Origin of the sequence: Texcoconibacillus texcoconensis (genome assembly GCF_014202575.1) — a bacterium.
Lineage (GTDB): Bacteria > Bacillota > Bacilli > Bacillales > Salisediminibacteriaceae > Texcoconibacillus > Texcoconibacillus texcoconensis.
In genome coordinates, this window is the sequence record NZ_JACHHB010000003.1 from 78,103 (window position 1) to 135,773 (window position 57,671).

The window sequence follows — 57,671 nt, forward strand, 5'->3', positions numbered from 1 at the left end:
GCAAGTAGAAGCGCTTTTTGCTTCTATTGACGAGGCGAAGCGACCTCGAGCCGATGGCACCTTTAGCTAGACACTAAGAAAAGCGAAGGGTGCCTGGCAATCGGCGACTAGCGCTGGAGGCTCGGCAAGTAGAAGCGCTTTTTGCTTCTATTGACGAGGCGAAGCGACCTCGAGCCGATGGCACCTTTAGCTAGACACTAAGAAAAGCGAAGGGTGCCTGACACAAAAAAAGGCCGACGCATGTCGACCTCCTTTAACTTTTAACCCTAATTTTGCATAACAAAATCTTTATCTACGTTTTCTTCTTGGTCAAACACATGGAGTGTGTTGTATTTTGTATCGCGTTGCGCAGGAATTTTACCAGCCTCGCGAATTAAACGTAAAATTAAGTTCGTATTTACTTTATGCGTTGCACCAGCAGCAGACACAACATTTTCCTCCATCATCGTACTACCGAAGTCATTACAGCCGAACGATAATGAACGCTTACCTGTTTCTGCTCCCATTGTCACCCATGATGACTGGAAGTTTGGAATATTATCTAAAAAGATACGCGCAATCGCTAAGTTTTTCAGATAACCTTCTGGTGTGATTTTCTCACCCTTCATGTTTGTATTATCAGGTTGGAACGTCCAAGGGATAAAGGCTAAGAAACACTCCGCTTCGTCTTGAGCATCTCTTACACGCTGTAAGTGTAAAGCTCGTTCTTCATATGTTTCTCCAAAACCGATTACCATTGTTGCTGTTCCGTGCATACCTACTTTTCTCACCATTTTCATACATTCGATCCACTCTTGCCATGACCCTTTCATACGACTAATTTTCTTTCTCGTACGATCGTCAAGAATTTCTGCTCCGCCACCTGGAACAGAATCAAGCCCTGCTTCTTTTAATTCTGTTAGCACTTCTTCTAAAGAAAGCCCGGATACTTCAACCATCTTCCAGATTTCCGCTGGAGAGAATGAATGCATCGTAATATCAAAACGTTTTTTGATTTCTTTTAATAGATTCGTATAATAGCTCAGCGGTAAGTCAGGGTGTGTTCCACCCTGCATCAAGATTTCTGTACCGCCGACATCCTTTGTTTCTAGGACCTTTTGAAAGATTTCTTCGTTATCTAAAACATACCCTTCCTCATGGCCAGGTGGGCGATAAAACGCACAGAAACGACAGTACGTATCACAAAGGTTCGAGTAGTTGACATTTCGACCGATAACAAATGTCGTGACCGGTTCTGGGTGCCAACGTTTCATGATTTCATTAGCGACGGAACCGATTTTTTCGACTTCATCACTTTCATAAAGTTGTACAGCATCTTCTACGGATAGACGTTCTCCTTGAAGTGCTCGATGTAAGATATGATCAACACTCATCCTGTTTCCCCCATCTTTTACAATATTTTCCTTATTTCTACTCTTTTACCTCTTCGGTTCGCTTTTCCTATCGTAACATACATTTCTTTCGTTCGCTGTTATTTAAAATCGTTTCCTAAGCTAATTATTTTTCCTACGATTTTCACCATTTAAATAGATCGGCTCATGGTTATAACGGATCCTTTCCATAATCCGTTTTGCTTTCAATTCTTCAACCCTTTCAACATTTCCTTTTTGCGTGTACATTAAATGAGCTTCCAATTCATCGAAATCATAGTTGGATGTAAATAATGTCGGTAACTTTTCCATCATACGGTATTGTAATAGCGAACCTAACACTTCATCACGCAACCAACTGGAGAGGTTTTCAGCACCGATATCATCTAAAATCAGTACAGGAACCGATTTTACAGCTTCTAACTTTTCTTGGTATGAACCGTCAGAAATCCCTTGCTTGATCTCTCGGAAAAAGTCTGGAGTGTAGACGAGCATCGTCTCAATATCCCGTTCCGCTAGAAGGTTTGCTATCGCCCCCATCATATACGTTTTTCCAACACCAAACTTCCCATAAAAGTAAAGACCTTGGCCGTCATTTCCTGGGTCAGCTGTGTGTGCAAATTCAAGAGCTTTCGCTTTTGCTCTCAATTTCGACGTGTCATCTTCATCAACATTCGAAAACGTCGCCTCAACGATCTCCTTCGGTATATACAGGCTTTTGATCATATTTTGCTGTTGGTGTTTTTGATCGTCTTGACGTTTTAAAACACAAGGTTGATAGCCAATACGAATATCACCGAAATCAGAACTTACAACAGGTTGATATCCTTGCATCATATTAGGGCAGTCCTCTAATCCCGGGCAATGATCACAATGATTCCGCTCTTTGTTATACTGATCAAATTCATTTAAATGTTTCTTCACGATCTCCTCTGTAATGATTGAATCATCATTAATCAGCTTTTGTATCCGTTCACTTGCTAACAATTCAGCTTCTTTTTTTTGCAGCCGTTTTTGAAACGCACCATCTTTCCACCCTTTGAGTTGGTCGGAAATAGAATCCATCTTAATCCTCCTTCTTTGCCGGATGTTCGTATTGCTTCATAAGCTTTTCTATCGTTTCTTTCGCTTCTTCGACTTCCTTGTCATCTTGTTGTTGAACGTTTCCTTCTTCTTCCTCTTCGGTAAGCCATTTCGGAAGCTTTTCTTTACGAACATTTCCTTTTTCAGAAGCTGATTTTGAAAAGCTACTGGTTGATGTTTCACTTTTCGCCTGTTTCCATTGCTTTCTTGCATCGTATTCTTCTTGAGCGATTTTCATCGCTTCATCTACAGTCTCAACTTTTTTCCGCTTCCAATGCCCTGCGATTTTATCGACAAAAGCTTGCGTTAATTTTTGATTGTTGACCATGAGTACATAATCAACAAGCACGTTTACAACACCAGGGGGTAATCGGTAATCAAGAAGTAAGTGTTCTACAATTTTCGCATCTTGAGGTGGTACTTTAGCTCCTCCACTTCTTGCTTCTAGCATCGTCAAGGGAGGGGTTGTTTCATAAAATAAAACCATCTTTTCAAGTTCAGTTTCAGCTTTATTTTCACTCATCGTTCGTAAATGGTCAGGTTGAACACGCATCCCTAACGTAGGGGGTTCATTTCCGTACAAAGCTCGATACCTTAGTTGTACTTGTTTGCGTAGTTTTTCAATGTTTAGCTTTTCATCATGCAATAACGCTTCTTGGACGGCACGACTCATCTCAATCGGAGAAAGTTGATAAACGAAAGCTAGTCGATGTACCCATGTTTTTACGTCATCACGGTCGATTTGCTCTTGATCAACAAATGCTGGTAAATGATGAAGTAAGGCTTGAAAATCAAAGTCGGCACCTTCAACTTGAAACGACGTATCATGATCATTTCGACCGGTAAATGACATTGTTTCGTTGGAATGGAGAACCTCCCTTGTCTCTGGATGATTGGAGGCAACCATTTCCGTCGGTTTCAATGATGTAAACACTTCATCAAATGACCTTGTTACTCGTTCGATTGCTTCATCGTCTTTAGGTAATGGGGTTAAGCCAAAACGATCCCTTATTGAGCGGTATGTTGTTTTTCCAAGACGGTTATATAAAAACACACTGAGTACATCATCTTGAAAAAAACGATCTGGAGACATGGGTGGGTACAATTCGTACATGTAAACCGATTCCCCGTCTTCCTCCCGTCGGTACGTTTCAAGCAACCCAACTGCCTCGAGTTTTTTACGCTCTTGAAATAACTCATCTAAAGGACGACCCGTCATGATCATTAACATTTTGTGTGTTTTTAGCGACGAATCCGATCCATCATGAGAAGCTTCATGACGAAATGTTAAGTAGAGACTTAAGGCAACTGCACCTATCAACGGTTGGTACAGCAACGTCAATACTTGGTCATCCGTTTCATGCAAACGATCACGTGTATAAATTTCGTATTTATCAATCGGAAGCAATTCTTTCCAATGCATAAGCGTCCCCTCAACTTTGGAAATTTGAAACACGACATGTTCAAAATATTCTATAAGAAAATCATGCTAAAAGTAGAAAAATGAGCTTAAAGTGATTGGAACTTAAGCTCATTTTATCAAGCTATTCGTTTTGATCTGCCTTCTTTAAAAGATCTTTTAATTCATCAACAAATACATTGATGTCTTTAAATTGTCGATATACCGACGCAAAACGCACATATGCAACATCATCGATATGGGCGAGCTTTTCCATCACACATTCACCGATATCAGGGCTTTGGATTTCCGAACGTTCGCTATTTCGCATATCTTTTTCGACATCGTCGACAATACTTTCTAATTGTTCTAGTGGAACGGGTCTCTTTTCACAGGCACGAATCAGTCCTCGCAATACTTTTTCCCGACTAAATTCTTCACGGTTCCCATCTTTTTTCACAACAATCAAAGGGGTTTTTTCAACTCGTTCAAAAGTTGTGAACCTAAACTGACATTGATCACACTCTCTACGTCGACGTGTTGCCTTTCCTTCATCACTTGGGCGTGAGTCGAGAACGCGCGAACCTTGATATTGGCAGTTCGGACATTTCATATTGATCATCTCCAACAAGAAAGCTCCAATTTCTTCAATTGATATTACTTCGCTAATTCATCTCCGAGGCCTGTCCCCACAAATGTAAGCCTTTGATTTAATTCTTCGTATAATCCATATATCAAACGACGGCTTGACCCAAAATCAGTAAATAACATCGTTTCCGATGCAACTGAAAAGTCTACAGACGTTCGAAATGGCCGGACCATTATAATTGTAACGACGATGAACGCCGGTTTTCCTTTTGTACGCTTCACGATCATTTCACCATGCTCTTCGGACACAGAGCGAATTTCAAATCCTTCTTTTTCTGAAAAAAAGTTTTCTAACTCTCGAAATGTTTTGTCTTTCGTCATTTTATAATAATGAGACTGTAGTGCTTGGTCATGATTTTTTTCAGATGTTTCAGTCTGTTTACTAAAGAAACGCTTGAGTGATTGAATGATCCCCATACCTTTTCACCTCGCCTATTCTATTTATAGAATAGCAGGAAATAAATTGTGAATCAATCACAGATCCTTTCTACCATGGTGACCTTTTCCTTTAAGATCAGAAAAAAGAGAGGACGTCATATCCCCTCTTTCCATAATTATATTTAGTTTTTGAATTTAACGTTTAAGATATACGATTATTTCCTCTATACGATCGATCGGTCATTTTCTGAAATTTCGTTTAATGCTGAAGAGCCCATCGATTCAATCATATGACTTGCCATATCTACAACGCGGCAAGCGTATCCGTATTCGTTATCGTACCAAGCAATTAGTTGAATCTTATGATCTCCAATGACTTGCGTTGATAAACCATCTATGATTGCTGACGATGGATGCCCGTTATAATCTACAGACACTAGTGGGCTATCGCTGTAGGATATGACTGATTGTTTACTAGACTTTGAAGCTTGTTGGAACAAGCGATTCACTTCTTCGGCAGTCACAGACTTTTTCACATCAACGACGACATCAACGAGCGACACATTTGGCGTTGGTACACGAAGAGCAATCCCATTCATTTTTCCTTCAAGAGAAGGTAATACTTTCGATAGCGCCTCTGCTGCACCTGTTGATGTTGGAATAATCGATTGTTGGCACCCTCTCGCTCTTCTTAAATCTTTATGAGGATTATCATTTGTATTTTGGTCATTTGTATATGAGTGTACAGTCGTCATGATCCCTGCATCTACACCTAACTGTTCATCAACCACTTGCATAACTGGTGCCAAGCAATTCGTCGTACATGACGCATTTGAAACAACATGGTGCTTAGTAGGATCAAAATCATCGTGATTGACACCATAAACAAATGTTTCATCTACTTTTTTCCCAGGTGCGGTAATCAATACTTTCTTTGCACCCGCTTCCAAGTGTCTCGCAGCTTCTTCACGTTTTCGGAAAGCCCCTGTAGCTTCGATGACAAGTTCAACCCCTAGATCTTGCCAAGGCAACTTTTCAGGTTGACGCTCTGAACAAACGTTTATTTTTTGACCGTCAATAATGAGTGCATCCTCTGTCCAATCGACGTTTCCTTGATACGTACCATGAACTGTATCATATTGAAATAAATGCGCTAGTGTATCTGTAGGATAGGAAGCGTTAATCGCCGTCACCGAAATATCCCGTTCAATCATCGCCTTTCTTAAAACTAACCGACCAATTCGTCCAAAACCATTAATCGCTACGTTCATCGTCCCACCCCTTAACCATTTATGTTATACTTTTTATTATTTACTGAAATTAGTATAACACATTTTACGTTTGATGACACCAATTGTTTCCAATATTTATCTAGTTTTTTGTTTATTTTCACTTCTTTCTTGTCCGCCCCATTATAAGTAGATATGCGAACAAAAAGAAAAGTTGACGTAAAAATTACGCCAACTTTCTTTATTTCACTTTCCATTTTGTTAAAATCGTCTCAAGTTGTTTTTTCGTCTCTTCTTTCGTTCCGTGATTGACAATGACTTCATCAGCAAGCGCTCTTTTTTCAGCTAATGGCATTTGAGATTCAACCCTTTGCGTTGCTTCTTCAATTCCGAAGCCATCCCGTTTTTGTAGCCGTTCCAATTGTACATGTTGATCAACGTAAACGAGTAACACTTTGTCAACGAGCTCCGTCAGTTGGCTCTCGATTAAAAGAGGGACATCAAGGATAACCGTCTCCATCCCTCTTTGTAAGTAATCATTTAACCGCTCTTTCATACGTTTTCGAACGGCTGGATGAACAATCGCATTTAATTTCTGCCTTTTTTCTTCATTTGCAAAGACGAGCCTTCCGAGCGCTTGACGATCGATTGTTCCATCATGTTGCAAAATATCCTCGCCGAATGTTTTCACAATTTCATTATAAGCGTCCTCATCAGGTTCGACGACTTCTCGAGCAATCAAGTCTGCATCTATAACCGGAAGCCCTCGTTCTTTGCAAAAACTTGAAACGGTGCTTTTTCCACTAGCAATTCCGCCTGTTAATCCTATGATCATGATATCACCTGCGTCTTATAGTAAAATTTCCCATAACCCTAGTGTAATAAGTAAAACACCTGGTAAAAACTTTAGTTTTGACATCCATTTGTTATCCGAGAACCGATATCCGCTTTTCATACCTAAAAAGAGAAAAAAACCACACATAAGACCAACTGTCACAGCCATCATGATTGGAGAGTAACCCATTAATGCTGCACCTAAACCAGCTCCGAATGCATCCATTGACAAAGCAAGACCTAAAAGAAAAGCTTCTCGACCTGTTATCGTCCCTGAGTCATCTAGGTCTGCTACCATTGGTTTGCGTAGCACACGAATCATGACACCGATCACCTTGATTTCTAATGTGAAAAGGACATCATCTTTTTTATCTTTTTTACTTTTCCGTTCACGCTTTGCTGGACGGTACGTTTGATAAAGTGCCCAAGCACCAATTAATACTAAAATCACGCCCCCGATTGATTCTGCTACCTCCGGTGACATAAACGCGGAGATCACATTTCCGATCGTCATCGCAAGTAAAACAGTCAATGCCGAGCAAGAGGCGATAAAGAGCAGCGAAGCTCTAGGTAACTTCATTTTTCTTAATCCGTACGTTAATCCGACGCCAAAGCTGTCTAAGCTGACGGCAAAGGACAGCATGATAAGTGAAAACAACTCGATCATCGGCATGAGCTCCTTTTTACTATCATTGGATACGATAGTATATGGTTAAAGCCCATCCAACGTACGTTTCAAAAATTAATTTATTTTGAGAATATCTACTTATGTTGACAATTAGGACATACGTGTGTTCCTCGCCCAGCGACGACTGACTTTTCTATCGGTGTTTCACAATTTTTACAAGCTTCACTAGCGCGACCGTAAACGAATAGTTGTTGTTGAAACATGCCCATTTCTCCTTGGCCATTAACATACGATTTCACTGAGGAGCCACCAAGTTCAATGGCATGGGAGAGTGTAGAAATGATCGCTTCACGCAATTTTTCAACCTCTGTTTTTGTGATATGACTGGCTGTTCTCTCTGGATGTATCCCCGCTTGAAACAATGCTTCATCAACGTAAATGTTACCTAAACCAGTGACAACCGTCTGATCAAGTAAGGTCGCTTTAATATTTCTTTTCGTATTTTGTAAACGTTGATAAAAAGCATCGACCGTAAACGTATCCGAAAAGGGTTCAGGACCAAGATCCGATAAGGGACGATAATCCTCTTCAGTACCCTTAGAAAATACATGCATTGTGCCAAATTTTCGCACATCGCGATAACGAAGGTCCAAATCGCCATCTAGATGAAAGCAGACGTGCGTATGTTTGTCAAAAGGCTCACTAGCTTCATATACGCCGTAACGCCCTTCCATTCGTAAGTGTGAAACGATCGTCACATCGTCAAGGTGAAACTTTAAAAACTTCCCCCGGCGTGCGACCTCACGAAATGTCTGCCCTTCAATGAGTTGAGCAAATTCATGAATATCGTCTGGACGTTTAATCATTTTCGGCCACCGTACCGTGACACGTTCGATGTTGTGACCTAAAACTAACGATTCCAAAGTCTTTTTGACTGTTTCAACTTCAGGTAATTCCGGCATTATTCGTCGTTCCTTTCGTGGTCCCTTTAAAGCTATTTAGCATCGTACCATGAAAAGCCGTATGCAACATCAACGAGTAAAGGTACATCGATCTCAATTGCTTGTTCCATGACTTCAGGGACGATCTTACTCATCGTTTCTAGCTCGTTTTCAGGTACTTCGAAAATTAATTCGTCATGCACTTGTAACAACATTTTCGATGACAATTGTTCTTCTTCTAACCGGTCTGAAATTTGTAACATAGCTTTTTTAATAATATCTGCAGCGGAACCTTGGATTGGTGTGTTCATTGCTGTTCGTTCTGCAAAACTTCGTTTGTTAAAATTACGACTCGTAATGTCAGGTAAATAGCGACGACGGTTCAACATCGTTGTCACATAACCATTTTCTCGTGCTTTTTCTACGATATCATCCATGTATGCTTTTACGCCTGGAAAACTTTCAAAATAACGATCGATAAATGACTTCGCCTCTTTTCGCGTAATTCCTAAGTTTTGCGATAATCCATAATCGCTAATTCCATAGACGATACCGAAGTTGACGGCTTTAGCTGTACGTCTCATGTCTCCTGTTACCTCTTCTTCAGTAACATCAAAGACATCCATCGCCGTTTTTGTATGAATATCCATATCATTTTTGAAAGCATGAAGTAACCTTTCGTCTTGGCAAATGTGCGCGAGTACACGCAGTTCAATTTGCGAATAATCGGCCGCAAAAATGTAAGCACCTTTTTGATCTGGCACAAACGCACGACGAATTTTTCTTCCTTCTTCTAAACGGACAGGAATGTTCTGCAAATTCGGTTCAACCGAACTCAACCTCCCTGTTTGGGTCAACGCTTGTTGGAAAATCGTATGAATTTTATTTTTATTCGGATGAACGACTTTTAAAAGTCCTTCAATGTACGTAGAATTCAACTTCCCAAGTTGACGATAATGTAATATTTTCTCGACAATTTCGTGTTCATCACGCAATTTTTCTAAAACATCAGCGGATGTAGAGTAACCGGTTTTGGTTTTCTTAATAACTGGAAGTTCAAGGCGTTCAAATAAAATCACTCCGAGTTGCTTCGGTGAATTAATGTTAAACGGTTCTCCTGCTAAAGCATGGATCTCTTGTTCGATCTCTGCTAATGATTTCGTAAGAGATTCTCCCATTTGTTTTAGTTCATCGACATCTACACGTACGCCATTCATTTCCATTTTCCCGAGAATCACCGAAAGCGGCATTTCTAAATCGAAAAATAACTCTTTCATGTTTAGATCTGTCAATTCTTGGCTCATCTGCTCGTACATGCGGTAGACAACGGAAGCTTTACGAATCAGGTGCTCAGCCAATGTTTCTTGGTCAGGGATTTGCTGCTTTGCTCCTTTTCCGTAGATTGCTTCATCAGAAGGAAGTTGAACACTCCCTTTCCGTTTAGCGATATCAGCTAATTCGTGGGAACTAACCGATGGATCAAGTAAATAAGAGGCAAGCTGCATATCAAACGTGACACCGCGTAAATCAATGCCGTGCCATCCGAGGGCGACAACTGCTCGTTTTGAAGAAAATACCCACTTTTGTTTCGATTCATCTTTTGCCCAGTTTTTGAATACTTCACTTTGTAAAGCAACGTCTGTAGGAATAAATCCATATTGGTCTTCATGATAGATGGAAATGCCAACAATCTCTGTATCATGATAATTTTCATCCATCACTTCAACGACGAGCGCACACGATGAAGAAAGTAAATCTTCATCGATCTCATCGATCACATTGACTTCTAATTCCTCAAAATCATCGGTTTCATTTGATGCTTCGATGCCCAATTGATCGAGAAGGGATGAAAACTCAAGTTCCTTGAACAGCGAAATCACCTGATCTTCATCTTGTTCTCCAAGTTGATAATCGCTTAACTGCTCATCGATCGGTACGTCTGTTTTGATGGTGGCTAATTGTTTACTCATAAATGCTTGCTCACGGTTGTCGTGAAGTTTCTCTTTCATTTTCTTCCCTGATACTGAATCGAGATCTTCATACACACCTTCTAAAGAACCAAACTGTTTCAATAGTTTTAACGCTGTTTTCTCACCGACACCTGGAACACCAGGGATATTGTCGGAGCTATCACCCATGAGCCCTTTCATATCAATAATCTTACTTGGCTCAAAACCATATGTTTCATCGATTGCCTTCACATCATATGTATCAACATTGGTTATTCCCTTTCGTGTTAACGCAACGTCAACGTTGTTACTAACAAGTTGCAATAAATCCTTATCACCTGAATATACTTTTACTTCCCAATCATCACTCTGCGCTCGTTTGGCAATTGTCCCGATAATATCATCGGCTTCATAATTTTCCGCTTCGTAGCGAGCAATTTTCAGTGTATCAAGCACTTCACGGATAACAGGTAGCTGTTCTGAAAGTTCTGGTGGCGTTTTCTCTCGCCCGCCTTTGTACTCCGTGTATGTTTCGTGCCTGAATGTTGTTTTCCCTGCGTCAAAGGCGACAAGAACATGTGTCGGCTTTTCCTCTTGTAAAACTTTTAAAAGCATTGTTGTAAATCCATAAACAGCATTGGTATAAATACCTTTATCATTATTCAATAAAGGAAGGGCAAAAAATGCCCGGAAAGCTATACTGTTTCCGTCTATTAAGACGAGTTTTTTCACAAATATCCACCTCGTTTATTATAATCTATTTATTGTAGCATGAAGTGCTGCTATTGACATTTATTCTTACTCACATTCACCCTCAAGTTGGCGCTTTTTATGGAAAAAGATTTTAAATGATGTGCCACCACCGACTTCACTTTCTACTTCAATATGAGCACCGTGGGCTTCCACTAGGTGCTTTACGATCGCAAGGCCTAGCCCTGTTCCACCAGAATTCCGACTTCGCGCCCGATCAACACGATAAAATCGCTCAAATACACGTGGGATTTCCGATTGATTCATGCCAATACCGGTATCTTCAACCACTAGGACCACTTGCTCTCCCTGTTCATTGACTCGAATCCAAACGTCGCCCCCTTCATGTGTGTACATTAAGCTATTGTTTACTAAGTTGATGATAATTTGTTTCAAACGTGACGCATCAGCTTCAAGCGTAGCGTTTGCATGTACGTGTTTATGGATCGTAATTTGCTTATTTTCAGCACGCTCTTCTAGCATCGTTAATACATCATCGATTACTGGCTCAAGATTCGTTTGTTGCCACCGAAGCTGAAAACGATTTTGTTCAATTCTCGATAGCTCAAGCAAATCATCAATCAAATTCTCTAGTCGCTGTGATTCTTTCGATATGATTGTTAAAAATTGTTTGCGCGTCTTTTCATCATCCATTGCCCCGGACAACAGTGTTTCTGTAAAACCTTTTAATGACGTAACGGGCGTCTTTAATTCATGAGAGACATTTGCAACAAAATCTTTTCTCGTTTGTTCCAATTTCTTCAATTCCGTTATATCATGAAAAACAAGCACAATACCTTTCAATTTACCGTTATTACTAATGATTGGTGCGCCATAAACGTCAAAATGGTGAATTTCAATATGCACCGGCAATTGAATTTGTTTCTGACTTCTTTCCTCTGTTAAAAATACATTCTGGATCATTTTATTGACTTCTTTATGGTCAATTACTTTGTAATATAATTGATTGAGCCAACGACTTGTATCTTCTTGAAATATATCATCGCACGTTTTATTGACGATTGTAATATCACCTTTCGCGTTAATCAGCAAAACGCCACTCTCCAAATTTTCAATGAGCGTTTCCATATTTTCCTGCTGAATTTGATACGTTTTTGTTATTTGCAAAAGATTTTTCGCAAGTGTATTTAACGATCTGTTTAATTCTCCGACCAAATCACCTTTCCCTTCATTCGAACGGACCTTAAAATTCCCTCGGGCTAACTGCTTTGCCGACTTAATCGCATCTTCTAAAGGAGCTGTTAACTGATTTGTTACTTTCACTGTTAATACAAGAATGACGACAAACGCCATTGCAAAACTTCCAATGATTAGCGTCCATATACTTTGGTAAACTCTACTTACTTCATCGACCTCAATACCAAGGGTAATATAACCAATTTCAGTGTCACCATCTTCTAATGGTAGCGCATGATAAAGTAGTTCGTCATTCATCAAATCACTGACCTGAGCCCCGTCCGCTTCTGTTGTTTCAATCATTGATTGTAAATCTAGCTGTTCATCAAAGTGGTCAATTTCATCAAAGGATTTTAACGAATCAGCAATGACTTCCCCTTGTTGATCGAAAACGGTTAAACGAACATCCAATTTGTCCGCTAACGTTTGTATATAATCTTGGGTCGCTCTCTCGTCATTTACGTCTTGTTCTATAAGGTTCATGGCCACAAGGTTCGTTTCCATTTCCAATCGTTCACTCACCTGGTCTAAATGAAGGTCTTGAAAAAGTTGCCCCAAGATTACGCCTAGGCTTCCTAATACAAGGAACACAATAAGTGACAACGGTAAAAGGAAACTTCGACGAATTTTATTCATATGCTGGCGGCTCCTCTAATTTATAGCCTAATCCGCGAACAGTCTTAATATAAACAGGTTTCTTTGTATTCGGTTCTATTTTTTCACGTAAATGGCTAATGTGGACATCTACAATACGCGTATCACCTGCAAATTCATAATTCCACACTGCATTTAACAATTGATCGCGTGTAAGAACTTTCCCTTTATAGTGCACTAAATATAAGAGCAATTCGAATTCCTTCGGTGTTAATTCTAACGCTTTTCCATGTAGGTATACTTCATAATTTTCCGGGAAAATTTTCACATCACCAATTTGTAATTGTGCATCATGTTCACGTTGCGTTTGTTTTTTCTCCTGTAAATCACTTGTTCGTCGAAAGATAGCTTTTGTTCTCGCAAGAACTTCTCTAGGACTAAATGGCTTTGTCATATAGTCATCCGCCCCTAACTCAAGACCTAACACTTTATCAAATTCATCATCTTTCGCAGTTAGCATTAAGATCGGTGTATGAATTTGATTTTGACGAAGTTGTCTACACACTTCAAGTCCATCCATTTTGGGGAGCATCAAATCAAGAACGATCAAGTCATATGCTGTTTGTTTCGCTTCTTGAAGAGCAGCTTCTCCGTCCATGGACACCGTCACTGTAAAACCCGCTTGTTCAAGGTTATATTGTAATAAGGTAACAATCGATTCTTCATCATCGACTACAAGTATATTTCGACTCATGGCCAAGCCTCCTGTAAACTGAACCTTCAAGCTAACTTTTTAAAGTGCGAAGGCCTTCTTTATAACAATGTATCTTTTCACTTCTTATCTTACATCATTTTTTACCGTTCACAAAGACGAGACCCTAAGATCTAGACAATGAGAAACAAAAAAACTGCTGCGCGAAGGCAACAGTAAGTACAAACTTTTCTTTAAAACTAAATTTTAAAAAGGAGGAATTAGGTTCCACCTTGTATTAACAATGTTCATTTGTTCATTGTAAAAATGAAGGGGACCACCTCCAAATACATCAAGACATTGGAAATGATCCCTTTTCTTCAGATATTATGATTTGATAAGCCCCATTACCTCACGGACGGAATCTGCTGATTTTTCTAAATCGGCTTTTTCCTCAAGCGTTAAATCCAATTCAAGTACTTTTTCAATACCGTTTCCACCTAAAATCGTAGGCACACCTAAGTATAGATCATTGAATCCATACTCTCCTTCGAGGTAAGCAATCGATGGTAAAATTCGTTTTTTATCTTTTAAAATCGCTTCAGTCATTTCTACTAGTGAAGCGGCCGGTGCATAATAAGCACTTCCGTTACCTAGCAAGTTGACGATTTCACCGCCGCCTTTTCTCGTACGCTCAATGATTTCATCAAGTCGCTCTTTATCAATGAGCTTCTCGAGTGGAATACCACCTGCATACGAATAACGAATTAACGGTACCATATCATCACCGTGTCCACCAAGAACAAAGCCGTTAACGTCTTCTACGGAAACGCCTAGTTCTTGAGCTACGAACGTTCTAAACCTTGCCGTATCAAGAACACCAGATTGACCGATGACACGGTTCTTTTCAAAACCTGATTGTTTATAAACGGTATAAGTCATTGTATCAGCTGGGTTCGTCAACACGAGAATCATACAGTTTGGGGAATAACGAACAACTTGGTCCGTTACTTGTTTCATAATTTTCACATTCGTATTTACGAGGTCATCGCGGCTCATTCCAGGTTTACGTGGGATTCCTGCAGTAATGATAACGATATCCGAATCTTTCGTATCTTCATAGTTTTTTGTTCCTACAACATTGACATCTACACCTTGGACAGGCGTTGACTCTAGCATATCTAGAGCTTTCCCTTTAGTAGGCCCTTCCATATCTGGTACATCAACGAGTACAACATCAGCTAACTCTTTTTGTGCCGTCATTAAAGCTGTTGTTGCCCCCGTAAACCCTCCACCAATCACAGACACTTTTCTTCGTTTAATTGCCATACAATCTTGCACCCCTTTCAAGTATATTTTGATACTGTGAACACAAGACGAGGCTATTATCGAATGAAAGTTTACAGATTTTTAATGAGTGCATCACCAAATTCTGAACATTTCACTTCAGTTGCACCGTCCATAAGACGAGCGAAATCGTAAGTGACAACTTTGCTACCGATCGTTTTGTCCATCGAGTTTTCAATAAGATCAGCAGCTTCTCCCCAACCAAGGTGACGTAACATAAGAACACCAGAAAGGAGAACAGAGGATGGGTTCACTTTGTCTTGACCAGCATATTTTGGTGCAGTACCGTGTGTTGCTTCAAAGATTGCATGCCCTGAAGCATAATTAATATTTGCACCTGGTGCGATACCAATTCCACCGACTTGAGCAGCTAATGCATCAGAAATATAATCACCGTTTAGGTTCATTGTAGCTACGACGTCAAATTCTTTCGGACGTGTAAGAATTTGTTGCAAGAAAATATCAGCGATGGCATCTTTAACAATGATTTTACCAGCTGCTACTGCTTCATCTTGCGCTTTATTTGCTGCTTCTTTACCGTCGCGTTCAACGATCTCATCATATTCTTGCCATGTAAACGTGCGATCTGCATATTCATTATGGGCAACATCATAGCCCCATTGTTTAAAGGCACCTTCCGTAAACTTCATAATATTTCCTTTATGAACAAGCGTTACACTTTCTCTTCCTTCATCAAGTGCGTATTCAATCGCTGCACGAACGAGACGCTCTGTTCCTTCTTTAGATACTGGCTTAACGCCAATTCCTGATGTTTCAGGGAAGCGAATTTTGTCAGCACCCATTTCATTTTGTAAGAAGTCGGTCAATTTCTTCGCTTCTGGTGTTCCTTCTTCGTATTCAATTCCCGCGTATATATCTTCGGAGTTCTCACGGAAAATAACCATATCTGTATCTTGTGGTCTTTTTACTGGGGAAGGAACGCCTTCAAACCAACGAACAGGACGAAGGCAAGTATATAAGTCAAGTTCTTGGCGAAGTGCAACGTTTAGTGAGCGAATTCCACCACCTACTGGTGTCGTTAGAGGTCCTTTGATTGCAATGATATAATCACGAATCGTATCTAACGTTTCTTGCGGCAACCATTCACCTGTTTGTTGGTGAGCTTTCTCTCCCGCAAGAATCTCTTTCCACTCAATTTTCTTTTCACCGTTGTATGCTTTCTCTACCGCCGCTTCAATAACTCGAGATGAGGCTTTCCAAATGTCCGATCCGATGCCATCCCCTTCAATATAAGGAATGATTGCATGGTTCGGAACATGTAAATGTCCTTGATCCACTGTAATTCGTTCTGCTGTTGACATGACAATAACCTCCTAATATGTACTTTTAAGGAAGGGAGCGAAGAAAGAGAGCCTATGACTCCCTTCCTCAATTTTAAATATTCGACATTTTGTCAAAAATTCCTGCTTTTTTTTATTATCGCTCATTAATTGGAACATATTTTTGGTCTGCAGGACCTACATATTCAGCACGCGGACGGATGAGTCGATTATTTTCATATTGTTCGAGAATGTGAGCAATCCAACCTGATACACGACTTACCGCAAAAATTGGTGTGAAGATGTCGTGATCGATACCGAGACTATGATAAACAGAAGCGGAATAGAAATCCACATTTGGCAACAATCCCTTCTGCTCGGTCACGATCTCTTCGATACGAACACTCATATCATACCATTTCTTTTCACCGGTAATTTGTGTTAATTGTTTAGACATTTCACGTAAATGTTTTGCTCGTGGGTCACCATTCTTATAAACTCGGTGTCCGAATCCCATGATTTTCACTTTGTTATCTAGCGCATTCTGAATATACTCGTCAACATATTGTTCTTCACCAATATCTGCGAGCATCTTCATGACTTGCTCATTAGCACCACCGTGTAATGGACCTTTTAGTGCACCGATCGCTGCAGTAACACCGGAATAAATATCTGATAGCGTTGCTACACATACACGCGACGTAAATGTCGATGCATTCAATTCATGGTCCGCATGTAAAACGAGTGCCTTGTTAAAGGCGTCAATCGATATGTCATCTGGTTCCTCACCATTTAACATGTAAAGGAAGTTTGCCGCAAAGCCTAAATCATTTCTCGGCTCAATCGGCTCTTTCCCAGCGCGTACCCGCGCAAAGGCAGTTACAATCGTTGGTAATTGTGCTTGCAAACGAATCGCTTTGCGACGGTTTGCTTCTTCAGAAGAATCATCTGCTTCACTATCAAATAAAGCAAGTGTTGACGTCGCTGTACGAAGGGCAGCCATTGGATGAACTTCGTCAATCGCATACGATTTAAATTGATCAATAATCGCTTGTGGGATTTTCGCGTTTTCTGCCAACTCTTTCTTCAAGCTCGTCAATTCTTTTTCAGTAGGAAGGCGATTGTTCCAAAGCAAAAAGACAACTTCTTCAAAACTGGCGTGTTCTGCTAAATCGTCGATATTGTACCCATTATACCTTAATACACCGTCGATAATTGAACTAACACTTGATGTCGTTGCAACGACACCCTCTAATCCTTTTGTAGCACTCATACCAACCACTCCTTTGCAAAAGTTTACCCTATTGGATGAACAAACGCTCATTCATCCTCCGTTCAAAAACCTCTTCTTTCACTCAACATCATCTAGAACTAAATCACTAACTGTTCGCCATCCTTCCAAGAAAAACTTCAAAAACAAATGTATGCTTATTCGTTTAAAAATGAACTTTATAAGTACGAAAGAATGGCATTTTATCCCTTTTACCATGTAACCGTTTTCGAAAGAAGGTTTTCGAACTTTTCTTTCTGGGCGTTCTCTATCAATTACATTATAACGACTTGAGGCAATTTTGTGAATGAAAAAATTTAAAATCAAGTAAAAATTCACATTTATCTGACTTTTAAACAAACAAAAAAATGGAATGAATATAGGGCTGGTCCGCTCATTTCGGCACAGCCTTATCCTCCCATTGATGTAAAAATTTCTGCAATTCTCATTGCGAGGTAAGCAATTCCCGCACCAATTAATGGACCTACCGCAACACCATTGAATAATGCAACGGCTAAAATCGTCCCGAATACAAGAGCAGTCGTAATGTGCGGGTCTGTCTTTAATAAATCAATGCCGTGAGAAGCAATCACCGCCACGAAAATTCCTGACAACAATGCAACCCAAGCATAAGATGACTTTAAAGCTTCTGTTAACTGCTTAAAACCAATTTCTCCTGTAACAATCGGCACTAATACCGCAACCGTTATGATCGTAACGCCAATTTGTATTCCTTTATCTTGAATAAACGGGAATGCTTTATCCCCGATACCTAACCACTTTATAACCAGTAAAGACAATACAGCTATAATAAGCGCTTGGTTTTTCGCTACAAGTCCAACGGCCAATAAAATCAACATAAATAAAGTCGGTTGTGTAAGTGTCATGGTGCACGCCCTTTCTTTCAGTTTTCAATTTCATTGCGACAGAAAACGCCTGCCTTAGAAAAACAAATCAGCTTTAACTAACTGAGCTTCCTCTTTTGAAAAAAGGTTGTTCAAATGATTTAGATCAAATGTATGTCATTAACATTTCGTGCATATAGTTGTACAACCATGGATTAAAGAAACGAGGGTCAAATATGAAAGCTCGGAATCATGTTATGATTTGGCTTCGAATCGTCTATGTATTACTTGCTGTTACTGGATTTTTTGTTGGAGTTTGGTTGCTCTTTCCTTATACATATCCTTTTTTCATCGCATTTTTCATTGCGTTTGTCACTGTTCCATTTGTCAACATCCTCGCAAATCGATTTCAATGGCCTCGTTGGTTGGCCGTATTATTTGTACTTGCGATGATTTCGATTTTTCTTTTTGGGATATTATCTGTTATCATTGCTGAACTGATCTCTGGATCTCTTTATTTAGCAAGAACACTTCCTAGTCATATCCAACAATTCATTCACTTAGCTGAACAATGGATAAGCCATACGGCTGTCCCGATTTACGAACGGTTCACTTCACTATTTCAGTCGTTAAATGTCGAACAACAACAAACAATTCTCTCCTCCCTTGATTCAATTATTAATCAAGTTGGTGAAACAACGTCGATATTATTAAACCAAGTTTTACAACAAATTTCAGATTTTCTAATGAATATCCCAGATTTCGCAACAGCGATCGTTTTTTCTCTTCTCGCCACGTTTTTTATTGCGAAAGATTGGCCTCGATTCATGCGCTTATACGTGCAGTGGGTGCCAAGTCAAATACAAAATTATATACGTTCCTTAATTTCAGACATGAAAGGTGCTGTCGTAGGGTACATCTTTGCACAAATCACTTTAGTATCAGCGACAGCTGTCATCGTATTAATTGGTCTCATTATCCTTGATGTGGATTATGCTTTAACGATCGCTTTCTTTACTGCTATTGTTGACTTTATTCCTTACTTAGGAACAGGGCTCATTTTTATCCCTTGGTTAATTTATACTTTTTTTACAGAACAATGGACGCTGGCCATTGGGTTATCTGTTTTATATGCGGTTGTGATTTTACAAAGACAGTTTATGGAACCAAAAGTACTATCAAAAAACATCGGTGTTGAACCTCTTGCGCTATTATTTGCTTTATTTGTCTCCTATAAACTGTTTGGTTTTTTAGGACTTGTAATTGGTCCAATTGCACTTGTGGTCATACAATCAATTATTCAAACAGGTCTATTTCGTGATCTTCGTCAATTCATTATTGGGTCACAAAAGTAAGCAGGTCTATGAAAACGACCTGCTTGCACTTTTAAGGTGAATGATTTTTTGATTACCAACGACGTCGATTAACGTATACAATGCCACCAGATTTCACGGCTTTTTCAAACAACCGTCTAAGCATTCCTTTGAAAAATGACCTTGTCTGCGGGATAAGTAAAATGAATCCGATCGCATCCGTTATGAATCCTGGTGTGAGAAGGACGACGCCCCCGACAAGTATGCAAATCCCATCTAAGAGGACACTACTCGGCAATTGCCCTTGTTGCGTCTGCAATTGAGCCATTCGCATTGCTTGCAATCCTTCACGTTTCGCTAATGCAGCTCCTAATATCCCGGTTAGAATGATTAGAGCAATCGTAGGTAATATCCCAAGTGTATTACCAGATAGGATTAACACACCAATTTCTAACGCGGGAACGACAATTAATAACAATAATATGAGCTTTCCCATCGTTAACCCCTTCTTGTCCGCTTTAATGAAACGTCCATTCCTGTAACCTGAAAAAATGAGAAGAGGCTGTCACCTCTTCTCATATGATGTCTAACCTCTATTATAGAACACTCGCTTGCCCTTTGTAAATATTTCCGCGATGGCCATCTACAGTAATTTCTTCATCATCTTCAAATAGATTTTGCGCATTTTCAACACCTACGATGACTGGAATACCTAAGTTTAATCCAACAACCGCCGCATGTGAAGTTAAGCCACCGTGTTCAGTGATAATTGCACTTGCCTTTTCGATCGCTTCCATCATGTCTCGGTCTGTACTATGAGCAATAATAATATCGCCTTTGTTCACTTTATCAATGGCTTCTTGTGCACTGTGAGTAACTTTGACATGCCCTGTTGCAGATTTGCGTCCGATCCCTTGACCTTTAGCTGCAACTTCACCAACGACATGGACTTTCATAAGGTTCGTATTCCCTGGTTCACCTACAGGAACTCCTGCCGTAATAATCACGACATCTCCGCGCTCAACAAAGCCTGATTTCATTGACTCTTCTACAGCATTCGCTAGCATTTCATCCGTAGAATTAGCTTTTGGACCAACTTGTGGATGAACTCCCCACATAAGCGCAAGTGCACGTGAAACACGCTCACTGCTTGTGATCGCCAAAATCTTAGATTGTGGACGATATTTTGAAATCATTCGAGCAGTATGTCCACTCTCTGTTGCCGTAAGGATTGCGTCAGCATCTAAGTTTAACGCTGTATGAGACACGGATTGACTAATCGCGTCTGTAATCGTATGTTCGCTTTCTTGACTTCTTTTACGAAGGATATCTTTATACTTCAATGCTGATTCAGTACGCACCGCAATGTCACGCATCGTTTGTACGGATTCTACTGGGTAATCCCCTGCTGCTGTTTCACCTGACAACATAATCGCATCTGTGCCATCAAAAATTGCGTTTGCAACGTCACTTGCTTCTGCACGAGTTGGGCGCGGGTTCCATTGCATGGAATCAAGCATTTGTGTTGCTGTAATAACAGGTTTACCGTATTTGTTACACATTTTAATCAATTGTTTTTGAACTAGAGGCACTTCTTCTGCTGGGATTTCTACACCAAGGTCACCACGGGCAACCATCAAACCTTCTGATACTTCAAGGATCTCGTCAATGTTTTCGACGCCTTCCTCATTTTCAATTTTCGGGATGATTTGAATGTGGTCTGCACCATGTTTTTCTAGTAGCTCTTTAATTTCTAAAACATCTGATGCACGACGGACAAAGGATGCTGCAATAAAATCAACATCTTCTTCAATACCGAATACGATATCATTCGCATCTTTTTCAGTGATCCCTGGTAAGTTAACACTTACACCTGGTACATTGACACCTTTTTTGTTTTTCAAGACACCACTGTTGACGACTTTTGTCGTTAATTCTTTTTCTCCAATATTTGTTACTTCTAACTCGATCAAACCATCATCTAAAAGTAATTTTGAACCGACTTGAACGTCTTGAATTAAGCCAGGATAAGTGACAGAAATTTTGTTTTTATTTCCTACGACTTCCTCCATCGATACAACCACTTCTGATCCTTCTTCTAATTCCGCTTCCCCACCTTCAAGTGTTTGCGTGCGGATTTCTGGACCTTTTGTGTCTAAAAGAATCGCAATATCTTTTCCTGCTTTTTTCGCAGCTTTTCGAATCGCTATAATACGCGCGCGATGCTCATCATAATCTCCGTGAGAAAAGTTTAATCGAGCAACATTCATTCCCGATTCAATCAAGGAATCTAAAGTTTCTTCACTTTCACTAGATGGACCAATGGTACAAACAATTTTCGTTTTTCTCATAATCATCCTCCTAAAAAAATCGACTTTTTTCGCACTATTTACACAAAGGAGCGCTGAAACCTACTATCTCGTCAAGTTAATTAAATGGATAGCTCCTTAGATAGCTTATACATTTCTTTATCAATGGTATGTTTTCTTGAAATGGCATCTTCAATTCGGTGTGATGTCAGTTTGTTTTCTTCTATACCTACCATTTTACCTTCTTCACCGTTAAGCAATAATTCGACAGCTTTTGCGCCGAGGCGACTCGCTAACACTCGATCTGTTGCTGTTGGTCTCCCACCACGTTGGATATGGCCGAGAACAGTCACCCTTGTTTCTAAGTTTGCCTTTTCTTTGATTTCATTTCCAATATCGAATCCACTACCGACACCTTCAGCTACGATAATGATACTGTGTTTTTTGCCTCGGTCATGACCTCTCTTCAGACGTTCAACGACCTCATTCATATCGTAGTCCTCTTCCGGAATAAGAATCGTTTCTGCACCGTCAGCAAGGCCCGACCAAAGTGCAATATCTCCTGCATCTCTTCCCATAACTTCGACCACGTATGTACGCTCATGAGATGTGGCCGTATCGCGGATTTTGTCGATTGCATCAATCACTGTGTTTAACGCGGTGTCAAAACCGATCGTAAAATCTGTACCAGAGATGTCATTATCTATTGTACCAGGAACACCTACTGCTGGATAACCATGTTCGACAAGTTTTTGTGCTCCTTGGAACGATCCATCTCCACCAATGACAACAAGACCGTCGATGCCGAATTTTTCCAGTTGTTCAATGGCCTTTTTTTGCCCTTCTAGCGTTTTAAAATCTTCACTGCGGGCCGTATATAACATCGTTCCACCAAGATGGATAATATCACCAACGGAACCTAACTCTAACTTTTCAATATTCCCATCGATTAATCCATTATACCCATAGTAAATTCCGTAAGCTTCAATATCGTGGTAAATCGCTTTACGAACAACAGACCGAATGGCAGCATTCATCCCTGGGGAATCTCCACCACTCGTTAAAACTCCAATTCGTTTCATGTTTGTCTTTCACCTCGTTTAATTGCTACTTTTTTCGACATGTGTTAAAAATAACACTTTCATTTCTTAAAAACAATAGAAGCCCTATAATAATGCAATAAGCATCCTCTATATCGAGAATGCTTCATGCTTATTCTACGCAATTGTTATCGTTTGCAAACGTAAATTGGCCCATTTTATTAAATTTTTCATAACGACTTGTCACAAGTTCTTCTTTAGGGACTTGACCCAATGATTCTAAAGATTCTGTAAGCACGTCGCTAATGAACTCGGCTTGTTTGTCAATATCGTGATGAGCTCCTCCTTTTATCTCAGGAATAATAGCATCAATAACATCTAGTGACTCTAGGTCTGGTGCAGTTATCATCATTGTTTCTGCTGCTCGTTGAGCCTGATTAGCATCTTTCCATAGGAGGGCAGCAGCACCTTCTGGAGAGATGACTGAATAAGTACTGTTTTCTAACATGAAAATACGATCTCCTACCCCTAGACCTAGTGCACCACCGCTTCCACCTTCTCCAATGACAATGCAAATGATCGGCGTTTCAAGCCCAGCCATTTCAATTAAGTTACGCGCAATCGCTTCGCTTTGACCTCGTTCTTCAGCAGCTTTTCCTGGATACGCTCCCTTTGTATCAATAAAACAAATGATTGGACGATTATATTTCTCAGCCTGTTTCATAAGCCGAATTGCTTTTCGATATCCTTCTGGATGAGGCATACCAAAGTTACGACGAATATTCTCTTTCGTATCTTTTCCACGTTGATGACCGATGACGGTTACTGGCTTACCTTCAAACGTCGCAATACCACCTACAATTGCTTCGTCATCTCCATAAACACGGTCACCGTGTAGTTCTAAAAAATCCTCAAACATTCTCGAAATATAATCAAAGGTTGTTGGACGCTCTTGATGACGAGCGATTTGCACACGATCCCACGGTTTCATATTCCCATATATGTCTTCTTCCAACTGCTCTAGCCTAGCTTCAAGTTTTTCAATTTCACCAGACATATCAATCCCTTTTTCGGCTGTGAAGGCTTTAAGTTCAGTGATCTTCGTTCGTAATTCGACAATCGGTTTTTCAAATGGTAAATTGTCTGCCATCGCCTATTCCCCCGTTCCCTCGTCAGTCATTTCATGCAATTTGAGGATTACAGATAATGTCGATTTCATCTCGTGACGATGAACGACCCGATCTAATTGTCCATGCTTCAGTAAAAATTCTGCTGTTTGGAAATCCTCCGGTAGCTCTTGCCGAATTGTCTGTTCAATAATTCGTCGCCCTGCAAATCCGATAAGTGCACCAGGCTCGGCTAAGTTATAATCGCCAAGAGAAGCGAAACTGGCGGATACACCACCTGTTGTTGGGTGGGTCATGACGGAAATAAATAAGCCTTTTTCTCGATGTAATTGTTGCAAAGCTGCACTTGTTTTCGCCATTTGCATGAGGCTTAATACACCTTCTTGCATTCGGGCGCCACCTGATGCAGCAAATAATATAAGAGGCCGCTTTTCTTCAATTGCCCTGTTAATCAAGCGGACGATTTTTTCACCTACAACCGAGCCCATACTCCCCATGCGATAACGTGCATCCATAACACCGATAACGACAGGGTGCCCTTCAATCGTACCTTTTCCAGTTACAATTGCTTCATTAAGATCGGTCTTTTTTCGATCACTCTCTAATTTATCAGGGTATGACGGGAAAGAAAGAGGATCCTTAGAAATCATATCACGATCGAATTCTTCAAATGTTCCGTCATCAATTAACGTTTCAATACGCTCATGAGCTGTTAACCTGTGATGATAGCCACAAGATTCACATACCATTTCATTTTTCTGCAGTTCTTTTGTGTACATAATCGATTTACATTCTGGGCATTTTGACATCAGACCTTCCGGAACCTCTTGCTTTGCTTGTTCCGAAGGGATTGTTGCATACTTTTTTTTCTTAGAAAATAAATCACGTATCATAACATCACCTCTTTCATTCAAACAATATCCAATAATTTCAACCATATCACTCTAACAGACAGACAAGCTCAGCGCTTTTAATACATTTATGTATCAAAACTTTAGAATGTATCGTTAAAACTGGCTGTTTTCTAAATGATATTTCAACTTTTCTGCTGCTTCTTCAGTTTTTTGCGCTTTCAACGCATTAAAAATGGCCTCGTGCTCAACGATTGACTCCGGAATTCGCCCTTCACGCAATAATGATGCTTCCAATGCTTTTTTACTATACTCTACTAAAGGACGCCATATATTGAGCATCAGTCGGTTATGACTCGCTTCTATGATCGTTCTATGAAAAAGGTAGTCTTCTTCATATGGAACCATCCCTTTTTCCCATTTTCTTTTTGCTTCTTTCACGCAATCACTCAATTTCGTCATTTGTGACTCCGTCATTCGCATTGAAGAAAGTCGAATCGCTTCAACTTCGAGGATTTTCCTCGTTTCTTTTACATCTTCGCGGGCTTTTTTATCTCGTAAAAAAAAGCTTGCTAGGATCTCTGTTAATCGGTGACCTCCTGCTTGCTGAATAAACGTCCCTTCACCTTTGCGCGTTTCGATCAAGTCGAGTAATTCAAGCGCACGGAGGGCTTCACGCACAGAGGACCTTCCTACATGTAATCGCTCAGCTAACTCTCGTTCTGATGGCAGTTTGTCTCCTGGAAGTAGATCATCTTCATGAATAATAGAATGAATTTCTTTTAATATTTCTAAATAAACTTTGCTGCGGCCTTCAGACATCGCAACCTCTCCAATTTTATTCTACAAAAGGTAGGTCTGTTCCAAAGCGATCGCAATTTTATCGTGCTGTCTGTCTATTCCCGCGAAAGCTTGGAACAGCTCGTCCACCTTCAAAAAAGTAAGCTTACTCTTTGATGTTTGTTAACTGCTTCGTTTTTTCTTCAACTTGATTTTCATCGACCTGTCGGCGAGCGACCCCTGTTTCCATTGCTGCTTTTGCTACATGTTTAGCAACCGCAGGAGCGACACGCGAATCAAAAGGTGCTGGGATGACGTAATCAGCCTCTAGTTCACTTTCAGAAACAAGTGAAGCAATCGCTTCAACAGCAGCGATTTTCATTTCTTCATTTATATGCGTCGCATAGACATCTAATGCCCCTCGAAAAATGCCTGGGAATGCAAGAACATTATTTACTTGGTTTGGAAAGTCAGAACGCCCAGTTCCAATGACGCTAGCCCCACTCTCTTTAGCTGCCTCTGGCATAATTTCTGGGATTGGGTTTGCCATCGCGAAGATGATTGGATCAGGATTCATCGATTTTACCATTTCCTCATTTAATGCACCTTCAACGGAAACACCAATGAATACATCCGTTCCTGCAATCACATCTTTTAGTTCTCCCTGTTTCTTCGATTGGTTCGTAACTGCTGCGATTTCATTTTTCAAATCGTTCATTCCGTATTCACGGCCTTCGTAAATTGCTCCTTTTGAATCACATAAAACGATTTCTTTAACACCCATATTACGCAGCAGCTTAATAATTGCGATCCCTGCAGCCCCAGCTCCGTTAATCACAACTTTAATCTCAGAAATTGATTTCCCTGTCAATTTAAGCGCATTTAATAAACCTGCTCCAGTTACAATTGCTGTACCGTGCTGATCATCATGAAAAACAGGAATATTCATTTCTTTTTTCAAGCGTTCTTCTATTTGAAAGCATTTTGGAGCTGCGATATCTTCCAAATTAATGCCTCCAAAGTTGGGTTCCATAAGCTTTGCAGTCTCGACGATCGTATCGACATCATTACTTTTCAGACAAATAGGGAATGCATCTACACCAGCAAATGATTTAAAAAGAACCGCTTTTCCTTCCATTACTGGTAATGCAGCCTCTGGACCGATGTTTCCTAATCCTAAAACAGCTGTACCATCGGATATAACACCGACCATATTCCCTTTCATTGTATACTCATACACTTGTTGTGGATCTTCAAAAATTTCTTTACAAGGTTCTGCAACTCCAGGTGAGTAAGCGAGAGACAAATCGTGGGCATTTTTGACTTCAACTTTCGGCGTTGTCTCTAACTTCCCTTTTTTCACTCTGTGCATATGTAGGGCTTCTTCTCGTAACGTCGCCACTTCCCACACTCCCTTTATTAATAATCAACCAAGTGGTCAGACCACCGTTAACCTTCTATCATTATAACAAAACATAACTGTCCTTACACCCCATGCTCTTTCTTTACATAAATATTTTTTTCGCCAAGAAGCGACTGTAATTTTGAAATCAATAACGCATTAGGTTCAACAGCTAAATATGATGGCAAAGCACGAACTTGTTTCGTTCGTTCATAATAAAGAATGACCTCTGTGTTACCAGGGTGATTTACAAGCTCTTCTTTCAAACGGTGGAGGAAAGTTTTTGATTCAAAATGACTGGAAATTCGTATAAATAACTGGTTTTCCTGGTTTTCCTCGTTTTCGTTTTGAGGTTGTTCACTTATAGGCTTAAGTGATGATACGTTCGTTGCTCTTTGTACATTCCATTTTTCCTCACCACCATATTGATCACGCTTCACCTCAAGAAACAATATTTTTCCTTTTTCACAAAGGTGAACCATCCTTTCATAAACAATAGGAAATACTGTCAGCTCAGCCCGCCCCTCTTCATCTTCAATTGTTAAAAAAGCCATCTGTGCCCCTTTTTTCGTACGAATCACCCGAATTTCTTCAACCACACCTGCAATACGAAAAGTAACAAGATTTTGTTTTTCTGCCGCATGAATCGTGTACCTTTGATAGCCATCTAATGTAGATAAATAAGGGGTTATAGGATGATCTGAAAGATAAGTACCTAACACATCCCGCTCATATTGGAGCGCTTCAACATTTTCAAATGGCGGGACTTCCGGTAATTGTTCTTTAGCGGAATCCGTTGGAACTAAGCCCCCGTCCTCGGTGTCGTTTTGATCATAAGTTGTGACAAGCGCGGCCAGTTGTTGTGCGCGATGGCCTTGTAATTCATCGCATGCCCCCGCTAAAATGAGAGATTCTAGTGCTCTTTTGGGAACTAGCTTTCGATCAATTCGTCGACAAAGTTGATCAATGGATGTATATGGGCCGTTTTCTCTTTCTGCAATGATCGCCTCTAGTGCGCGATGGCCAACATTTTTAACCGCACCTAAACCATAGCGTATCTCGGTTTCTTCAGCTGTAAAATCAGCTTCACTCCGATTGATCGATGGCGGAAGAACACCGACCCCATTTTGCTTTGCTTCGTATAGATATGAAGCAATTTTGTCCTGATTATACATGACACTCGATAAAAGACTCGTCATAAATTCCGTATGAAAATTCGCCTTTAAATACGCCAACTGGTATGAAATCATACTATAGGCGACAGCATGACTACGGTTAAAGCCGTAATCGGCAAACCGGACAATCGTATCATATACATTGTTTGCCTCTTGTTCAGCATAACCTTTTTGCTTTGCCCCTCTGATAAATCTTTCTCTTTGCTCTTCTAAGATGCTTCGCTCTTTTTTACTGACCGCTCGCCGTAAAATATCTGCTTCTCCTAATGAAAAACCAGCCATTTTTGAAGCGATTTGCATAATTTGTTCCTGGTAGACAATCACGCCATACGTCCGTTCTAAAATGGACTTGAGGTCTGGGTGAACGTACTGTGGCTCTTCTTGACCATGTTTTCTTCTGATATAAACAGGAATCTGCTCCATCGGACCTGGACGATAAAGTGCATTGACCGCGACGATATCTTCAAACATCGACGGCTTCAATCTTTGCAGAACACTTTTCATCCCTTGTGATTCCAGTTGAAAAATTCCTGTTGTTTTCCCTTCACTGAGTAATTCGTATGTTGCCGAGTCATCAAAGGGTATTTTCTGAATATCCAAACGTTGCCCTGTACGTACGCGAATGTTATGCAGCACTTTTTCTATAAACGATAAATTCCTCAACCCTAAAAAATCCATTTTCAATAAGCCCAAGGCTTCTAAATCACCCATTGCATATTGAGTAATTGCTAAATCGTCCGCTCCTAACTGCAGAGGGACAACATCGGTCAATGGATCGCGACTAATCACGATTCCAGCGGCATGAACCGATGTGTGTCGAGGTAACCCTTCGATTTGACGCGCAATGCTAAAAATACCCGCTGCTTCGTTGTTTTTATTGATAAGCGAATGAAGTTGATCACTTTCTTCTAATGCTTTAATAAGGGTAACATTTGGACGAGAAGGGATGAGTTTAGCTACTTGATCAACGAGTTTCGAATCAGTCGACAGTGCACGACCGGCATCACGAATCGCTGCTTTCGCGGCCAACGTTCCAAATGTAACAATTTGAGCGACCTTATCTTTTCCATATTTATGTGCAACATACTCAATGACTTCATCACGGCGCTCATCAGAAAAGTCAATATCAATATCTGGCATCGACACCCTTTCCGGATTCAAGAAACGTTCAAATAACAAGTCATACTTTAAAGGATCGACATCTGTAATCCCTAATACATAGGCCACAAGCGATCCGGCAGCTGACCCCCTTCCCGGACCTGTTAGAATCCCCTGTTCACGTGCGTATTTCATAAAGTCCCAAACAATAAGAAAATATTCATTATATTGCATTGAATCAATAACAGATAATTCATAATCTAGACGTTCATCCACGTCAGAATCAACGACACTATATTTTTCAGTCGCTCCGTTTTGACATAACTGCCTTAAAAAGTCGCGCGCTGACCCTTCATTAGGTACAGGGTATGCTGGTAGTACCGTCTCACCTATTGGTAAATTGACATTGCATCGGTTCGCTATTGTAACTGTTTGCTCTAACGCTTCATGTATGTAATGAAACTTGTCCCTCATCTCTTCAGGGCTTTTAAGCGCAAATTCAGGCGAAGAATTTTGGTACGTTTCTCTATCCCATTGTTCCCCATGCCGAATCGCTGTTAGCACTTCTAAAGCTTGTTCTTCGTTTGGTTCAACAAAGTGTACATGGTTTGATGCAATAAATAATACGCTCTCTTCTTTCACCCATGACAAAACCGTATAAAGACGTTCGTGACTATTCGGCGTTTTGTGATCTTGAATTTCCACAAAGTAATTGTCTTTGCCGACGGAATTTTGGCAAAGTGTAAGCCAACGTTTTGCATCTGCGTCTCTTTTTTCGATGATGAACTTTTGCAATAATCCTTCGTCAAATGGCGATATCACAATTAAATCATCGACTTCTGAAATATCATGAATAAAAAGGTGCGGTCTGTTCCGCTCAGCACGCGATTGGGCTAGCGATGTTAACTTCAAAAGCTCGCGATAACCTTCGTTTGATTTTGCAAGGAAAACAAGTGCTCCTTCTTTTTCAGAATGAGGATCTTTTACAAGTAACTCCACACCTAGAATTGGTTTGATTTTGTACTTTAAACAAGTGCGATAAAAGTCAACGATTCCATACATCGCATCGATATCGGTTAAAGCGAGTGCCTTATACCCTTGGTCAGCCGCTTTTTTGACGAGGGATGGAATCGTCGCCGTAGACTGTAATAAACTGTAACAACTATGTACGTGCAGATGAACAAAGCTCATCATACCTTCTCCTTTTTAACAAACAATCTTTCCTTATATATATCATTTTCCTTCAATCATTGTATCGTAAACAAGAAAGACATACACCCATTTCCACCTGTAAAAGAAAAGAACATATCTTGTCAACTTTGTCCATATATATTTATCAGTGACCTCACAATGAGAGGAGGGCTGTTAACCTTGGACCGAGAATTTTTGGCAACACTCGTGATTGATTACTTTGTAGCCTTCGGTGTCATAATTGGCGGAACAATCGTCGGAGGCGTTGGTGCATATTTGATCGGAAAACCGCCATTATCTGTCATGTATGATCTAGCTAGTAGCTTAAAAATATGGGCATTAGTCGCTGCAATTGGGGGGACGTTTGACGCGATTTCTACTTTAGAACGAGGAATTTTTGAAGGGACACATTCAGATATTTTCAGAACCGTCGTCGTTATTTTTGCAGCATTGAGTGGCGCTCATTCGGGAACTGTTTTCATTCAGTGGTTGACACAGGAGGGTATGCAATAATGAGGATCCCTCCTTTTTACAATGATTCCACATGGCAACGTTTTTTTGCTGGCATTGTTGTAGGTATGATTATTGGATGGTTGTTTTTCCTTTATAATTTTGGCAATGTTCACGAAAAATTGGTCTTGGAAATCAACAAACAAAAATCCACAATTGAAAATCAAGAAGAAACAATAGACATTTTACAGAGAGACCAAGAGGAAATAAACGAAGAAGCAAAGAAGAACTTAACTGTTCAAGATATCAAAATCACCGTCGTCAACGAAGAAGACATCAAACTAAGTGAGCTTACTTTACACGAATTAAAAGCAAATGTTGAGCACGAGCTTGAAATTGTTAGGAACAAAAACATCGAAACGGTCGCAAACACAAAAGAATTGTTATTAAAAGCCGTCGAAAATAAAACCTTCGTCGTAAATGAAAATCGTTATAAACTTAACATTGAACAATTGTTTTTATTTACCACGCTGGAAATTTTCGTAAGAATCGAAGAAGATTCCTAATCAAAAAAGTTCATAAACCTCATATCCACACATATAAATGTCTTGAAGTCGGAGAGTTGTTTATTTTTCGAATATTTTATGAATTTTAAGTAAAACTCCGCACATTTTCCTCTTTTATCGCTATAATAAATGTAGCGATTTTTCTTTTCATACTAAATACCGTCAACTCCAACACATTTACCCATTTTAACAGAACCCTTTGTAAAACTTTTTTCTCTTTCTCTAAAAAGCAAAGGAAGGTGAAGACCATGGTTATCAGTCCACGAAGGCTTGCTAAGGAGAAAGTCAACAATTTACTTGCTGGCTATTCCGCTTATTCAGAAACTGAAGAAGTGTCGACATTGATTAAACGAGAGTGTCATAAGTTAAACGTTGACGTAATGGAAGAAACGTCATCAACCGGATCATGGTTTATCCCAAAGGAACGTTTTAAATAGGTCGGGCCCTCTTCTTTAAGAGAGCCTGACCTATTTTTTAACCTTTATGACAAGCTTCTTCTAATTCTGCGAGAAGTTGATCAGCCTCATTCCACGAGCTCACTTTTGCACCTGCGGCTAATTCATGTCCGCCACCATTATAACGGCTAGCGATTTTATTAACTGCTGGCCCCTTCGAACGCAGACGCACACGGATGATCTCTTCTTCTTCGACAAAAAACACCCATGCTTTCAAACCCTCTAACGTTGACAACGTATTGATAATCCCGCCTGCTTCTCTTGAAGTGACGTCATATGATGTAAGTAATGAAGAGGTTAACTTTATGTATCCAGCACCAGAATCTAATATTTCTGCATTTGAAAGTACATATCCCTCAAGGCGTTTTAATGAAAGCGATGACTTTTCCATTTCGTTAAAAAGATCTGGACGCGAGAAAGTATAGTTCGTTAACTCCGCCGCAATACGGAACGTTTTTTCTGTTGTATTAGGATGACGGAAACGTCCCGTATCACCAACAATACCTGCAAATAAAAGACGTGCTACTTCAGAAGATAAGCTCATCCCATCCTGTTTCCAAGCATTATACAACTCATAGACCATTTCACTAACTGAGCTCGAATTAATGTCAACCCAAGAGACGTCACCATACTCTTCCACCTCAGGGTGGTGGTCAATTTTAATAAGTGCTTCTCCACGCTCATAACGTTTGTCGTCTACACGTTCCAAATTAGCCGTATCACAGACAATCACAAGTGACCCTTCATACATTTCTTCATCGATCTCATCCATTTTTGCTAAAAACGTAAGCGATTCTTCCTCTTCACCCACAGCAAACACTTGTTTATCTGGATAATTCTCTTGAATCAATGCTTTCAGACCTGCTTGTGAACCAATGGCATCAGGATCGGGATTTTCATGGCGGTGAATTATAATCTTGTTATATTGTTCGATCATATTTTTGATTTCTTGTTTCATTAAACAATTCTCCTTCATTTACATTCGTGATATTAGCGTCTGAAACGATATTGCGTTAAAATGTAAGAAATTAACGATATATAATAAAAGGAGACGCTATTATGATTTTTACAACAGTCATTATCGCTTCACTTGTATTATTTGCTTATTATAAAATAAAGCAAATCAGAACGAAACAACCAATGAGCAGACAGTGGCAATCAACAAAAGGTAACATAGCCGTCGGTGTTTTCCTTACCGCTTTCGGGCTTGACCAGATCATCTATCGTCAAACGACCGTTGCCTATATTGTCGGATTCAGTTTTATAGCGCTTGGCCTTGTTAATCTCATTCTAGGCTACCGCCTATACCGCTATTATTTACCTCTTGCCGCAAAAGAATCCGAACAATCTCGCGATGCCGCTATCAAAAGTCAACACTAAAACAAGAAAACATTAGACAAGGTGATTGTCATGTTTTCCAAAACAGGCTATCCAAAGTTCTTGAGGATGTTCGTTTTTATCAAACTGAACAAAAAGAGGGGAGATATACTCCCCTTTTTTGTTCGATCTCCCCGCCATTAGCGGTCGATTAATTGTGCCATTACCATTGCTTTCCCAACAATTTGCGAATCGTGATATATTTCAACATCTACTTTCCCAAACTTTCGACCAACTTCTAACACTTTTGGATAAACATCTATTTGCGAATCAATTTGAACAGGCTTAATAAAAAATAACGTCATATTTTCAACAACGAGGTCACCTTTTTTATATTTTCGAAGCACACGACTACCTGCTTCTGTGACAATCGTCGTAATAACCCCGTAAGATATCGTTCCGAGCTGGTTTGTCATTTGTGGTGTGACTTCTAAACGAAAAGCATACTCATTAGCCGTTGATGCATCAGAAAAATGACTTGTTACTAAGTCTTCTATCGTTTCACCAACGTGCGGTTGGCGTTGTATCATTTGCAATGCTTTCAACACATCTTGACGACTAATAACCCCTAAGAGCTTACGGCTTGCATCGACAACAGGGAGAAGTTCAATCCCTTCCCAGACCATCATATGCGCTGCTGAAGCAACTGAGGTTTTCCCTGTGACAGTAATAGGGGTTTTCGTCATCACTTTCTCAATCTCGATCATTTGACTAACACCCATCACGTCTTTAGACGTAACCATCCCTTGCAGTTTGCCAAGTTCATCAACAACAGGATAGCGGCTATGACTCGTTTTATTGTTGAGCTCATGCCATTTTTCCACTGTATGGGAGGTTGTCATATAATGCGTGTTCTCTAATGAAATAAGAATGTCATCAACGAGCGTAATTTCTTTTTTGATCAATTGGTCATAAATTGCCCGATTAATCATTGCTGCGACAGTAAAGGTGTCATAGCTAGTTGAAATAATAGGTAAATGAAGTTCATCCGCGCGTCTTTTCACTTCTTCACTCGTATCAAAGCCACCTGTAATTAAAACTGCCGACCCTTCTTCTAATGCTAATTTATGTACTTCTTCACGGTTACCGACAATCAATAAGTTTCCCGCTTCAACGTAACGCATCATTTGTTCAGCTTTCATCGCACCAATGACAAATTTATTTAACGTTTTATATAAACCATTTCGTCCACCGAGCACTTGACCGTCAACAATATTAATAACCTCAGCATATGTAAGACGCTCAATATTTTCTTTTTGCTTTTTTTCTATACGAATCGTACCTACACGTTCGATTGTACTGACAAGCCCTTGATTTTCAGCATCTTTTATCGCGCGATAGGCCGTCCCCTCACTTACATTTAATGCTTTAGCGATTTGACGTACAGATATTTTATGACCTACATCTAACGACGAGATATGTTCTAAAATTTGTTCGTGCTTCGTCATCGAAGCTTCCCCCTTCTACGCATCACAACTGTTTTACCATCCAGATACGGCTGTACTAATACAAGTATAATCCTAGAACAGAAGGAGTGCAAGCTGTTTTAAAACATCTACTACTCGATCAAACGTCAAACATCCTCCGCAGATTTCTTCGTTGTTTTTTTCGACTTCATCCAAGCCTGGAAGTTTCCGACTAGCGCAAACAAAGATATAATCCCCCATAAAATAATGAAAAGATAAAATAGAAGGTTATTGCTAGGGAAGGAAAATGATTGAAATGCTTGATAAATAAGTGCACCTACAGCTAATAAACAAACAAAATAACGTTGACCTTTCAACATACTGCCACCTCCTGTATCATAATATGTACAGGCTTTATATTCCATGATGATATTCACAGTCACCGATACATATGAAGGAACATTTACCTTATGCCTCTGTCATTTACCAAGAGTTTGAAAGGAGGGCGTATTAGATGGGCACTTTCTTGTATTCCTCGTTTGCAACCTTTATATTTTTACTTATAGCAATGACGGGTTGTCAAAACGATTCCCCACCTATTAAAGAGCAATTTGAAGAAAACGAAGAAGTAGAAATCATTTTTGATAATGAAATTGAAGATTTAAATTTTGAAGATTACCGTAACATTACAGAAGAAGCCAATGAATATTTAAACGATGAAAATATTGATGATCCTGATATACGAAGATGGTTTATTCGAGAGAAAATATCTCATTTACAAAACCGAATTCAGAAAACAAATGAAAACATTTTAGAAGATGCAAAAGAACGTTTTAAATACGAAATTGCTTGGCGAGAGTTAGCTGAAAAACGCTATCATATTCACGCTTCAGAAACATCTATTAAAGAACAGATAGAATATAACCTCGCTTTATTCGGTGATGAAATGCCCGAAACGATCATTGGTATGGCTGAAGGTCTTGATATGACTGTTGAAGAATTTATGTCTGAGTTTGACCGCGATCATGCTGAACGAAGTGTCATCTGGCAAAAGCTGATGCCTTTATTAATGGAAAAGTATCAACAAACAACAGATGAAGTTGTAGAAAGCTTTCAACTCGGCCAACTTTACGAGCAAGAGGTTTATGATTATTTAGAAGAGGAAGAGGAAGAAGCAGAAGAATGATCTTAATTGTTATCATGCTTAAAAAGAGGCTTCACTTCAGTTATCAAGCTGAAGGAAGCCTCTTTTTAAAACCACTTCATTCTATTAAACCTCAAGCGAATCTCCAGGTTTCATTACATGACCTTCTTGCCCACTGTTTAATTTGTTTACAAACGCTTCTCCATCTTGTTCAATAAGCGGGAATGTATTGTAATGAACTGGAACTACTTTTTTTGCTTGAACCCACTCTGCTGCAAGTGCTGCATCATCAGGACCCATTGTGAAATTGTCACCAATAGGTAGAAATGCAACGTCTATATCGTTTCGGTCTCCAATAAGCTTTAAGTCTGAAAATAGCGCTGTATCTCCCGCATGGTAAATCGTCTTACCTTCAGCAGTAAACAAAATCCCTGCTGGCATGCCCGTATAAACAATTCGCTGATTCTCTTCCTCTGTGTACGCAGAACCGTGAAATGCTTGAGTCAACTTTACCGTTCCAAAATCAAATGTATGTTGGCCACCGATGTGCATTGGATGAGCATTAACACCTTGCCATCCTAAATATGTTGCTAATTCAAACGGAGCGACGACTTGAGCATCGTTCTTTTTCGCTAGTTGGACAGTATCACCAACATGATCATTATGACCATGCGTTAACAAAATCACATCAACATTCAAGTCATCAGCATTAAGATCCGTATTCCCATTCCCTGTAATAAATGGATCAATAATAATCGTTTTATCATTCGTTTCAACTTTTACTACTGAATGTCCGTGATAAGATAGCTTCACGTGAGCCCACTCCTTTCAATACTCAATCTTCATGGTATATCCCTTATATCATTCACAATATCTTCTTTCCCACCTTCAAGAATAAAAAAACCTCTTTTTTTATAACGACTTTTTCTCTACATGTCATTCACGGTTCGTTTTATTTTTCACTCCTCACATGTTACAGTTAACGTCACTATAATGAAACTTACATAAACGTCAACAATATCAACTACAATTCAAGGAGATGATTACAATATGTCCGATAAAGAAAAAGCCATGCAACAATGGATGAAAGAGGTAAATGTCGACGTTACATGCCTACAATCAAAAGCAAATGTTTTTTATTTTAGTGATTTTTATACAGACCCTCACGAACGTCTCGTCGCTTTGTTTTTATTTCAAGACGAAACCCAAATCCCACTTATGGTTTGCCCTTCTATGGAAGTAAATCAAGCGAGAGATACTGGTTTCAAAGGCGAAGTGATTGGATATCATGACCACGAAGACCCATGGCAACTTGTAAAAAAAGCCATAGAGTCGAGAGGCATTGGTGTAAAGAAGGTAGGTGTCGAAAAACAAGAAATGAGCTTAGCACGAGCAGAGCAATTATCTGAGGTCTTTGCTGGCGTGGACATTGTAAGAGCAGACGAACAAGTCCATGCTTTACGAAAAGTAAAAAGTGAAAATGAAATTGACGCTTTAAGAAAAGCAGCGAAACTAGCCGACTACGGTGTCCAGATTGGCATTGAGTCACTGGAACTAGGAAAAACTGAAGTAGAAGTATTAGCTGACATTGAAGCTGCATTAAAGAAAAAGAACGTGGTCGGGATGTCTTTTTCAACAATGGTTTTGTTTGGTGAGAAAACGAGTGACCCACATGGAAATCCTGGCAACCGGAGATTACAACGAGGAGACTTTGTATTGTTTGACCTTGGGGTGATCATTGATGGTTACTGTTCAGACATTACGCGTACAGTCGTATACGGCGAAGCTAATGAAAAACAACGCGAAGTCTATGAAACTGTCCTTCGAGCACAAAATGAAACATTAGCTAGGTGTCAAGCTGGGACACAGATTGGCGAGCTAGACAAAACAGCTCGAAAGCTTATTGAAGGCGCGGGATATGGCCAGTATTTCCCCCACCGTATTGGACACGGTTTAGGTATTGATGTTCACGAAGCACCATCTATGCATGAACATAATAAGGAAACACTCGTTGATGGGATGGCCTTTACAATTGAACCAGGCATTTATCACCCTGAAATTGGCGGGGTGCGTATTGAGGACGATGTTGTGATCGAAAATGGGAACGCCGTTTGCTTAACAAACTTTCCGAAAGAACTTCAGATTATTAACGAAAGCGACTAAGTATATGACTAAGGCTGCCCAAATTCGTTGGACAGCCTTCTTAACTAATCATATTTCTTTATCCCATACCCAAGTTTTCCTTTTATTCTCACCATTATGGAGCTTGATTTCTAAACGTTCCAATTCGTCAAAGCCTACCTCATTCGCCTGCTCAACAATCGTCTCCACCGGCGTATCTTCAGAAAATGTTAATTCATCTAACAATTCTTCGAATGATTGTCGTGCAGGATCGCCTTTAATAAGTCGGTGCCCCCATTCGAAAACAAAAGTATCTGGATTACGGTACATCCAGACATATTCTACGCCTGCGTCACGAATTGTCATTGTCATTTCAAAGTCTTTCGACCAATTGATGGCATTGACAGAATTAGGTGAGATAAGAATTGAAAAACTAAGGAAAATCATCATCAGAAAACGGAATAAGGGAAACATTTCCATCACCTCATCCTTAGTTTTCCATTTGCTCACTCATTTTATTCATTGGATATCGAACGATAACGATGAACCACATCCATTCCACCTGTAACGTCTAAAACAGCTCCCGTGACCATGTCGGCTTCATCACCTACGAGAAACAAAACACTACGGGCAATATCTTCCCCACTCCCAGGTCGCCCGATTGGCGTCTCTTCATCTTCTAGACCTTTCGCTTCTGAAATTTCGGCTTCTTTCATATCACCAACGATTTTGCCAGGGCAGATCATGTTCGCTGTAATCCCATTTTCGGCTTCTTCAATTGAAATCGTTTTCGTCAAGGAGGTTAAACCGACTTTCGCAGCAGAAAATGCTGATCGATAAATCCAACCCGGTGTCCCAACCGACCCTTGAAAACCATATGTAATTATGCGCCCAAATTGCTGATTCCTCATGATCGGTATGACTTCTTTAAATAAATGAAAAGCTGAATTTAGATTCCCATCTATCATCTCATCCCATTCCGCATCACTATAATCAACCAATTTTTTTCGCTCAAAAATATACGGGCCGGCATTACAAATTAATATATCAATCCGCCCCCAATTATCATACGTTTCACGAACGATGCGTTTCGTATCTTCTCGATTTGTAATATCACCGCGGACAAACTGCATACGTTCTTTGTATTGAGACCATTGATGTTTAAGTTGTCGTACAGCTTCTTCATCACTCCGATAGTGAATCGTTACTGAATACCCTTCTTCGAGGAGTGATTGAGTTACGCGTCTCCCCAACCCTTTGCTACCTGCAGTTATCAATACATGGCGCATCAAACTTCCTCCTTTGTATCCATGGAGATCACCGTTGACTCACTCTATTATACGCTTTTCTAATAGGTATGTAAAAAAAAGCGCAAAACTACCTTCATATGAAATAGATATTCCTTTCAGTAAACATAATAAAAAATCATTAAGAGATACTCACTCCCTTAATGATTTTTATGAAAGCCGTTATTGATACTTATTTTCGTTACGTTGCTTATTTTTCTCATGCCCTTGTCGTTCCGGGTGGTGTGGTGAATTTTGGTAATACGAGTTCATCAGTTCATCATGAACTTCTGATTCACCTTCATTATCATAAAAACCATAGTCAAGTTTTGTTTCTTTTGACATTTCCGAGACACCTCCTCTTTTCAAATATGTGTTTTATTATCCCTTTGTACATCATGTTTATTGTTTGTTAAAATTTATAAACTATTCATACAAATGCATCATTTACTTCAATTGTTTGATATAATGGAGGGTGAAGGTTGTATATCTTAAAGGAGGTTTCGCTAATGACAATGAATTATCAAACAATCTTAGTGGCAGTCGACGGGTCTGATGAATCGAAGAGAGCTTTTAAAAAGTCAGTGGAACTCGCTAAATATCATGGTAGTCAACTTTTAATTACACATGTTGTCGACACCCGCACGTTTGCTTCCGTCGAACATTACGACAGAGCGATCATTTCTGAAGCTGAACAATACGCTGAAGAAATGCTCCAAGATTACAAACAACAAGCACAAGCAGAAGGCGTCAATGAAATTGAATTAATTATTGACTACGGGTCTCCGAAAGTGAAAATTGCCAAGGATTTAGCTAAGAAATATGAAGTAGACTTAATTGTTACAGGAGCAACTGGTTTAAATGCTGTAGAACGATTCTTAATTGGTAGCGTATCCGAGCATATTACTCGTCATTCTCAATGTGATGTTTTAATTGTGCGAAACCAAGAATAGTAAACAACAAAATGAGGAGGGGAAATTGTGGAGTTCATCTACGATAGGCGCCTTGGTATCTCTTTGCCTTATTTAGATCAACCATGGGAGACACTTTCTGTAAAAAACCAAACTGAAATTCTTACTCAGTGGGAACTTATTCGAGGAACGATCCCTGAAAAGATCGCGGACATTGAAATGAGCATTGAGGACAAACAAATGGAGTTAAACCAAGAGGAAGAGTTCGAACGATCCTGCGCCTTGAATGATGAAGTTGCAGAATACGCCTCGGTGATCAACGACCTATGGATTTGGTACCGAACGTCGCCATCAGTTTCAAAACAATTTTCTTCAAGTTCATTTTAAATGATTTAAAACGGAATTTTCAACATTTTATCTTACCACATATCAACAACGTAGTTCTTATGGATTTCACATAAAGCAGCCCTAGCTAGGAAACTGGAGTAGAGGGCTGCTTTTTATGTTATCCATTACTTATTTGTTTTTCTTGTATAAATCTATTCTGGTAGAAGTGATGTGCGATTGTCGTGACTTGTTCTGTAAACCGATAATTCATGCCTGCTCCAATGAAGGCTCCGAGAACAGGGATCGTTTGAGTGGATTTTTTCCGTAATAAAGAAAGCAACGAAACTTTTAATAATTGCTTTGCTGGCTGATGTAACCAATCAAAGCTGATCACTTGTTCTTTCCCCTCATAAAAGTACCAATCATCATCAAACCCCTGCACCTCTTTTTCTAAATAAAGCCATTCACTTCGCTGTAATGGACGTGGCAAAGAGGCAACATGAAAAAGTTTTAAAACGAGCATCATCTCGTACGGTTTTCGTAAATCAAATCCATATGTCGTAGCCACAAGTTGAATAGCGCGGATATTGACCGCCATAAGTGTTGGTAAATCAGCAGCTAAAAATAAAGGTCCTCCAATTCCTGACGCCCCTCCTTGACCTAAAGATAACAGCCGTTGTTTTGCTAACGATTTATCTGCAATCATTTTTAGCTGATCTATTCTTAACTTTTTCATATCGTTAACTGTTTGTACATCTTCTTGAAATGCACGAGCCGTTGTTAAAATGTGATCTACTGCCTGTTTATCAAACTTTGATTGTTGCATCGAAGCTTGAATTTGGAAGAGTCCTTCATCAACGATCTTCAACACTTTATTTTTCCATTTCCCTTCAAACGAGGACATCGTTTTACTTAACCAAGATTGATACGTTAACGAAGCTGGTGAGTCATTGTCTACAAACCATTCTTCCTCCCATCTTAATAATTCTTCATACAATTGTTGTTCTCGTTTCGTAAGTGACATATCATTTTCCTCCTTATTCAATTCAACAACGATGTATAAGCCCTCACTATTTACCTTATTCTCAATTTATTTACCTATCCCTTCCATTTGGAGGCGATTTATTTAAAAATATCATTTAAAAATGAAAAAAGACCCTTAACAGACAACTACATTTTAGTAGTCATTGTTAAGGGTCATATTATCATAGCAATCGTTCACCTAGCTTTTATTGAATATCTCCTAAGCGAACTGTATCGCGTGCAATCATCACTTCTTCGTTTGTCGGAACGACCATGACTTTAACTGGTGAGTGCGAATAGTTGATAAATGTTTCTTTACCACGTGTTTCGTTTAAGGAAGGATCCCAATAAATACCCATGAACTCTAATCCTTTTAACACTTTTTCACGAATGGTAATACTGTTTTCACCGATTCCAGCCGTAAAGACAACTGCATCAATGCCATGCATACGCGCTGCGTAAGAGCCGATATACTTATGGATACGAGATGTAAATACGTCAAGAGCTAATTGCGCACGTTCGTTTCCAGCTTCAGCTTCTTGCTCGATATCTCTTAAATCACTTGAAAATCCGGAAAGTGCAAGAAGTCCACTTTTCTTATTTAAAATCTGAATGACTTCGTCTGCTGTTTTTCCTGTTTTCTCCATAACATACGGGATCAATGCTGGGTCAATATTTCCTGAACGTGTCCCCATAGTCACACCCGCTAATGGTGTGAAGCCCATTGATGTTTCGATCGATTCTCCACCTTCAATCGCAGCGATACTTGCACCATTTCCTAAGTGACAAGAAATGATACGAAGATCTTCTTTTGGTTGGTCAAGCATTTCTGCTGCGCGCTCAGAAACATACTTATGACTTGTACCATGGAAACCGTACTTACGGATACCATAGTCTTCGTAATATTCATAAGGAATACTGTAAAGGTAAGATTGCTCTGGCATTGTCTGGTGGAACGCCGTATCGAAAACCGCAACCGCTGGAACATTCGGTAAAACTTCTTGGAAAGCACGAATACCAGTAATATTCGCTGGGTTATGAAGAGGTGCCAATTCAGATACTTCTTCAATTCCTTCTAGCACTTCATCGTTAATTAAGATTGAGTCATTAAATTTCTCTCCCCCATGAACAACACGGTGGCCAATACCTTGGATCTCATCTAGTGATTGAATAATGCCAAAACTCGTCAACTTATCAAGTAAGATTTTAACAGCTTGTGCATGATGTTCAATATCTAACGTTTCTTCTTTCTTTTCTCCATTTACTTCGATGCTGAAAATTGAATCGTTTAAACCAATTCGTTCAACTATTCCTTTTGTGACAACTGTCTCTTCAGGCATCTCCAATAACTGAAATTTCAATGACGAGCTTCCGGCATTGATCGCCATAATTTTCGACATGGTTCCTCAACTCCTTGTTTTTTAATAAATGATTGATAACATGAAAAGAGAAGAGGCTTACCTCTTCAGAAAAAAATATACGTACCGCAGTCTCTAACCGTCTGTAGAGTCAAAAACACGGTTCGTATTTCACCCTTACATTTCATTATCCTTACGAATTCAAAACATTAAAGCTGTCGTAATTTCACAACACCTATTAAACCACTAACGAAAGTAGATTTCAACCCTCTGTGTTACATGCAAATTTTCATTTTATATATAACAGTTTCATTTTTTCTATACATATATCTTGCTAAAGCTTTTATATACTGTGCTTATACTGTTTCCATAACAGCCGAATATCATCATACATAAAGTTGAACAAAAATGTGAACTTTTTGTGACAATTTTGTGAAAATTCACACATCCTTTTCAATCTGTCCATCTATCCAATCCTCAATTTGTTTAATCATATCAGCCATTGCCGCTTTATTCGTAAATGAAGGGAGCTCCGCTAAAAGGGCTTGGTCTGGATCGCGTAAATATTCGTCTCGTTTCCGGACGATAAAAATACTTTTTGCGTATTGCTGATTTTTAAACATTGATTGTGGAAGTTGCAATAATCCATAGATCATCGTTTCTTTCTTAATCCATTCATGGAGTTGATCCGCTTGGTCTGATTGAAATAAACCATTGGGTATTAAAAATATGCCATATCCACCAGGCTTTGTTTGTTCAATCGCTCGTTCGATTAACAAATGGTGAACATAAGGTTTTTCGTTTCCTCCTGGATTTAGGGAGTAATTTTTAGCGACTTCTTCATTCGGATAATAACCGATAGGTAAATCACAAATGACGACATCATCTAATTCGTCCATTTTTGTTACGATACTATCTTGATGAAATAAGTTGACATCATGGTTTTGCAAATTCGCATTTGCGTAAGCTAATTGAATAAGAGTCTCATCTGGGTCGATACCCTTCCCTTTTGCAGGCTTTGATATTGTATTCAATACTGCTGTTAATAAATTTGCTGATCCCACTGCCGGATCATAAATGAAGAGAGGCTCATCATTATTATCCGCTCGTTTATTGATGACCATTTTTTCAACGAGATAACCAATAAAAAGACTGACAGCATCAGGTGTCATGGCATGGTGTGGTTGTGTAGAAGCTCGCATCCCTTTTAACGTTGCTAATTGAATCGCCTTTCTTACTTCCTCGCTACGTAACGACTCATCTGGTAATTCATTTAAGGCTTCTCTTATTTCATCGGTCGTTTCCTTATCTAGTTGTTGCATCACATCGTGATGAAATACGTTTTCTCCCATTGCAACTAGTGCATCCAAATAAGGGGTTTGTAAGTACCGTTGCAAGCATTCTGTCCCACGATCAAGGCATTCATATAATTTTTCTACATTTGTTGTTGCTTCCATTATTTTCTCCCCCTATTTAACCTTTTTGTACAAACATTTATTTTATCAAAAATTTACCTAACAACCAATATTGAGCTTTTTACATTTATGTAAACATAAAATAGTCCAATTTCTCGAAAAAAGGAGAGGAAAGCGGAATTCCAGCTTCCATTCACTTCACGAAATCGAGAAATTGGACATGCATATCAAAACAAATGATTCAAATTTGATATTGTAAGATACAATTATTTTGCTTGACGAGCAGCTTCTAAAGCTCCTTCATAATCTGGATGGTTCGTTGCTTCGGACACGTATTCTGTATAGGTTACTTTGTCATTTGAATCGATAACAAAAACCGAACGAGCTAATAAGCGAAGTTCCTCGATCGCTACGCCGTAAGCTTCACCAAATGACAGGTCACGGTGGTCAGATAATGTTTGTACATTTTCAATCCCCGCAGCTGCACACCAGCGTTTCTGAGCAAATGGGAGGTCAACACTAATCGTCAACACTTCAACACCATCAAGTTTTGCAGCCTCTTCATTGAAGCGACGTGTCTGTTGATCACAAACTCCTGTATCGATCGATGGAACAACACTTATCAGACGCACGCGTCCTTTCGAATCATCTAATGTTACTTCGGAAAGATCATTCGCTAAAACTGTGAAATTTGGTGCTTGATCTCCTACTTTAACTTCATTCCCTCGTAATGTTACAGGTTTTTCTTTAAATGTAATTTCTGCCACTGAAACGTCCTCCTTTATCTATGTTCCTTAACATAGATAGGATACCACAAATTACACGATGTAAAACGAGGAAATGCTCACAGATTTTGAAATTTCAAAACAAATTCCCGATTACATCCCTGGTTGATTTGGATCAAAATTGCTTGGCGGCTGTTGTGGCTGTTGTGGCTGGTCTCCTGTTGCATCTACTCCAGTTGTTTGGTTCATTCCTTGATTCGTTCCACCTGATTGCATCATCTGTTGAATTTTATCTACAACTTGCGGAGCAAAGTCCATCAGTTTCTCATAGATGTGCGTCTGTTGGTCTAAATGGACCATATTTACACCTTGAGTACCGACGACTAAAAATGCAATTGGCGTGATTGATACACCGCCACCACTTCCTCCACCGAAAGGGTTCTTCTTTTCTTGTCCAGACCCAGTCCCGGCACTAGAAGATTTTTGCTCAACAACAAATTCGCTACCGCCAGCTGCAAACCCAAATCCAACTTTTGAAATCGGTAATATAACACTTCCATCTGGCGTCTCAACCGGATCACCAACAATCGTATTAACATCTACCATTTCCTTTAAATTTTCCATCGCTGTCTTCATTAATCCTTGAATTGGATGATCAGACATGCTTCATTCCTCCTTCATTCAGCCCTTGTGACTTCTTTTTGTTAAGAAACCAACGACGTCCATGCAAAAGCACTTGTAAACCTGCGATCATAGCATAACCGATTCTAAAAGATAACATACATGATAACCTCGTTTTCGAGACAAACCCTTGATAAATCGGATTGACTGACAATGTTGGATTTGATTTCACACGCATATAATGAGCCATTAGGCCAAAAATATTCCCTTTAATCGACCATAATAAGCCAGAAAACTGTGCAGTTAAAGCCGCATCGTCAAGTCCTACTGCGGTTTCCCAACTAAAATGCTTGACGGTCATTTTACGCAAAAAACGCCGCGTGATTTTATAAAAACCATGAACATGTTTTAGAAAACGTTCAAATTGACGAAGGTCGTAAAGAATTCTACGCCAGGAAAGTTTCTTTTCTTTTTCAGAGTGACCTACCTGCGAATCCGTTTCTTCTTTAAAGTTCAAAGATGCTGTCTCTTCATCGATCGTAAGTACAGGAACAGAAATAGAGTAACGAATAAGCCCATACCACATGCGAAAACGAATCGTTAATTGATCATCGTCACCTCGATGCTCATAACTCATATGTATCGTTAGTTTGCTAATCGAGACTATTAAGAATAGAAAAAGAATCAAGCCAATAACGAGCCAGATCGTGAACCACAAATTGGAACCCCCTTTTTTCTTCCAGTTTTTCCGACTTGCCTTGAAAATAAACAAAACGAACGTTTTCACCTCGATCTCGTTTGTCATATCAACAAACCGAGCAAGAGAAAACGTTCGCCCTAAAGATATATCTTTTACACTTTTCGTTCACGTATGCAAATCACTTGCGTATCAGCAATTAAATCGTGTAATCCACGCTTTTTAGAATGAAAAGCGACAACAAAGTAAAGAGCATACAAGAAAAAGAAAGCTTGATGGATAAAACGACCGACCACTTCTCGAAATACGACATCGTTCCAACGTAAGGGGGCGTTATCATATCGAACGACAACCAACCCGAATAGTTGTTTTCCGATCGTTCGCCCGAGCCATTTTGTTAACACAACAAAATAAATGAACCCTACAAGGGTTGTCGTAACAGACAACACTGAAATTTGTGCAACCATTTGATCCATTAAATCTGTAAATCGAAAAAACGGTGTTACGAGAATACCGTTAATGCTAGACACAACAATAATATCTACTAGATACGCCCAAAAGCGAATCCAAAAACCTGCATACATTTCCACAGTATTTGAACTTTCATCTCGTTTTTCAACTGAATCTGTTACTGAAAGATCCTCATCTTCATCAAACGCTATCTCTTCATTTCTTTCATTGTTTTGTTTATCTTCTGTCATGACGATATCCCCCTATTCCTTGTAAAGGTACATGAGACGAGGTGTATCTGCTTGGTGCAGCCATTCATTCACAACAGCTGTTTGTGAATGAGTACCAAATATTTCTTGAAGACCTGATGCAAATAAGCCTGGAATACCAAGGGAATCCCCATATTCAACAACTTGAATATCTCCCTTGCCAATGTTATCTCGCATATCTTCAACAACATCATCAAAATGGCCGAGTTCATCAACTAACCCTTCTCGTAATGCTTGTTGCCCACTGTAAATTCTTCCATCAGCTAATGCTAATACTTCTTCTCTTTCCATATCTCTTCCTTCTTCAATGACATCGACAAATTGTTCATACGATTCATCGACCATCTCTTGAAGGAGGTCCCGTTCGTCTTCTGTCATCTCGCGCGTTTGCGACATAATGTCTTTATGCTCACCACTTTTTATCACTTCTGACTCTATACCAAATTGATCGAAAAGCTCTGCGATATTAATCGATTGCATAATGACACCTAGCGATCCTGTAATTGTCTGGTTGTGTGCGTATATTTTTTCAGCTGGGGCTGCTATATAATAGCCACCACTTGCTGCCATATTGCCCATTGACACGTACACTGGTTTATTATAAGATTCTTGAATTTCCACGACCTTATCGTGAATTTCATCGCTTTCCACAACCCCGCCACCTGGCGTGTTCACTTGTAGAATAATACCGTCTACATTCGCGTCCTCTGCAGCACTATCTAATTTTTCCATAAATCGTTGGTGATTGTATCCAGCACTTTGTAAAAAGCTTTGACCGTCATACGTGCTTTGAATCACTCCGTTTAAATGAATAACAGCAATTTTTCCTTGGTGATTTCCTTCCTCAATCACTCGTTCTTCGAAAGGTTGATCTGCTGCTTCAAATAAATTCTCAAAGTTCGTTGTGGCAACTGCTGATATTGCACTTACAATTGCAGATAAAAATAACAATCCCGCAGCAATCACCAATGCAATCCATCGTTTTCCATTCATCATTTTCATTGTCCTCCTTTTTACCGGCCATTTAAGATTTTATTTTGCACTTGCAGGAAAAAGCGTTTTCATAGCGAAAGTTTATCATGTTAGCTATAAAGAAAGGAGCGTCTAAGGTATGGGAAATTTCGATCGTAAAAATGTTTATTTGTTTTATAAAAAAACGCCTGAACTTATGCCCAAGATTGACCAACTTCATGAGCTTGGGAGAAAACAAGGTTTTCATCTCGTCGATGATTATCGTGACGCCAATATTATCGCCAGTGTTGGTGGAGACGCCTCGTTTCTCCAAGCAATTAGGAAAACAGGCTTTCAAGAAGATGCCTTGTATCTAGGAATTAATTCTGGACAATTAGGGTTCTATACTGATTTTGATATCGATAATATTCAGAGGATACAAGAATCTATAGAAAACGATATGACTAAAGTTTTCCGTTATCCCGTGATTGAAGTGAACGTAGATGACCAAAAATCATTTTTTTGTATCAATGAATGCTCAATTCGCTCCAATATCATCAAGACATTTGCGATCGATGTATACATCGACGACTTACACTTTGAGACTTTCCGCGGCGATGGACTTGTTGTTTCAACACCGACTGGAAGTACCGCGTATAACAAATCGTTAAATGGCGCCGTCGTCGATCCTGATTTAGGCGCAATGCAATTAACCGAAATTTCTTCATTAAACAATAATGAATATCGGACACTCGGGTCACCTTTAATTTTAGGAGACCGTGAACTTCGCCTTAACATCGTTCAAAACGGAAACGACCATCCGATTATTAGTGCTGATAACGAAGCACTTCCTATAAGAAACTGTCATAAAGTTCGTATCAAACTTGCAGATAGACAGGTGAAAACCTTGAAATTAAAAGACAACTCATTTTTTCACAAAGTTAAAAAAAGCTTCCTTTAATATTCTACCTGTTCTTGGCAACTTTCACAGAGGAAAATTTTCCAGTAAGAAAGTTGCCTTTTACCTATCCAATTCATACATTATTGTATTATCAACGACGGTTTTCACAACTTGCGCTGTCAAAATATCATCTTCTTTAATATCAAAAAGGTCAACATCAAAGATCGTAAAGTCAGCTCGATAACCAGGGGCAATTTTTCCTTGGAGAGATTCCTCTGACACCGCCATTGCACTACCTCCTGTAAATAAACGAACGGCTTCAAAGCGAGTCAATTTTTCCTCCGGCAAATAACCTTCATGACTTTCATTCGGTTTTCGACGCGTAATGGCAGCATGAATACCTAAGCGAGGGTCTATTGGCTCAATGGGTGCATCAGAACCTCCAGCACATATTAAACCTGCCGAAAGCAGCCGCTTCCATGCAAATGCGTATGGTAGTCGCTCTCTACCCAACCGATCAATCACCCACGGGAAATCACTGGCAACAAAGCGGGGTTGAATATCTAAAATAACGGAGAGTTTTTTCAATCTTTCTAATAAATCTTCTCGTACCACTTGCAAATGAATCAAACGATCGCGTACACCTTGAGTAGGAGGGTGTTCTTCTAATGCGGCAATGGATCGGTCAAGTGCTTCATCTCCAATCGTGTGAATGGCAACGGGCAATTGTTGCTCTCGTGCTCTTGATACGAGTGCTTTTAACTCATCTCCATCGTATATCGCAAGTCCCTGTGTATCGTTTGCATCACTATATGGTTCTGAAAGAAGCGCTGTACGTCCTCCTAACGCTCCATCTGCAAAAATCTTCATTGCACCTGTAGAAATAAATTCCGTTTGTTTCCCGAGCGAGAACCCTGCTTCTATAAGCTGATCTAGAACTTCATGGTGAACAAGTAAATTCGTTCGGAATTTTTTCGTTTTGCCATCAATTGTTTGTAAAAATGTTTCTAACATTTGCACACCGTCACCGTAATGGTTTAAATCTTCTGTATGACCTCCAACAAACCCATGTGCGTACAGGTCATTTAAAGCACTACTCAAGGCGCGGTTTAAGTGATGATTACTCACTTCAGGCATCGCTTCTCTAATGAGTGATTGCGCTTGATCATGAAATAAACCATTTAGCTGTCCTTTTTCATCTCGTTCAATTCTTCCTCCTGAGGGATCTTCGCATGCTTCATCAACCTTTGCGATATCTAGCGCTTTTGAATTGGCAATGAGCGCATGTCGACAAACACGGCTTAATACAAGTGGGTGATGCGGAGCGATCTCATCAAGCTCTTCACGCTTAATCATTTTTCGGTCAGGAAAAAGGTTTTCATTCCATCCTTCACCAATGATCCACTCATCCTCCCCTGCAGTGACCACTTTTTTTCTTAATACTTCTTTCATTTCTTCTGCCGAAGAGATCATCGAAAGATCAAGCCGGAGTAATTTCTCCCCATGCCCCATCATATGTAAGTGACTATCAATAAATCCCGGAAACATTGTTGCACCTTGTAGCGGTTGCTCGGTGTCTATATGATCTTGATATTTCTCTCGTAATTCGCTCTCATCCCCAACGCTTACGATTATACCTTCCTCAACAAATACTGCCTCTTTTAGGGCTTCTGGTGATTCCATCGTTCTTATTTTTCCACCATACCAAAGCGTTCCCATCTCGGTTTCCTCCATCATTTTAAAGTTACTTACACTATCTTGACAAAAATCTTCAAATGAAGCAAGAAATCGTTAAAATATGTGCTCGGTTACCAGTTTTTTTGCAACACAAAAAAGGGGTGCTTAAAGCACCCCCTAGCCATCATATTCAATTATTGTTGGTGTCCATTGAATTGTTGTTCAGCTGTTTGAACAAGGCGCTTTGTGATTTCGCCACCAACTGAACCATTTGCGCGGGAAGTTGCATCTGCACCAAGAGAAACTCCAAACTCTTGAGCAATCTCTGTTTTCATTTGGTCTAGTGCTTGTTGAACGCCAGGTACAACGAGTTGGTTTGAACTGTTGTTGTTAGCCATGACTTTCACCTCCCTTCCGTTGTACACCTAGAGTGTGTACGAGAAAGGGATGTGATACAAAAAATTTGATGGTAAAGTTATGAAATCATATTAAAATAAATCTTCGACCGATGCGTCACTTTCTAGTGTTCCATCAATTTCTTTCGTTTCAACACCTTGAACGGCCTCTTCAACCATTTTCTCGATATCTAAACTCTCTTCAAATGCCGCAGCTCGATCGCGTTTCGGCTTTGTTTTCGTTTGTGGAGGTAAAAAGATTGTACAACAGTCTTCATAAGGCAATATAGAAATATCATACGTATTGATTTTTTGCGCAATGTCGATCACTTCGTTTTTATCCATTGTTACAAGTGGGCGTAAAACCGGTAGTGTTGTCACTTCCGTAATCGTGTGCATGCTTTCCAACGTTTGACTCGCTACTTGCCCTAAACTTTCCCCATTCGCAATTGCTAACGCCTCTTTTTCTCCAGCTAGGCGTTCAGTAATCCGCATCATCATTCGTCGCATAATCGTCATTTCGTAATGGTCCGGTACTTTTTCATGAATCGTCTTTTGCGCCTCTGTGAAAGGAACGATGTGTAAGCGAATCGGTCCACCATACTCTGTTAAAATGCTCGTTAAATCTTCAACTTTTTGACGCGCTCGCTCGTTTGTAAAAGGCGGGCTATGAAAGTGAACCGCTTCAATTTCGACGCCTCTTTTCATCGCTAAATATCCAGCAACAGGGCTATCAATTCCACCTGAGAGCATGAGCATCACCTTACCACCTGAACCTACAGGTAATCCACCAGCTCCTTTTTCTTCACCACACATAATGTAAGTCGCATCTTTACGAACTTCTACGACCAATTCCACGTCAGGGTTATGAACATCGACAGTAATCGATTCAGTATTTCGGAGTAAATAAGCACCGATATCTTTATTTAACGTTTGTGAATCTTTGGGAAATTGCTTAAAAGCACGCCTTGCCGACACTTTAAATGTCCCTACCTCATTTGGTAATGACTTTCTTAATGCAGCAAGCGCCGTTTCACAAATATCTTCTTCATTTGACGCAGATTTAAGCGCAAAACTAAAAGATTGAATTCCAAAAACATTTCTTAACTTGTTTGATATCGCTTCTGGATCCTCACCATTCAATGTAATAAACATTCGCCCATGTGTTCGATTCACTTTCGCATTCGGGAAGTCTCGTAACATGTGACGAATATTCCTTTGAAGTTGTAGCTCAAAATCTTTTCGGTTTTTCCCTTTTAAGGCTAACTCTGCGTATCGAATTAACAGATGATTGTATTCCATTTATATATTCACCACTTCCAATAGTTCTGGGATCACACGATTGAGCGTTGTGATCAATGTATTCGCTTCTTCTTCCGTATTGTCATATGACAAACTGACACGAATACCACTTTTCGCTAATTCCTCATCACGGAACGTTTCTTGCAATACTCGGCTCGGTTCTGACTGTTTCGAAGAACAAGCTGATTTTGTAGAAACATAAATACCTTCTTCAGCGAGCGCTTGTACAAGCACTTCAGGTTTTAAACCAGGCACGGAAAAATGAATGATATGTGGCGCACCATCTTCCATTGAATTCACATGCGTACCATGAATTTCTCGCACCGCATTTACAATCATCCCCTGTAACTGCTTGATTTTTTCAGTTTTATTTTGCTGATTTTCCAATGTCAATCTTAGCGCCTTAGCAAGTGAAACAGCTCCTGCGATATTTTCGGTTCCCGCCCGATGACGAAGCTCTTGACTACCTCCGTGAAGAAGTGGATCAATCCAAATCCCTTCGCGGAGGTAAAGGAAGCCTGTCCCTTTTAAACCGTGAAATTTATGTCCTGACACGGTGCATAAATCAATACCACTTCCCTTAAAAGGAAGTGAAACTTTCCCTATTCCTTGAACGTGATCGACGTGGAAAAGCACTTTTGGGTAGTCGGCCAATAAACGACCAACTTCTTGAATCGGGTTCACAGTACCGAGTTCATTGTTGACATGAATAAGCGAAACGAGAATCGTGTCTTCACGTAAGGCTTCTTTTACTTTTTGCACAGACACCGCTCCTGTTTTATCAACAGGTAAATAAGTCACCTCAAAGCCTTGACCTTCAAGGTATTGAAACGCCTCATAAACGGAAGGGTGTTCGACTTTCGTCGTAATCAAGTGTCGTCCGCGGTTACGATAACGAAAAGCCGTTCCCTTAATGGCTAAATTGTTCCCTTCTGTTCCACCAGATGTAAATAAAATTTCTTTACTCTTGACACCTAAAAGTGAAGAAACCGCTTCGCGTGCTTGTGTTATTAAACGCTCTGCTTGTCTACCAAGAGGATGTAAAGAGGAAGGATTGCCTATATACTGTTGGACAACTTTCGTATACGTTTCAACAACGTCTTTATAAGGTTGAGTCGTCGCACTATTATCGAAATAAATCATTTCAAATGACTCCTTTAATCGTTCATCTGCATCATATGATGGTACCACATTTCAAAAAGAAAAAAAATCAAAATATATTTAGACAAAGGAAAGGTTGCCCTCTAAAACAGCTCTCACTCCCCTTGATGATGCATGGAAATAAAGAACTTCGAGACCAACCTTTAACACTTATATTAGTATAGCGCTTTTGTTATTGTCAGCATACTTACGGTCAACTTTACTTTTGTAAAACATTTAATAAATCATCGATTGAGGCCTGTCCATCAGGAGCAATATGATGAACATCTTCTCTTTGAATACCGCTCTCAGATATCCGATCGAGATCTCGCTTTTCATCTTGTTCATGATTAGAAGCAGAAGTCTCCTTTACCCTACTGCTTTCCTCCTTCTCTTGTTGGCCGCCATCTCGGTGTTGTAAAGAACCATCATCAGCTAGAGATTCATTAAACTCTTCACTTTCAAAATCCGATATCGTTTTATCGTGAGTCAGATTTGCTTCTTCCGAAGGCTGAAAGATGATAAATAAAGCAACGCCCCAAATTCCGAGGCAAACGACAGCTGTCGAAAGAAGGAGGAGAAAATGTTTTTTCACCTAAATTTCCTCCTTGAAATCATTGTGTATCTTCTTAAGAATTCACGTTGTTCACATTAACTTCAAGTGAATCCTATTGATATACATGCTCTTGCAACCCTTCATCTACTTTTGATAATACATGGGCGTCGAATGGTTCTATCGCTTTTACAGCTACTTCTAACGCTTCATCATATTGAAAATTTCGAAAGCATTCTTCAGCCTGTAATAATTTAATGTTTAATTCATCATTTCGGCTTCTGTAACGATTTCCATATTGAATCACTCTTTCAACGAGGTTTGCTTTTTCTATCGTATCATAGAGTAAGTCGAGACAGTGTTCAATGTGTTCACTGGCTTCTTTCACATAATAAGACACTTCTTCCATTGATAACGGCGTCTCATCTAACTTTTCATTGGCCGACATAAGAGATTTTTCCCCTTCCTGAATCGCCTCTAGAAGCTTTTGAGGAACACCTGGAACATTACTTTTTTGTAACTCACGTTGGCCATGAAATAACTTTTGCTTTAACTCAGCCAATGTCTCTTTCGCTTGAATTTCATCACTTCTTAAAGAACGAATACTATCCAAGGCTTCTTGAACCTGATTTTCACAAGAAGTAACTTCAGAGGCAAAATCATAAACCATCGCTTTCAAAGCTGTAAACGATTGCTTGCGCTTCTCAATAGAATCTTCTATAACAGAACGTTGGTTTTTTAACTCCTTCAACCACTTCTCAACTTTTAATTGCTGTTTCACAGCTTCATCAGGCAAATGATAATTCATTTTCACTTCTTCCATCTCTTCATCTAAAGAATCAAAATTAGTTTCCAACTTCTCAACTCGTTGATAAAGTTTCGGAAAATCCCTTTCAACGTACTGCCTGGACAATGCTTCTTCTTCTAATTTTTCATATATATTTTCAATTTCTTGTTCAATATGTTCTAACGGCTCGCGGACTTCTTCCATCCGTAAATGATCGAGTAAAGGTAGTAAAGCCATTAAGCGACGACGCATTTCAGGTACTTGCAACGCAAACGAAAAATGGGCTAAATGATATCCAGATTCCTCCATTTCATGTAACCCTGATTCTAGTTCTTGTAGTTGACCTGGAATATCCGTTTCGATTTTCACGTGCAGTTTTGGGATTTCCTCTATCAACTCATTTACTTGAGAAATGTTTTCCTGTAACTGTAAAAGAATGTCCCGAGCTTGAAAATAGTTTCCTTCTTCAGTTTCATATTCAAACTCACGAAACTTTGCTCCCATCTCTTCAAGGGTCCGCTCTAATGCATGCCCTGCTTGACCGAGTGCCCCTTTTTGCATCCAGAGGCGTTTTTTTGTTTCATGGTATGTATGTTTAACATCTTCGATTTCATTTCTGTTCTGTTCTTCACTGTTAACAAGATCATTAATTTCAGTCAACATATCAGAGATCCTGTTCTCAATGATGTCTAACTCTTTTTCTATATTGCTTATATAACGCTTCGCTTTTTGAAATCGATATTTATTTGTTAATTCTTCGACATCAAAAAGTTTTTCTTCAATGTCAGGAAGCTGCTTTGCGAGAATATCATCCCATTCTTCACGCCAAGATTCAAACCGCTCCTCTGTCTCACCTGAAATATGTAACCCTTTAATTTTTGCAATTTCATCGCTTACAGGGCGATTCATGATTTCCGTTTTCCACGTCTCTAATCGGTCAATGTTCCCATAAACTTTGCGTCTTGACCAAGTTGTGAAACTAACAAAAGCAATGAGCGCAACGATGACAAATGACAACACGTACATATTGGGCCTCCTCCCGCAACTTGATTCTTGTTGTATTGACACGTAAACAAAATATGTATAATTTAGAATTAATTTATGAAATAGAAAATGTAAACTTCCTTATATAATATCATGGAAACAATCGAAATTGAGAGGGTTTTGTCAATATTTTTAGTGATTTTCAAAATTTCTCAAGCTGAAAGGGATGACAGTTTATGTTCTTCGACGCTCATGTACATACGCCATTTTGCCCACACGGTTCAACTGACCCTCTAGAAGCATATGTCGAAAAGGCGATAGAAAATGGTTATAAAGGGATCAGCTTTACTGAACACGCCCCCTTACCAATTGGTTTTACCGATCCTGTCCCTGAACAAGATAGCGCACTTAGACTAGAGAAACTTCCAGATTATCTAAAAGCGGTCGATGAATTAAAAAAGAATTATCAGGGTACGATTGACATTCGGACTGGGTTAGAAGTTGACTTTATTGAAGGGTTTGAACGTTCGACACGAACGTTTCTCAATCAATGGGGACAATATTTAGATGATGCCATTTTATCCGTCCACTTTCTTAAAAGTACAAATGACCGTTATATCTGTCTTGATTACAACCATGAATCCTTTCAACAACTCGTTGATGATTTTGGCAGTGTCGAAGCTGTTTACGAGAAATATTTTGAAACGGTCCGCAAATCCATTCGCACTGACTTAGGCAAATACAAACCAAAGCGTATCGGCCACCTTACACTCGTACGAAAATTCCATCGCCGTTTCCCTGTCATGGATTCGGCCATGCAAGGTGCGTTCGATTTACTCCCAATTATATCTGAATTTAATATGGAAATAGACGCAAACGGTGCAGGCGTCAACAAAAAGGATTGCTTAGAACCTTATCCACCACTTGAAGTCATTCGTCAGGCAAATGATTTGAAGATTCCAATCGTCTACGGATCCGATGCCCATGTTGCATCAGCTATTGCGCAAAAACCAAATGCTCTATTCGAGATTGATGGATTAGATTTTTCTAAACCTGAACCCTATTCTACTTAATGATTCAAGTTGGTAAATGTTTTTTCGTCATACTCAGGAGCCACTTTTTTAACTCTTGAAAATATGTGTCTACGAAATCATCTTCATGAGGCATGAGATGGTACACTTCACGAATGTATTGCGGGTGCAAAAACGGCATGATAATCATCCCCCGCAATTGTAGTACAAAGTAGTCACCAACTTCGATGATTTCGCCACTCTCCCCCCCTTCATCAAGAAGCATTTGATATAAGTGGCGTTCCTTCATTAAATAAGTGCTCATTAGCTCACGAACAAGTGTCGAGTCGAGCGTAATTTCACGATGAACAAATCGAGCAAGGTTATGGCGCTTTTTTTGATAATCAAGAATGTTATACACAGCTTTCAATAAACGATTGAAACTTGTTTCTTCTGAATTCAGTTCAAAAACGGTTGATTCTAACGTTTCAATATACCCTTCAAAAAATGACGCCATTAACTGCTCTAACAACCCTTGCTTACTTCCAAAATAATATGAAATCAAAGCGACGTTCGTATTTGCACGCTCGGCAATGTCGCGAACGGTCGTACCTGTATAGCCGTAAACGTTAAACAGCTCAATCGCTGCAT

Annotated in this window: 57 protein-coding genes (1 of these 57 running past the window's edge); 11 read left to right on the forward strand and 46 right to left on the reverse strand. The window is 39.6% G+C overall.

Going from position 1 to position 57,671, the window contains the following annotated elements; translation table 11 throughout:
• Positions 1-266 precede the first annotated feature (266 nt).
• The 16 genes from mqnC to HNQ41_RS04235 all read right to left on the reverse strand — a co-directional run bounded on the left by mqnC (position 267) and on the right by HNQ41_RS04235 (position 18,475).
• Entirely contained in the window at positions 267-1,373 is a 1,107-nt protein-coding gene (gene mqnC / locus HNQ41_RS04160) for a cyclic dehypoxanthinyl futalosine synthase (protein ID WP_184663167.1), read from the reverse strand.
• 120 nt (positions 1,374-1,493) lie between these two features.
• Positions 1,494-2,435: a primosomal protein DnaI gene (gene dnaI, locus HNQ41_RS04165; RefSeq protein WP_184663168.1), complete on the reverse strand. Its 942-nt coding sequence runs from the start codon at positions 2,433-2,435 to the stop codon at positions 1,494-1,496.
• A gap of 1 nt (position 2,436) precedes the next feature.
• Entirely contained in the window at positions 2,437-3,876 is a 1,440-nt protein-coding gene (locus HNQ41_RS04170; RefSeq protein ID WP_184663169.1) for a replication initiation and membrane attachment family protein, read from the reverse strand.
• A 121-nt stretch (positions 3,877-3,997) separates the two neighbouring features.
• The gene (gene nrdR / locus HNQ41_RS04175; protein ID WP_184663319.1) at positions 3,998-4,465 is read right to left on the reverse strand and encodes a transcriptional regulator NrdR; all 468 of its coding nucleotides are present in this window, start codon (positions 4,463-4,465) and stop codon (positions 3,998-4,000) included.
• A 44-nt stretch (positions 4,466-4,509) separates the two neighbouring features.
• A complete protein-coding gene (locus tag HNQ41_RS04180) occupies positions 4,510-4,917 on the reverse strand; it encodes a DUF1499 domain-containing protein (RefSeq protein ID WP_184663170.1) in 408 nt (135 codons plus the stop codon).
• A gap of 185 nt (positions 4,918-5,102) precedes the next feature.
• On the reverse strand, positions 5,103-6,149 hold the full coding sequence (gene gap / locus HNQ41_RS04185; protein ID WP_184663171.1) for a type I glyceraldehyde-3-phosphate dehydrogenase: 1,047 nt from the start codon (positions 6,147-6,149) through the stop codon (positions 5,103-5,105).
• Between the two features lie 199 nt (positions 6,150-6,348).
• Positions 6,349-6,942: a dephospho-CoA kinase gene (gene coaE / locus HNQ41_RS04190; protein ID WP_184663172.1), complete on the reverse strand. Its 594-nt coding sequence runs from the start codon at positions 6,940-6,942 to the stop codon at positions 6,349-6,351.
• Positions 6,943-6,957: 15 nt separating this feature from the next.
• A complete protein-coding gene (gene ytaF, locus HNQ41_RS04195; protein WP_281393966.1) occupies positions 6,958-7,614 on the reverse strand; it encodes a sporulation membrane protein YtaF in 657 nt (218 codons plus the stop codon).
• 89 nt (positions 7,615-7,703) lie between these two features.
• Positions 7,704-8,531, reverse strand: coding sequence for a DNA-formamidopyrimidine glycosylase (gene mutM, locus HNQ41_RS04200; protein ID WP_184663174.1), 828 nt, complete (start codon positions 8,529-8,531; stop codon positions 7,704-7,706).
• A 32-nt stretch (positions 8,532-8,563) separates the two neighbouring features.
• On the reverse strand, positions 8,564-11,191 hold the full coding sequence (gene polA, locus HNQ41_RS04205) for a DNA polymerase I (protein WP_184663175.1): 2,628 nt from the start codon (positions 11,189-11,191) through the stop codon (positions 8,564-8,566).
• Between the two features lie 66 nt (positions 11,192-11,257).
• Positions 11,258-13,042, reverse strand: coding sequence for a two-component system histidine kinase PnpS (pnpS, locus tag HNQ41_RS04210; protein ID WP_184663176.1), 1,785 nt, complete (start codon positions 13,040-13,042; stop codon positions 11,258-11,260).
• Positions 13,035-13,754, reverse strand: coding sequence for a response regulator transcription factor (locus HNQ41_RS04215; protein ID WP_184663177.1), 720 nt, complete (start codon positions 13,752-13,754; stop codon positions 13,035-13,037). Before HNQ41_RS04215 ends, pnpS begins: the two co-directional genes overlap by 8 nt.
• 324 nt (positions 13,755-14,078) lie before the next feature.
• Entirely contained in the window at positions 14,079-15,020 is a 942-nt protein-coding gene (mdh, locus tag HNQ41_RS04220; RefSeq protein WP_184663178.1) for a malate dehydrogenase, read from the reverse strand.
• A 71-nt stretch (positions 15,021-15,091) separates the two neighbouring features.
• Positions 15,092-16,360 carry an NADP-dependent isocitrate dehydrogenase gene (gene icd / locus HNQ41_RS04225; RefSeq protein WP_184663179.1) on the reverse strand — a complete coding sequence of 423 codons (1,269 nt, stop codon included), beginning with the start codon at positions 16,358-16,360 and terminating at the stop codon, positions 15,092-15,094.
• A gap of 115 nt (positions 16,361-16,475) precedes the next feature.
• Positions 16,476-17,591 (reverse strand): citrate synthase, encoded by a 1,116-nt coding sequence (gene citZ / locus HNQ41_RS04230; protein ID WP_184663180.1) that lies wholly within the window; start codon positions 17,589-17,591, stop codon positions 16,476-16,478.
• A gap of 407 nt (positions 17,592-17,998) precedes the next feature.
• On the reverse strand, positions 17,999-18,475 hold the full coding sequence (locus HNQ41_RS04235; protein ID WP_184663181.1) for a DUF441 domain-containing protein: 477 nt from the start codon (positions 18,473-18,475) through the stop codon (positions 17,999-18,001).
• Between the two features lie 194 nt (positions 18,476-18,669).
• On the opposite strand from HNQ41_RS04235, the gene ytvI reads away from it, so the two are divergent.
• Entirely contained in the window at positions 18,670-19,788 is a 1,119-nt protein-coding gene (gene ytvI, locus HNQ41_RS04240; protein ID WP_184663182.1) for a sporulation integral membrane protein YtvI, read from the forward strand.
• Between the two features lie 52 nt (positions 19,789-19,840).
• On the opposite strand, the gene HNQ41_RS04245 is transcribed toward ytvI, so the two are convergent.
• The 8 genes from HNQ41_RS04245 to dnaE all read right to left on the reverse strand — a co-directional run bounded on the left by HNQ41_RS04245 (position 19,841) and on the right by dnaE (position 30,719).
• Positions 19,841-20,242: an FxsA family protein gene (locus HNQ41_RS04245; RefSeq protein WP_184663183.1), complete on the reverse strand. Its 402-nt coding sequence runs from the start codon at positions 20,240-20,242 to the stop codon at positions 19,841-19,843.
• 100 nt (positions 20,243-20,342) lie between these two features.
• A complete protein-coding gene (gene pyk / locus HNQ41_RS04250) occupies positions 20,343-22,097 on the reverse strand; it encodes a pyruvate kinase (RefSeq protein ID WP_184663184.1) in 1,755 nt (584 codons plus the stop codon).
• Between the two features lie 80 nt (positions 22,098-22,177).
• Positions 22,178-23,137, reverse strand: a complete 960-nt coding sequence (gene pfkA, locus HNQ41_RS04255) for a 6-phosphofructokinase (protein WP_184663185.1) — start codon at positions 23,135-23,137, stop codon at positions 22,178-22,180.
• A 130-nt stretch (positions 23,138-23,267) separates the two neighbouring features.
• On the reverse strand, positions 23,268-24,245 hold the full coding sequence (locus HNQ41_RS04260) for an acetyl-CoA carboxylase carboxyltransferase subunit alpha (protein WP_184663186.1): 978 nt from the start codon (positions 24,243-24,245) through the stop codon (positions 23,268-23,270).
• Between the two features lie 3 nt (positions 24,246-24,248).
• Positions 24,249-25,115, reverse strand: a complete 867-nt coding sequence (gene accD, locus HNQ41_RS04265) for an acetyl-CoA carboxylase, carboxyltransferase subunit beta (protein WP_184663187.1) — start codon at positions 25,113-25,115, stop codon at positions 24,249-24,251.
• Between the two features lie 114 nt (positions 25,116-25,229).
• Complete coding sequence (locus HNQ41_RS04270; protein WP_184663188.1) at positions 25,230-25,895, reverse strand: FadR/GntR family transcriptional regulator; 666 nt, start codon at positions 25,893-25,895, stop codon at positions 25,230-25,232.
• A gap of 124 nt (positions 25,896-26,019) precedes the next feature.
• On the reverse strand, positions 26,020-27,225 hold the full coding sequence (gene ystJ, locus HNQ41_RS04275; RefSeq protein WP_184663320.1) for an NADP-dependent malic enzyme: 1,206 nt from the start codon (positions 27,223-27,225) through the stop codon (positions 26,020-26,022).
• A 113-nt stretch (positions 27,226-27,338) separates the two neighbouring features.
• The gene (dnaE, locus tag HNQ41_RS04280) at positions 27,339-30,719 is read right to left on the reverse strand and encodes a DNA polymerase III subunit alpha (protein WP_184663189.1); all 3,381 of its coding nucleotides are present in this window, start codon (positions 30,717-30,719) and stop codon (positions 27,339-27,341) included.
• A 180-nt stretch (positions 30,720-30,899) separates the two neighbouring features.
• Here dnaE and ytrH point away from each other — a divergent pair, with 180 nt between their 5' ends.
• The 3 genes from ytrH (at position 30,900) to HNQ41_RS04295 (ending at position 32,172) form a co-directional block, all read left to right on the forward strand.
• Entirely contained in the window at positions 30,900-31,232 is a 333-nt protein-coding gene (ytrH, locus tag HNQ41_RS04285) for a sporulation membrane protein YtrH (RefSeq protein ID WP_184663190.1), read from the forward strand.
• Positions 31,232-31,735: a sporulation membrane protein YtrI gene (gene ytrI / locus HNQ41_RS04290; RefSeq protein ID WP_184663191.1), complete on the forward strand. Its 504-nt coding sequence runs from the start codon at positions 31,232-31,234 to the stop codon at positions 31,733-31,735. Before ytrH ends, ytrI begins: the two co-directional genes overlap by 1 nt.
• A gap of 248 nt (positions 31,736-31,983) precedes the next feature.
• On the forward strand, positions 31,984-32,172 hold the full coding sequence (locus HNQ41_RS04295; protein WP_184663192.1) for a YtzJ family protein: 189 nt from the start codon (positions 31,984-31,986) through the stop codon (positions 32,170-32,172).
• Between the two features lie 37 nt (positions 32,173-32,209).
• Here the strand turns inward: HNQ41_RS04295 and HNQ41_RS04300 are convergent, their stop codons facing one another.
• Positions 32,210-33,148, reverse strand: a complete 939-nt coding sequence (locus HNQ41_RS04300) for a DHH family phosphoesterase (RefSeq protein WP_184663193.1) — start codon at positions 33,146-33,148, stop codon at positions 32,210-32,212.
• Between the two features lie 101 nt (positions 33,149-33,249).
• Between HNQ41_RS04300 and HNQ41_RS04305 the strand changes: the two genes are divergently transcribed.
• Positions 33,250-33,570: a YtpI family protein gene (locus tag HNQ41_RS04305; protein WP_184663194.1), complete on the forward strand. Its 321-nt coding sequence runs from the start codon at positions 33,250-33,252 to the stop codon at positions 33,568-33,570.
• A gap of 137 nt (positions 33,571-33,707) precedes the next feature.
• Here the strand turns inward: HNQ41_RS04305 and HNQ41_RS04310 are convergent, their stop codons facing one another.
• Both HNQ41_RS04310 and HNQ41_RS04315 read right to left on the reverse strand, forming a co-directional pair.
• Positions 33,708-35,015 carry a CBS domain-containing protein gene (locus HNQ41_RS04310; protein WP_184663195.1) on the reverse strand — a complete coding sequence of 436 codons (1,308 nt, stop codon included), beginning with the start codon at positions 35,013-35,015 and terminating at the stop codon, positions 33,708-33,710.
• A 125-nt stretch (positions 35,016-35,140) separates the two neighbouring features.
• Positions 35,141-35,353, reverse strand: a complete 213-nt coding sequence (locus HNQ41_RS04315) for a hypothetical protein (protein ID WP_184663196.1) — start codon at positions 35,351-35,353, stop codon at positions 35,141-35,143.
• Between the two features lie 134 nt (positions 35,354-35,487).
• On the opposite strand from HNQ41_RS04315, the gene HNQ41_RS04320 reads away from it, so the two are divergent.
• On the forward strand, positions 35,488-36,159 hold the full coding sequence (locus tag HNQ41_RS04320) for a hypothetical protein (protein ID WP_184663197.1): 672 nt from the start codon (positions 35,488-35,490) through the stop codon (positions 36,157-36,159).
• An 84-nt stretch (positions 36,160-36,243) separates the two neighbouring features.
• Here the strand turns inward: HNQ41_RS04320 and HNQ41_RS04325 are convergent, their stop codons facing one another.
• The gene (locus HNQ41_RS04325) at positions 36,244-36,930 is read right to left on the reverse strand and encodes a metal-dependent hydrolase (protein ID WP_184663198.1); all 687 of its coding nucleotides are present in this window, start codon (positions 36,928-36,930) and stop codon (positions 36,244-36,246) included.
• Positions 36,931-37,167: 237 nt separating this feature from the next.
• Here HNQ41_RS04325 and HNQ41_RS04330 point away from each other — a divergent pair, with 237 nt between their 5' ends.
• Positions 37,168-38,280: a M24 family metallopeptidase gene (locus HNQ41_RS04330; protein WP_184663199.1), complete on the forward strand. Its 1,113-nt coding sequence runs from the start codon at positions 37,168-37,170 to the stop codon at positions 38,278-38,280.
• A 48-nt stretch (positions 38,281-38,328) separates the two neighbouring features.
• Here the strand turns inward: HNQ41_RS04330 and HNQ41_RS04335 are convergent, their stop codons facing one another.
• From HNQ41_RS04335 to HNQ41_RS04345, 3 genes are all read right to left on the reverse strand, one after another.
• On the reverse strand, positions 38,329-38,718 hold the full coding sequence (locus tag HNQ41_RS04335; protein WP_184663200.1) for a hypothetical protein: 390 nt from the start codon (positions 38,716-38,718) through the stop codon (positions 38,329-38,331).
• Between the two features lie 35 nt (positions 38,719-38,753).
• Positions 38,754-39,527, reverse strand: coding sequence for an SDR family oxidoreductase (locus HNQ41_RS04340; protein WP_184663201.1), 774 nt, complete (start codon positions 39,525-39,527; stop codon positions 38,754-38,756).
• 180 nt (positions 39,528-39,707) lie between these two features.
• Positions 39,708-39,869, reverse strand: a complete 162-nt coding sequence (locus HNQ41_RS04345) for a hypothetical protein (RefSeq protein ID WP_184663202.1) — start codon at positions 39,867-39,869, stop codon at positions 39,708-39,710.
• 164 nt (positions 39,870-40,033) lie between these two features.
• Between HNQ41_RS04345 and HNQ41_RS04350 the strand changes: the two genes are divergently transcribed.
• Complete coding sequence (locus tag HNQ41_RS04350) at positions 40,034-40,477, forward strand: universal stress protein (RefSeq protein WP_184663203.1); 444 nt, start codon at positions 40,034-40,036, stop codon at positions 40,475-40,477.
• A gap of 27 nt (positions 40,478-40,504) precedes the next feature.
• Positions 40,505-40,822, forward strand: a complete 318-nt coding sequence (locus HNQ41_RS04355; RefSeq protein ID WP_184663204.1) for a hypothetical protein — start codon at positions 40,505-40,507, stop codon at positions 40,820-40,822.
• A 118-nt stretch (positions 40,823-40,940) separates the two neighbouring features.
• On the opposite strand, the gene HNQ41_RS04360 is transcribed toward HNQ41_RS04355, so the two are convergent.
• The 8 genes from HNQ41_RS04360 to sppA form a co-directional block, all read right to left on the reverse strand.
• Complete coding sequence (locus tag HNQ41_RS04360) at positions 40,941-41,786, reverse strand: EcsC family protein (RefSeq protein ID WP_184663205.1); 846 nt, start codon at positions 41,784-41,786, stop codon at positions 40,941-40,943.
• A gap of 205 nt (positions 41,787-41,991) precedes the next feature.
• Positions 41,992-43,185 (reverse strand): acetate kinase, encoded by a 1,194-nt coding sequence (locus tag HNQ41_RS04365; protein WP_184663206.1) that lies wholly within the window; start codon positions 43,183-43,185, stop codon positions 41,992-41,994.
• Positions 43,186-43,583: 398 nt separating this feature from the next.
• Complete coding sequence (locus HNQ41_RS04370; RefSeq protein WP_184663207.1) at positions 43,584-44,600, reverse strand: class I SAM-dependent methyltransferase; 1,017 nt, start codon at positions 44,598-44,600, stop codon at positions 43,584-43,586.
• 224 nt (positions 44,601-44,824) lie between these two features.
• A complete protein-coding gene (tpx, locus tag HNQ41_RS04375; RefSeq protein WP_184663208.1) occupies positions 44,825-45,325 on the reverse strand; it encodes a thiol peroxidase in 501 nt (166 codons plus the stop codon).
• A 111-nt stretch (positions 45,326-45,436) separates the two neighbouring features.
• Complete coding sequence (gene ytfJ, locus HNQ41_RS04380) at positions 45,437-45,946, reverse strand: GerW family sporulation protein (RefSeq protein WP_184663209.1); 510 nt, start codon at positions 45,944-45,946, stop codon at positions 45,437-45,439.
• Positions 45,939-46,622: a DUF2953 domain-containing protein gene (locus HNQ41_RS04385; RefSeq protein WP_184663210.1), complete on the reverse strand. Its 684-nt coding sequence runs from the start codon at positions 46,620-46,622 to the stop codon at positions 45,939-45,941. Before HNQ41_RS04385 ends, ytfJ begins: the two co-directional genes overlap by 8 nt.
• A gap of 134 nt (positions 46,623-46,756) precedes the next feature.
• A complete protein-coding gene (locus HNQ41_RS04390) occupies positions 46,757-47,302 on the reverse strand; it encodes an RDD family protein (RefSeq protein ID WP_246421482.1) in 546 nt (181 codons plus the stop codon).
• A gap of 12 nt (positions 47,303-47,314) precedes the next feature.
• The gene (gene sppA / locus HNQ41_RS04395) at positions 47,315-48,316 is read right to left on the reverse strand and encodes a signal peptide peptidase SppA (protein ID WP_343043324.1); all 1,002 of its coding nucleotides are present in this window, start codon (positions 48,314-48,316) and stop codon (positions 47,315-47,317) included.
• A gap of 115 nt (positions 48,317-48,431) precedes the next feature.
• Between sppA and HNQ41_RS04400 the strand changes: the two genes are divergently transcribed.
• Positions 48,432-49,232: an NAD kinase gene (locus HNQ41_RS04400; RefSeq protein WP_184663211.1), complete on the forward strand. Its 801-nt coding sequence runs from the start codon at positions 48,432-48,434 to the stop codon at positions 49,230-49,232.
• 60 nt (positions 49,233-49,292) lie between these two features.
• Here HNQ41_RS04400 and HNQ41_RS04405 read toward each other — a convergent pair whose 3' ends face one another.
• From HNQ41_RS04405 to ezrA, 6 genes are all read right to left on the reverse strand, one after another.
• Entirely contained in the window at positions 49,293-50,891 is a 1,599-nt protein-coding gene (locus HNQ41_RS04405) for an amidohydrolase (RefSeq protein ID WP_184663212.1), read from the reverse strand.
• A gap of 152 nt (positions 50,892-51,043) precedes the next feature.
• Positions 51,044-51,247, reverse strand: coding sequence for an alpha/beta-type small acid-soluble spore protein (locus HNQ41_RS04410; RefSeq protein WP_184663213.1), 204 nt, complete (start codon positions 51,245-51,247; stop codon positions 51,044-51,046).
• A gap of 90 nt (positions 51,248-51,337) precedes the next feature.
• On the reverse strand, positions 51,338-52,546 hold the full coding sequence (gene thiI, locus HNQ41_RS04415; RefSeq protein WP_184663214.1) for a tRNA uracil 4-sulfurtransferase ThiI: 1,209 nt from the start codon (positions 52,544-52,546) through the stop codon (positions 51,338-51,340).
• Positions 52,547-53,689, reverse strand: a complete 1,143-nt coding sequence (locus tag HNQ41_RS04420) for a cysteine desulfurase family protein (RefSeq protein WP_184663215.1) — start codon at positions 53,687-53,689, stop codon at positions 52,547-52,549.
• A 217-nt stretch (positions 53,690-53,906) separates the two neighbouring features.
• Positions 53,907-54,281 carry a hypothetical protein gene (locus tag HNQ41_RS04425; RefSeq protein WP_184663216.1) on the reverse strand — a complete coding sequence of 125 codons (375 nt, stop codon included), beginning with the start codon at positions 54,279-54,281 and terminating at the stop codon, positions 53,907-53,909.
• Between the two features lie 73 nt (positions 54,282-54,354).
• Complete coding sequence (gene ezrA / locus HNQ41_RS04430) at positions 54,355-56,052, reverse strand: septation ring formation regulator EzrA (protein WP_184663217.1); 1,698 nt, start codon at positions 56,050-56,052, stop codon at positions 54,355-54,357.
• 194 nt (positions 56,053-56,246) lie between these two features.
• On the opposite strand from ezrA, the gene hisJ reads away from it, so the two are divergent.
• Positions 56,247-57,083 (forward strand): histidinol-phosphatase HisJ, encoded by an 837-nt coding sequence (gene hisJ, locus HNQ41_RS04435; protein WP_184663218.1) that lies wholly within the window; start codon positions 56,247-56,249, stop codon positions 57,081-57,083.
• Between the two features lie 4 nt (positions 57,084-57,087).
• Here hisJ and refZ read toward each other — a convergent pair whose 3' ends face one another.
• Positions 57,088-57,671, reverse strand: the 3' portion of a protein-coding gene (gene refZ, locus HNQ41_RS04440) for a forespore capture DNA-binding protein RefZ (protein ID WP_184663219.1). Its footprint extends 37 nt past the window's final position; 584 of the gene's 621 nt are visible here — the last part of the coding sequence; the start codon falls outside the window, past its right edge; its stop codon occupies positions 57,088-57,090.

Bases quoted from the DNA above. Each gene is read 5' to 3' on its own strand.
- mqnC (WP_184663167.1), bottom strand. From the start codon at position 1,373: ATGAGTGTTGATCATATCTTACATCGAGCACTTCAAGGAGAACGTCTA.
- dnaI (WP_184663168.1), bottom strand. From the start codon at position 2,435: ATGGATTCTATTTCCGACCAACTCAAAGGGTGGAAAGATGGTGCGTTT.
- HNQ41_RS04170 (WP_184663169.1), bottom strand. From the start codon at position 3,876: ATGCATTGGAAAGAATTGCTTCCGATTGATAAATACGAAATTTATACA.
- nrdR (WP_184663319.1), bottom strand. From the start codon at position 4,465: ATGAAATGTCCGAACTGCCAATATCAAGGTTCGCGCGTTCTCGACTCA.
- HNQ41_RS04180 (WP_184663170.1), bottom strand. From the start codon at position 4,917: ATGGGGATCATTCAATCACTCAAGCGTTTCTTTAGTAAACAGACTGAA.
- gap (WP_184663171.1), bottom strand. From the start codon at position 6,149: ATGAACGTAGCGATTAATGGTTTTGGACGAATTGGTCGGTTAGTTTTA.
- coaE (WP_184663172.1), bottom strand. From the start codon at position 6,942: ATGATCATAGGATTAACAGGCGGAATTGCTAGTGGAAAAAGCACCGTT.
- ytaF (WP_281393966.1), bottom strand. From the start codon at position 7,614: ATGCCGATGATCGAGTTGTTTTCACTTATCATGCTGTCCTTTGCCGTC.
- mutM (WP_184663174.1), bottom strand. From the start codon at position 8,531: ATGCCGGAATTACCTGAAGTTGAAACAGTCAAAAAGACTTTGGAATCG.
- pnpS (WP_184663176.1), bottom strand. From the start codon at position 13,042: ATGAATAAAATTCGTCGAAGTTTCCTTTTACCGTTGTCACTTATTGTG.
- HNQ41_RS04215 (WP_184663177.1), bottom strand. From the start codon at position 13,754: ATGAGTCGAAATATACTTGTAGTCGATGATGAAGAATCGATTGTTACC.
- mdh (WP_184663178.1), bottom strand. From the start codon at position 15,020: ATGGCAATTAAACGAAGAAAAGTGTCTGTGATTGGTGGAGGGTTTACG.
- icd (WP_184663179.1), bottom strand. From the start codon at position 16,360: ATGTCAACAGCAGAACGAATTACAGTGGATCAAGGACATTTACATGTT.
- citZ (WP_184663180.1), bottom strand. From the start codon at position 17,591: ATGAGTGCTACAAAAGGATTAGAGGGTGTCGTTGCAACGACATCAAGT.
- HNQ41_RS04235 (WP_184663181.1), bottom strand. From the start codon at position 18,475: ATGACACTTACACAACCGACTTTATTTATGTTGATTTTATTGGCCGTT.
- ytvI (WP_184663182.1), top strand. From the start codon at position 18,670: ATGAAAGCTCGGAATCATGTTATGATTTGGCTTCGAATCGTCTATGTA.
- HNQ41_RS04245 (WP_184663183.1), bottom strand. From the start codon at position 20,242: ATGGGAAAGCTCATATTATTGTTATTAATTGTCGTTCCCGCGTTAGAA.
- pyk (WP_184663184.1), bottom strand. From the start codon at position 22,097: ATGAGAAAAACGAAAATTGTTTGTACCATTGGTCCATCTAGTGAAAGT.
- pfkA (WP_184663185.1), bottom strand. From the start codon at position 23,137: ATGAAACGAATTGGAGTTTTAACGAGTGGTGGAGATTCCCCAGGGATG.
- HNQ41_RS04260 (WP_184663186.1), bottom strand. From the start codon at position 24,245: ATGGCAGACAATTTACCATTTGAAAAACCGATTGTCGAATTACGAACG.
- accD (WP_184663187.1), bottom strand. From the start codon at position 25,115: ATGATACGTGATTTATTTTCTAAGAAAAAAAAGTATGCAACAATCCCT.
- HNQ41_RS04270 (WP_184663188.1), bottom strand. From the start codon at position 25,895: ATGTCTGAAGGCCGCAGCAAAGTTTATTTAGAAATATTAAAAGAAATT.
- ystJ (WP_184663320.1), bottom strand. From the start codon at position 27,225: ATGCACAGAGTGAAAAAAGGGAAGTTAGAGACAACGCCGAAAGTTGAA.
- dnaE (WP_184663189.1), bottom strand. From the start codon at position 30,719: ATGAGCTTTGTTCATCTGCACGTACATAGTTGTTACAGTTTATTACAG.
- ytrI (WP_184663191.1), top strand. From the start codon at position 31,232: ATGAGGATCCCTCCTTTTTACAATGATTCCACATGGCAACGTTTTTTT.
- HNQ41_RS04295 (WP_184663192.1), top strand. From the start codon at position 31,984: ATGGTTATCAGTCCACGAAGGCTTGCTAAGGAGAAAGTCAACAATTTA.
- HNQ41_RS04300 (WP_184663193.1), bottom strand. From the start codon at position 33,148: ATGAAACAAGAAATCAAAAATATGATCGAACAATATAACAAGATTATA.
- HNQ41_RS04305 (WP_184663194.1), top strand. From the start codon at position 33,250: ATGATTTTTACAACAGTCATTATCGCTTCACTTGTATTATTTGCTTAT.
- HNQ41_RS04310 (WP_184663195.1), bottom strand. From the start codon at position 35,015: ATGACGAAGCACGAACAAATTTTAGAACATATCTCGTCGTTAGATGTA.
- HNQ41_RS04315 (WP_184663196.1), bottom strand. From the start codon at position 35,353: ATGTTGAAAGGTCAACGTTATTTTGTTTGTTTATTAGCTGTAGGTGCA.
- HNQ41_RS04320 (WP_184663197.1), top strand. From the start codon at position 35,488: ATGGGCACTTTCTTGTATTCCTCGTTTGCAACCTTTATATTTTTACTT.
- HNQ41_RS04330 (WP_184663199.1), top strand. From the start codon at position 37,168: ATGTCCGATAAAGAAAAAGCCATGCAACAATGGATGAAAGAGGTAAAT.
- HNQ41_RS04335 (WP_184663200.1), bottom strand. From the start codon at position 38,718: ATGGAAATGTTTCCCTTATTCCGTTTTCTGATGATGATTTTCCTTAGT.
- HNQ41_RS04340 (WP_184663201.1), bottom strand. From the start codon at position 39,527: ATGCGCCATGTATTGATAACTGCAGGTAGCAAAGGGTTGGGGAGACGC.
- HNQ41_RS04345 (WP_184663202.1), bottom strand. From the start codon at position 39,869: ATGTCAAAAGAAACAAAACTTGACTATGGTTTTTATGATAATGAAGGT.
- HNQ41_RS04350 (WP_184663203.1), top strand. From the start codon at position 40,034: ATGACAATGAATTATCAAACAATCTTAGTGGCAGTCGACGGGTCTGAT.
- HNQ41_RS04360 (WP_184663205.1), bottom strand. From the start codon at position 41,786: ATGTCACTTACGAAACGAGAACAACAATTGTATGAAGAATTATTAAGA.
- HNQ41_RS04365 (WP_184663206.1), bottom strand. From the start codon at position 43,185: ATGTCGAAAATTATGGCGATCAATGCCGGAAGCTCGTCATTGAAATTT.
- HNQ41_RS04370 (WP_184663207.1), bottom strand. From the start codon at position 44,600: ATGGAAGCAACAACAAATGTAGAAAAATTATATGAATGCCTTGATCGT.
- ytfJ (WP_184663209.1), bottom strand. From the start codon at position 45,946: ATGTCTGATCATCCAATTCAAGGATTAATGAAGACAGCGATGGAAAAT.
- HNQ41_RS04390 (WP_246421482.1), bottom strand. From the start codon at position 47,302: ATGACAGAAGATAAACAAAACAATGAAAGAAATGAAGAGATAGCGTTT.
- sppA (WP_343043324.1), bottom strand. From the start codon at position 48,316: ATGATGAATGGAAAACGATGGATTGCATTGGTGATTGCTGCGGGATTG.
- HNQ41_RS04400 (WP_184663211.1), top strand. From the start codon at position 48,432: ATGGGAAATTTCGATCGTAAAAATGTTTATTTGTTTTATAAAAAAACG.
- HNQ41_RS04405 (WP_184663212.1), bottom strand. From the start codon at position 50,891: ATGGGAACGCTTTGGTATGGTGGAAAAATAAGAACGATGGAATCACCA.
- HNQ41_RS04410 (WP_184663213.1), bottom strand. From the start codon at position 51,247: ATGGCTAACAACAACAGTTCAAACCAACTCGTTGTACCTGGCGTTCAA.
- thiI (WP_184663214.1), bottom strand. From the start codon at position 52,546: ATGGAATACAATCATCTGTTAATTCGATACGCAGAGTTAGCCTTAAAA.
- HNQ41_RS04420 (WP_184663215.1), bottom strand. From the start codon at position 53,689: ATGATTTATTTCGATAATAGTGCGACGACTCAACCTTATAAAGACGTT.
- ezrA (WP_184663217.1), bottom strand. From the start codon at position 56,052: ATGTACGTGTTGTCATTTGTCATCGTTGCGCTCATTGCTTTTGTTAGT.
- hisJ (WP_184663218.1), top strand. From the start codon at position 56,247: ATGTTCTTCGACGCTCATGTACATACGCCATTTTGCCCACACGGTTCA.